Origin of the sequence: Nostoc sp. (genome assembly GCF_036916975.1) — a bacterium.
In the GTDB taxonomy this organism is placed as follows: domain Bacteria; phylum Cyanobacteriota; class Cyanobacteriia; order Cyanobacteriales; family Nostocaceae; genus Nostoc.
Genome location: NZ_JBALFF010000078.1, coordinates 1 through 57,671 on the forward strand (window position 1 = coordinate 1; position 57,671 = coordinate 57,671).

The 57,671-nt window shown below is 41.5% G+C and carries 51 protein-coding genes and 1 pseudogene; 27 read left to right on the top strand and 25 right to left on the bottom strand.

Translation table 11 applies throughout. The features are described from left to right. Positions 1 to 64 precede the first annotated feature (64 nt). Positions 65 to 193 (bottom strand): hypothetical protein, encoded by a 129-nt coding sequence (locus V7K73_RS18715; protein WP_334882065.1) that lies wholly within the window; start codon positions 191 to 193, stop codon positions 65 to 67. 100 nt (positions 194 to 293) lie between these two features. Then, positions 294 to 581, bottom strand: a complete 288-nt coding sequence (locus V7K73_RS18720; RefSeq protein WP_334882066.1) for a helix-turn-helix domain-containing protein — start codon at positions 579 to 581, stop codon at positions 294 to 296. A gap of 186 nt (positions 582 to 767) precedes the next feature. Here V7K73_RS18720 and clpB point away from each other — a divergent pair, with 186 nt between their 5' ends. Next, positions 768 to 3,386, top strand: a complete 2,619-nt coding sequence (clpB, locus tag V7K73_RS18725) for an ATP-dependent chaperone ClpB (protein ID WP_334882067.1) — start codon at positions 768 to 770, stop codon at positions 3,384 to 3,386. 327 nt (positions 3,387 to 3,713) lie between these two features. Here the strand turns inward: clpB and V7K73_RS18730 are convergent, their stop codons facing one another. Continuing rightward, positions 3,714 to 4,280 (bottom strand): SRPBCC family protein, encoded by a 567-nt coding sequence (locus V7K73_RS18730; protein WP_334882137.1) that lies wholly within the window; start codon positions 4,278 to 4,280, stop codon positions 3,714 to 3,716. 420 nt (positions 4,281 to 4,700) lie between these two features. On the opposite strand from V7K73_RS18730, the gene V7K73_RS18735 reads away from it, so the two are divergent. Both V7K73_RS18735 and V7K73_RS18740 read left to right on the top strand, forming a co-directional pair. Continuing rightward, positions 4,701 to 4,895, top strand: a complete 195-nt coding sequence (locus V7K73_RS18735; protein WP_118167638.1) for a hypothetical protein — start codon at positions 4,701 to 4,703, stop codon at positions 4,893 to 4,895. A gap of 293 nt (positions 4,896 to 5,188) precedes the next feature. Next, positions 5,189 to 6,421: an NAD(P)/FAD-dependent oxidoreductase gene (locus V7K73_RS18740; protein WP_334882068.1), complete on the top strand. Its 1,233-nt coding sequence runs from the start codon at positions 5,189 to 5,191 to the stop codon at positions 6,419 to 6,421. Between the two features lie 204 nt (positions 6,422 to 6,625). Here the strand turns inward: V7K73_RS18740 and V7K73_RS18745 are convergent, their stop codons facing one another. Next, positions 6,626 to 7,108 carry an SMI1/KNR4 family protein gene (locus V7K73_RS18745; protein ID WP_334882069.1) on the bottom strand — a complete coding sequence of 161 codons (483 nt, stop codon included), beginning with the start codon at positions 7,106 to 7,108 and terminating at the stop codon, positions 6,626 to 6,628. A 454-nt stretch (positions 7,109 to 7,562) separates the two neighbouring features. On the opposite strand from V7K73_RS18745, the gene lpxD reads away from it, so the two are divergent. Continuing rightward, complete coding sequence (gene lpxD / locus V7K73_RS18750) at positions 7,563 to 8,618, top strand: UDP-3-O-(3-hydroxymyristoyl)glucosamine N-acyltransferase (RefSeq protein WP_334882070.1); 1,056 nt, start codon at positions 7,563 to 7,565, stop codon at positions 8,616 to 8,618. Between the two features lie 261 nt (positions 8,619 to 8,879). Here the strand turns inward: lpxD and V7K73_RS18755 are convergent, their stop codons facing one another. Continuing rightward, the gene (locus V7K73_RS18755) at positions 8,880 to 9,785 is read right to left on the bottom strand and encodes a CoB--CoM heterodisulfide reductase iron-sulfur subunit B family protein (protein WP_334882071.1); all 906 of its coding nucleotides are present in this window, start codon (positions 9,783 to 9,785) and stop codon (positions 8,880 to 8,882) included. 417 nt (positions 9,786 to 10,202) lie between these two features. Between V7K73_RS18755 and acpP the strand changes: the two genes are divergently transcribed. The 7 genes from acpP (at position 10,203) to V7K73_RS18790 (ending at position 17,717) form a co-directional block, all read left to right on the top strand. Further along, positions 10,203 to 10,457 carry an acyl carrier protein gene (gene acpP, locus V7K73_RS18760; protein ID WP_334882072.1) on the top strand — a complete coding sequence of 85 codons (255 nt, stop codon included), beginning with the start codon at positions 10,203 to 10,205 and terminating at the stop codon, positions 10,455 to 10,457. Positions 10,458 to 10,701: 244 nt separating this feature from the next. Continuing rightward, entirely contained in the window at positions 10,702 to 11,952 is a 1,251-nt protein-coding gene (fabF, locus tag V7K73_RS18765; protein WP_334882073.1) for a beta-ketoacyl-ACP synthase II, read from the top strand. Positions 11,953 to 12,310: 358 nt separating this feature from the next. Then, positions 12,311 to 14,338, top strand: a complete 2,028-nt coding sequence (gene tkt / locus V7K73_RS18770) for a transketolase (RefSeq protein WP_334882074.1) — start codon at positions 12,311 to 12,313, stop codon at positions 14,336 to 14,338. Positions 14,339 to 14,462: 124 nt separating this feature from the next. After that, positions 14,463 to 14,720, top strand: coding sequence for a hypothetical protein (locus V7K73_RS18775; protein ID WP_334882075.1), 258 nt, complete (start codon positions 14,463 to 14,465; stop codon positions 14,718 to 14,720). A gap of 178 nt (positions 14,721 to 14,898) precedes the next feature. Then, a complete protein-coding gene (locus V7K73_RS18780) occupies positions 14,899 to 15,900 on the top strand; it encodes an ATP-binding protein (protein ID WP_334882076.1) in 1,002 nt (333 codons plus the stop codon). Positions 15,901 to 15,928: 28 nt separating this feature from the next. After that, positions 15,929 to 16,870 carry a hypothetical protein gene (locus tag V7K73_RS18785; RefSeq protein ID WP_334882077.1) on the top strand — a complete coding sequence of 314 codons (942 nt, stop codon included), beginning with the start codon at positions 15,929 to 15,931 and terminating at the stop codon, positions 16,868 to 16,870. A gap of 445 nt (positions 16,871 to 17,315) precedes the next feature. After that, complete coding sequence (locus V7K73_RS18790; RefSeq protein WP_334882078.1) at positions 17,316 to 17,717, top strand: hypothetical protein; 402 nt, start codon at positions 17,316 to 17,318, stop codon at positions 17,715 to 17,717. 173 nt (positions 17,718 to 17,890) lie between these two features. Here V7K73_RS18790 and V7K73_RS18795 read toward each other — a convergent pair whose 3' ends face one another. The 3 genes from V7K73_RS18795 to V7K73_RS18805 form a co-directional block, all read right to left on the bottom strand. Further along, complete coding sequence (locus V7K73_RS18795) at positions 17,891 to 18,082, bottom strand: hypothetical protein (protein ID WP_334882079.1); 192 nt, start codon at positions 18,080 to 18,082, stop codon at positions 17,891 to 17,893. Positions 18,083 to 18,333: 251 nt separating this feature from the next. Further along, a complete protein-coding gene (locus V7K73_RS18800) occupies positions 18,334 to 19,878 on the bottom strand; it encodes a hypothetical protein (protein WP_334882080.1) in 1,545 nt (514 codons plus the stop codon). A gap of 111 nt (positions 19,879 to 19,989) precedes the next feature. Then, complete coding sequence (locus V7K73_RS18805; RefSeq protein WP_334882081.1) at positions 19,990 to 20,592, bottom strand: DUF3318 domain-containing protein; 603 nt, start codon at positions 20,590 to 20,592, stop codon at positions 19,990 to 19,992. A gap of 273 nt (positions 20,593 to 20,865) precedes the next feature. Between V7K73_RS18805 and V7K73_RS18810 the strand changes: the two genes are divergently transcribed. Then, on the top strand, positions 20,866 to 21,126 hold the full coding sequence (locus tag V7K73_RS18810) for a hypothetical protein (protein ID WP_334882082.1): 261 nt from the start codon (positions 20,866 to 20,868) through the stop codon (positions 21,124 to 21,126). Positions 21,127 to 21,343: 217 nt separating this feature from the next. On the opposite strand, the gene V7K73_RS18815 is transcribed toward V7K73_RS18810, so the two are convergent. From V7K73_RS18815 to V7K73_RS18835, 5 genes are all read right to left on the bottom strand, one after another. After that, entirely contained in the window at positions 21,344 to 23,017 is a 1,674-nt protein-coding gene (locus V7K73_RS18815; RefSeq protein ID WP_334882083.1) for an iron uptake porin, read from the bottom strand. Positions 23,018 to 23,145: 128 nt separating this feature from the next. After that, positions 23,146 to 23,775 (bottom strand): Crp/Fnr family transcriptional regulator, encoded by a 630-nt coding sequence (locus V7K73_RS18820; RefSeq protein ID WP_334882084.1) that lies wholly within the window; start codon positions 23,773 to 23,775, stop codon positions 23,146 to 23,148. Between the two features lie 396 nt (positions 23,776 to 24,171). Then, positions 24,172 to 24,840 carry a phosphate signaling complex protein PhoU gene (phoU, locus tag V7K73_RS18825; protein ID WP_334882085.1) on the bottom strand — a complete coding sequence of 223 codons (669 nt, stop codon included), beginning with the start codon at positions 24,838 to 24,840 and terminating at the stop codon, positions 24,172 to 24,174. A gap of 29 nt (positions 24,841 to 24,869) precedes the next feature. Next, on the bottom strand, positions 24,870 to 26,189 hold the full coding sequence (locus V7K73_RS18830; RefSeq protein ID WP_334882086.1) for a sensor histidine kinase: 1,320 nt from the start codon (positions 26,187 to 26,189) through the stop codon (positions 24,870 to 24,872). A gap of 53 nt (positions 26,190 to 26,242) precedes the next feature. Then, positions 26,243 to 26,995 (bottom strand): response regulator transcription factor, encoded by a 753-nt coding sequence (locus V7K73_RS18835; RefSeq protein WP_334882087.1) that lies wholly within the window; start codon positions 26,993 to 26,995, stop codon positions 26,243 to 26,245. 621 nt (positions 26,996 to 27,616) lie between these two features. Between V7K73_RS18835 and V7K73_RS18840 the strand changes: the two genes are divergently transcribed. Together V7K73_RS18840 and V7K73_RS18845 are read left to right on the top strand one after the other, a co-directional pair. Continuing rightward, positions 27,617 to 28,600, top strand: a complete 984-nt coding sequence (locus V7K73_RS18840) for a hypothetical protein (RefSeq protein ID WP_334882088.1) — start codon at positions 27,617 to 27,619, stop codon at positions 28,598 to 28,600. A 53-nt stretch (positions 28,601 to 28,653) separates the two neighbouring features. Then, the gene (locus tag V7K73_RS18845) at positions 28,654 to 29,733 is read left to right on the top strand and encodes a hypothetical protein (protein ID WP_334882089.1); all 1,080 of its coding nucleotides are present in this window, start codon (positions 28,654 to 28,656) and stop codon (positions 29,731 to 29,733) included. Between the two features lie 568 nt (positions 29,734 to 30,301). On the opposite strand, the gene V7K73_RS18850 is transcribed toward V7K73_RS18845, so the two are convergent. From V7K73_RS18850 to V7K73_RS18865, 4 genes are all read right to left on the bottom strand, one after another. Beyond that, on the bottom strand, positions 30,302 to 31,945 hold the full coding sequence (locus V7K73_RS18850) for a sensor histidine kinase (protein WP_334882090.1): 1,644 nt from the start codon (positions 31,943 to 31,945) through the stop codon (positions 30,302 to 30,304). A gap of 565 nt (positions 31,946 to 32,510) precedes the next feature. Further along, the gene (gene hisA, locus V7K73_RS18855) at positions 32,511 to 33,284 is read right to left on the bottom strand and encodes a 1-(5-phosphoribosyl)-5-[(5-phosphoribosylamino)methylideneamino]imidazole-4-carboxamide isomerase (protein ID WP_334882091.1); all 774 of its coding nucleotides are present in this window, start codon (positions 33,282 to 33,284) and stop codon (positions 32,511 to 32,513) included. A 34-nt stretch (positions 33,285 to 33,318) separates the two neighbouring features. Further along, positions 33,319 to 33,612 (bottom strand): DUF3593 domain-containing protein, encoded by a 294-nt coding sequence (locus V7K73_RS18860; RefSeq protein ID WP_229472636.1) that lies wholly within the window; start codon positions 33,610 to 33,612, stop codon positions 33,319 to 33,321. Next, the gene (locus V7K73_RS18865) at positions 33,609 to 33,944 is read right to left on the bottom strand and encodes a DUF2499 domain-containing protein (RefSeq protein WP_334882092.1); all 336 of its coding nucleotides are present in this window, start codon (positions 33,942 to 33,944) and stop codon (positions 33,609 to 33,611) included. The genes V7K73_RS18860 and V7K73_RS18865 overlap by 4 nt, the downstream gene beginning before the upstream one ends. A gap of 130 nt (positions 33,945 to 34,074) precedes the next feature. On the opposite strand from V7K73_RS18865, the gene csaB reads away from it, so the two are divergent. The 3 genes from csaB to V7K73_RS18880 all read left to right on the top strand — a co-directional run bounded on the left by csaB (position 34,075) and on the right by V7K73_RS18880 (position 37,714). After that, the gene (csaB, locus tag V7K73_RS18870) at positions 34,075 to 35,127 is read left to right on the top strand and encodes a polysaccharide pyruvyl transferase CsaB (RefSeq protein WP_334882093.1); all 1,053 of its coding nucleotides are present in this window, start codon (positions 34,075 to 34,077) and stop codon (positions 35,125 to 35,127) included. 490 nt (positions 35,128 to 35,617) lie between these two features. Then, entirely contained in the window at positions 35,618 to 37,072 is a 1,455-nt protein-coding gene (locus V7K73_RS18875) for a glycosyltransferase family 87 protein (RefSeq protein ID WP_334882094.1), read from the top strand. A gap of 189 nt (positions 37,073 to 37,261) precedes the next feature. Continuing rightward, on the top strand, positions 37,262 to 37,714 hold the full coding sequence (locus V7K73_RS18880; RefSeq protein WP_334882095.1) for a retroviral-like aspartic protease family protein: 453 nt from the start codon (positions 37,262 to 37,264) through the stop codon (positions 37,712 to 37,714). 9 nt (positions 37,715 to 37,723) lie between these two features. On the opposite strand, the gene pgeF is transcribed toward V7K73_RS18880, so the two are convergent. After that, positions 37,724 to 38,530, bottom strand: coding sequence for a peptidoglycan editing factor PgeF (pgeF, locus tag V7K73_RS18885; RefSeq protein WP_334882096.1), 807 nt, complete (start codon positions 38,528 to 38,530; stop codon positions 37,724 to 37,726). Between the two features lie 77 nt (positions 38,531 to 38,607). Between pgeF and V7K73_RS18890 the strand changes: the two genes are divergently transcribed. Then, complete coding sequence (locus tag V7K73_RS18890) at positions 38,608 to 39,426, top strand: biotin--[acetyl-CoA-carboxylase] ligase (RefSeq protein WP_334882097.1); 819 nt, start codon at positions 38,608 to 38,610, stop codon at positions 39,424 to 39,426. A 90-nt stretch (positions 39,427 to 39,516) separates the two neighbouring features. Further along, positions 39,517 to 41,109, top strand: coding sequence for a M23 family metallopeptidase (locus tag V7K73_RS18895; RefSeq protein WP_334882098.1), 1,593 nt, complete (start codon positions 39,517 to 39,519; stop codon positions 41,107 to 41,109). Between the two features lie 214 nt (positions 41,110 to 41,323). On the opposite strand, the gene V7K73_RS18900 is transcribed toward V7K73_RS18895, so the two are convergent. Beyond that, the gene (locus V7K73_RS18900; RefSeq protein WP_334882099.1) at positions 41,324 to 42,001 is read right to left on the bottom strand and encodes a riboflavin synthase; all 678 of its coding nucleotides are present in this window, start codon (positions 41,999 to 42,001) and stop codon (positions 41,324 to 41,326) included. 340 nt (positions 42,002 to 42,341) lie between these two features. Here V7K73_RS18900 and V7K73_RS18905 point away from each other — a divergent pair, with 340 nt between their 5' ends. Together V7K73_RS18905 and V7K73_RS18910 are read left to right on the top strand one after the other, a co-directional pair. Then, positions 42,342 to 42,839 (top strand): bifunctional nuclease family protein, encoded by a 498-nt coding sequence (locus V7K73_RS18905; protein WP_012406891.1) that lies wholly within the window; start codon positions 42,342 to 42,344, stop codon positions 42,837 to 42,839. A gap of 314 nt (positions 42,840 to 43,153) precedes the next feature. Beyond that, positions 43,154 to 44,284: an aldo/keto reductase gene (locus tag V7K73_RS18910; protein WP_334882100.1), complete on the top strand. Its 1,131-nt coding sequence runs from the start codon at positions 43,154 to 43,156 to the stop codon at positions 44,282 to 44,284. A 31-nt stretch (positions 44,285 to 44,315) separates the two neighbouring features. On the opposite strand, the gene V7K73_RS18915 is transcribed toward V7K73_RS18910, so the two are convergent. After that, entirely contained in the window at positions 44,316 to 44,474 is a 159-nt protein-coding gene (locus V7K73_RS18915; protein ID WP_334882101.1) for a hypothetical protein, read from the bottom strand. Between the two features lie 153 nt (positions 44,475 to 44,627). On the opposite strand from V7K73_RS18915, the gene V7K73_RS18920 reads away from it, so the two are divergent. After that, positions 44,628 to 46,433 carry an ABC transporter ATP-binding protein gene (locus tag V7K73_RS18920; protein ID WP_334882138.1) on the top strand — a complete coding sequence of 602 codons (1,806 nt, stop codon included), beginning with the start codon at positions 44,628 to 44,630 and terminating at the stop codon, positions 46,431 to 46,433. Positions 46,434 to 46,679: 246 nt separating this feature from the next. Continuing rightward, positions 46,680 to 47,297, top strand: coding sequence for a Uma2 family endonuclease (locus V7K73_RS18925; RefSeq protein ID WP_334882102.1), 618 nt, complete (start codon positions 46,680 to 46,682; stop codon positions 47,295 to 47,297). Between the two features lie 226 nt (positions 47,298 to 47,523). On the opposite strand, the gene V7K73_RS18935 is transcribed toward V7K73_RS18925, so the two are convergent. The 3 genes from V7K73_RS18935 to V7K73_RS18945 all read right to left on the bottom strand — a co-directional run bounded on the left by V7K73_RS18935 (position 47,524) and on the right by V7K73_RS18945 (position 49,754). Further along, the gene (locus V7K73_RS18935; protein WP_334882103.1) at positions 47,524 to 48,864 is read right to left on the bottom strand and encodes a hypothetical protein; all 1,341 of its coding nucleotides are present in this window, start codon (positions 48,862 to 48,864) and stop codon (positions 47,524 to 47,526) included. 110 nt (positions 48,865 to 48,974) lie between these two features. Beyond that, entirely contained in the window at positions 48,975 to 49,205 is a 231-nt protein-coding gene (locus V7K73_RS18940) for a type II toxin-antitoxin system HicB family antitoxin (protein WP_334882104.1), read from the bottom strand. Positions 49,206 to 49,469: 264 nt separating this feature from the next. Continuing rightward, positions 49,470 to 49,754 (bottom strand): type II toxin-antitoxin system TacA family antitoxin, encoded by a 285-nt coding sequence (locus V7K73_RS18945; protein ID WP_334882105.1) that lies wholly within the window; start codon positions 49,752 to 49,754, stop codon positions 49,470 to 49,472. Positions 49,755 to 49,965: 211 nt separating this feature from the next. Between V7K73_RS18945 and V7K73_RS18950 the strand changes: the two genes are divergently transcribed. Beyond that, on the top strand, positions 49,966 to 52,611 hold the full coding sequence (locus V7K73_RS18950) for a U32 family peptidase (RefSeq protein ID WP_334882106.1): 2,646 nt from the start codon (positions 49,966 to 49,968) through the stop codon (positions 52,609 to 52,611). On the opposite strand, the gene V7K73_RS18955 is transcribed toward V7K73_RS18950, so the two are convergent. Next, entirely contained in the window at positions 52,606 to 53,229 is a 624-nt protein-coding gene (locus V7K73_RS18955; protein WP_334882107.1) for a Uma2 family endonuclease, read from the bottom strand. The genes V7K73_RS18950 and V7K73_RS18955 overlap by 6 nt on opposite strands. Before the next feature lie 399 nt (positions 53,230 to 53,628). On the opposite strand from V7K73_RS18955, the pseudogene V7K73_RS18960 reads away from it, so the two are divergent. Beyond that, positions 53,629 to 54,423 (top strand): annotated as a pseudogene (locus tag V7K73_RS18960) (class I SAM-dependent methyltransferase). 41 nt (positions 54,424 to 54,464) lie between these two features. Then, positions 54,465 to 55,010 carry a hypothetical protein gene (locus tag V7K73_RS18965; protein WP_334882108.1) on the top strand — a complete coding sequence of 182 codons (546 nt, stop codon included), beginning with the start codon at positions 54,465 to 54,467 and terminating at the stop codon, positions 55,008 to 55,010. A gap of 265 nt (positions 55,011 to 55,275) precedes the next feature. Here the strand turns inward: V7K73_RS18965 and V7K73_RS18970 are convergent, their stop codons facing one another. Further along, on the bottom strand, positions 55,276 to 56,457 hold the full coding sequence (locus tag V7K73_RS18970; RefSeq protein WP_334882109.1) for an extracellular solute-binding protein: 1,182 nt from the start codon (positions 56,455 to 56,457) through the stop codon (positions 55,276 to 55,278). A gap of 356 nt (positions 56,458 to 56,813) precedes the next feature. Here V7K73_RS18970 and V7K73_RS18975 point away from each other — a divergent pair, with 356 nt between their 5' ends. Then, positions 56,814 to 57,182: a hypothetical protein gene (locus tag V7K73_RS18975; protein WP_334882110.1), complete on the top strand. Its 369-nt coding sequence runs from the start codon at positions 56,814 to 56,816 to the stop codon at positions 57,180 to 57,182. The last annotated feature ends 489 nt before the right edge of the window (positions 57,183 to 57,671 follow it).

Sequence of the window (57,671 nt, forward strand, 5' to 3'; positions counted from 1 at the left end):
TTTAATGACAGTAATCTGCTGTCGGGCTGGATTAGTTATTTTCGGGCTGGATACCGAGATTTTACTAATCAACGAATCGCACTAGCTTTTCCCCTTCAGTCATTTGGCTGATGGGTTTTATTTTCAATAAATCTTCATCCTCAAAATCAAAGTCATCATCTTCAAAGTCGTAGGGGTCAATCATTTTCAGCATCCACTAGGCGACCTGGGATTATGGTAACTCTGTGTGGCGGCAAGATAGAAGAACTTTTATACGTCATGCTTGGTGTACGCATTTAGATTTATGCTGAGGTTCAGCCAGCTTCGGCAATAACCTTGCCAATTTCTTGAAGGGTTGCACCTGTTGCCAGCATCGCACGTATCAACAGTTCAATTGAAACTGAAGCATCACCATTCTCTGCCTTAGCAACACGCGGTTGACTTGAGTAAATTTTCTCGGCTAATTCAACTTGTGTCATTACTTTTTGTCGTCGTGCTTTTAAACTCTGGCTGAGTGCTAGTTTGATATTTGGAGATGAACAGTGCTTCTCAAGTGGCAGCCCGACAATTATGGATTCGCTTGGGTTTGTTTCCCTAGTCATATAGCACAGGAATAAATAGGAAATGGAAAGTAGGGGAAAATACGACTTTTACAAGACGTGAACACCGATCTAGGCGATCGCTATCCTGTTCATACAATATCTATTAAGAACAGAAATTTTATTGACTTGGTGTTCTGGTGGTAGCCTGCGACAAGCCACTACACCTTTACGTTCCTGAAAAAGCCTATGCAACCTACTAATCCTAACCAATTTACAGAAAAAGCCTGGGAAGCGATCGCCCATACCCCGGATATTGTTAAACAATATCAACAACAGCAAATTGAAAGCGAACACCTGATGAAAGCACTGCTAGAACAAGATGGTCTAGCAACTGGGATTCTCACTAAGGCGGGTGTTAACCTCCAAAAACTGCGCGATCGCACTGAACAATTTTTCCAACGTCAGCCAAAAGTATCCGGTACTAGCAGTTCTGTCTACTTGGGACGCAGCTTAGATACACTTCTAGATCGAGCAGACGGATATCGCAAAGAGTTTCAAGACGAATATATTTCAATTGAACACTTATTGCTGGCTTACGCTAAAGATGACCGCTTTGGTAAAGCTTTATTCCAAGAATTTGGTTTAGACGAAGGTAAGCTAAAAAATATTATTAAACAAGTTCGAGGGAGTCAAAAAGTGACCGATCAAAATCCAGAAGGCAAATACGAAGCACTGGAAAAATACGGGCGTGACCTTACAGAAGCTGCACGTAAAGGTCAACTCGATCCAGTGATTGGGCGAGATGATGAAATTCGTCGCACTGTGCAAATTCTCTCTCGCCGTACTAAGAATAACCCTGTGCTAATTGGCGAACCTGGTGTTGGTAAAACTGCGATCGCTGAAGGATTAGCACAACGCATTATTGCAGGTGATGTACCTCAATCACTCAAAGACCGCAAGCTAATCGCTTTAGATATGGGTGCTTTGATTGCAGGGGCAAAATTCCGGGGTGAATTTGAAGAACGCCTGAAAGCAGTATTAAAAGAAGTTACTGAATCTGGCGGCAATATTGTTTTATTTATTGATGAAATTCACACCGTTGTGGGCGCTGGTGCAAGCCAAGGCGCAATGGATGCTGGTAACTTATTAAAACCCATGTTGGCGCGGGGCGAATTGCGCTGTATTGGGGCGACAACTCTAGATGAATACCGCAAACATATCGAAAAAGACGCTGCACTAGAAAGACGCTTCCAGCAAGTTTATGTCGATCAGCCCAGTGTAGAAGATAGTATTTCGATTTTGCGCGGGTTGAGAGAACGTTATGAAAACCACCACGGGGTGAAGATTTCTGATAGTGCTTTAGTTGCAGCAGCCGTATTGTCGAGTCGATATATTAGCGATCGCTTCTTACCAGATAAAGCCATTGACTTGGTAGATGAAGCCGCCGCGAGATTAAAAATGGAGATTACCTCCAAACCTGAAGAACTCGACGAAATTGATCGCAAGATTCTGCAATTGGAAATGGAGAAGCTTTCCCTGAAAAAAGAAAGTGATGCAGCTTCTCGTGAACGTCTAGAAAAATTGGAAAAAGAAATTGCCGATCTCAAAGAAGAACAAAGAACTCTGAATAGTCAATGGCAATCTGAAAAAGATATCATTGACAAAATTCAGTCTGTGAAAAAAGAGATTGAACGGGTGAATTTAGAGATTCAGCAAGCAGAACGCGATTACGACCTTAACCGCGCTGCGGAGTTGAAATACGGCAATTTAACCAGTTTGCATCGTCAATTGGAAACAGTAGAAGCTGAATTGGCAAGCGCTCAAAGAAGTGGTAAATCACTATTACGGGAAGAAGTCACAGAAGCTGATATTGCCGAAATTATTTCTAAATGGACAGGGATTCCGATCAGCAAGTTGGTGGAATCTGAGAAAGAAAAACTGCTGCATTTAGAAGATGAACTGCACCGCCGCGTGGTTGGACAAGAAGAAGCAGTCACCTCTGTAGCGGATGCAATTCAGCGATCGCGCGCTGGACTGGCTGATCCCAATCGTCCCATTGCTAGCTTTGTTTTCCTTGGGCCTACGGGTGTGGGTAAAACCGAGTTGGCGAAAGCGCTGGCGGCGTATATGTTCGATAGCGAAGATGCGCTGGTGCGAATCGATATGTCGGAATATATGGAGAAACACGCCGTTTCTCGTTTAATCGGTGCGCCTCCAGGATACGTGGGTTACGAAGAAGGCGGACAACTTACAGAAGCGATTCGTCGCCGTCCTTATTCAGTGATTCTTTTCGACGAAATCGAGAAAGCACACCCCGATGTATTTAATATCTTCTTGCAAATTCTTGATGATGGTCGCGTCACTGATGCCCAAGGTCATAAGGTGGACTTCAAGAACGCTATTATCATCATGACTAGCAACATCGGTTCGCAGTACATTCTTGATGTCGCCGGAGATAACGCCCACTACGACGAAATGCGCCGTCGAGTTATGGAAGCGATGCGGAATAGCTTCCGTCCAGAGTTCCTGAACCGGATTGACGAAATCATCATCTTCCACGGTTTAGATAAGAAGGAATTGCGGCATATTGTGCTATTGCAAGTGGAAAGATTGCGCCAAAGATTGAGCGATCGCAAAATATCCCTCAAGCTCTCGGATATTGCACTTGACTTTTTAGCCGAAGTAGGGTATGACCCAGTTTATGGGGCGCGTCCACTGAAGCGGGCGATTCAGCGAGAGTTAGAAACTCAAATTGCCAAAGCGATCTTGCGCGGTGAATTTACCGACGGTAACACCATCTTTGTAGATGTGCAAAATGAGCGTCTTTCTTTTAGTCGTTTACCTGCTGAGGTGTTTACCAGCTAATAGAGAAAGAGGCAGGGCAGCTATTAGCTATTAGTTATTAGCAGGGGGACAAGGTGAGAATTTGCAACAAGTCTTCCCTCTTCGTTGAAGATCATCGTCACGCCAAAACGCCAAGTCAAGCAAGAGCGTCTTGGCGTTTTTTTTGTCAAACATTCGTAAGGTAATAAGTAGGTAGACGTAATTAAACATATAATAAACCTCACCCTGCCTCCGGCTTCCCTCTCCTTATTAAGGAGAGGGATTGAGGGTGAGGTTTTATATTTAATTTGATCCAGTTACTTAATTACGTTCGCGGAGCGTGCCGGAGGCTCTATTACGAATTACGAATTACGAATTATTTTGTCCCTTACAAAGTACTTGTCGCATTTTACGCATATTTGCAGGTAACTCTAAATTCATTGCTTGTTGAATGAAAATTGATGGAATTGGCATCAGAGGTGTAGCTTGCACAGTATAAGCAAGCATTGTGCCGTTACCGCAATCCTTGAGTTCTAAATGAGCGTTAAAATCCTCAAAAGTCCCTTTTTCCATGCGAAATTGGATTTGTTGCCCTAGCACTTCTACAACGTTGAGGTAAATTTCAACTTGAGCCGTGAAAAAGAAAAAGGCTTTTTGTGCTGCTTGATACAGGCGTTTGACTTCACCTTTGTGTAATATCTCGCTTTTAGTGATATCAGGAAAATATTGCACCCACCGGGGGTAATCAGTTAATTGCTGCCAGACAAGCGATCGCACCATCGGCACATACATCCAGGCTGTTACCGCGCCACCCCAGGTTTTGTGCGATCGCGTTTCTATTAAAATTTCACCCTGTACCAGCAACTTTTGCTTGTCTTTATTCCAAGCCATATCTGAACCTGCAATAATTGAGTCTGAGATATGAGACGCAGATATCATGATTTTAGTTACTCCTCAACTCATCCACCTAAATGGAGTTGAAACTACAAGTCATAGAACTTGACTTAAATCCAACCCACTAAATTTTAGTTCCAGTCTAATGCCTATCTTTCCAGAAAGGGCGACTTTTTGGTTATTCTTTCAGTTATCTTACTGAAAAAACTGTAGTTCTTATCACAATTAACACAATTAATATTTACGTAAACTTGATAATAGCCGTATTTATAAATTAAAAACTAACTTCTTAACAGCTAGAATGGCACAAAGACCACCTAATATCAAGTCTCTTACCCCAACGTTTGGATACGATATCTTGATTTTTACGTGTTATTTCTGATGAAACTGCTACTTCATCGTAACTTCATATTTTATTGTCAATATCAAGTGTAATCTCTGTTGAGTTGAGAGGAAAAGTAGGTGAGTCAATCTTCTTTAAATCGTAGATTAATCCAGATTTTCGGTATCCTTCTCGGCATTAGTGTAGCCGTCTGGGTACTGAGAGGTTTTGGTATTCTCACTTTTATTCCAGGTGGAATAATTTGGCTACTGCTACTAGGGGCGATCGCTGTGGCAATTATCAGTTATGCCCAAAGGACTTGGTGGCGTTTTTAGTCATTTGTCATTTGTCTAAGATACAAGAGTTTTTGGTATATACCGCGCCACTCCTGGGGCAAAACTTTCTTATATCGAACTAATTCAGGACTTACGCACAAGGAAGGGAAAATCGAACCACAGAGGACGCAGAGTCCACGGAGGAAAGAGAGGAAAGAGAGTTTTTTTGCGTAAGTCCTCTAATTCAAAGGTATGTCCGACTTGTGGTGCGACAAAAGATCAATTTGAACTAGTTGAAGAGTGAAGATAACAGCTAGCCTAGTAAGGGACGTGCTATTGAGAAATTTTAGAAGTTGCTACCGTTACGAATCGTAGTTATTGGGGGTGGGGCAGCAGGATTTTTTGGCGCGATCGCTTGTGCTAAAGTCAATCCTGATGCCGAAGTTACATTACTCGAAGCCAGTCGCCAACCCCTAGCGAAAGTGCTAATTTCTGGTGGCGGACGCTGCAACGTTACTCACGCTTGCTTTTTACCTGAGGAGTTGGTGCAAAATTACCCCAGAGGTGCAAAAGCTTTGCGAGGGGCTTTGACTCGGTTTGGGCCTCAAGACACAGTAGCTTGGTTTGCTGCTGGTGGAGTCTATCTAAAAACTGAAGCCGATGGCCGGATGTTTCCTGTCACCAATACTTCAGAAACCATTGTGGAATGTCTGATAAAAGCGGTGGCGACATCTGGTGTCAAACTCCGTATCGGTACACACGTAACTTCGGTGACCGCAACAAATGGAGGGTTTGATATTCATCTGAAGTCGGGAGATCCGATTAAATGCGATCGCCTACTTCTGGCGACCGGTAGCAGCCTTATAGGTTATAAAATTGTCAAAGAGTTAGGTCATCAAATAGAAGCGCCAGTACCCTCTTTATTTACCTTCAATATTGCTGATCCTCAATTGCAAGCTCTAGCTGGAGTTAGCGTTAACCCTGTGCAATTGCGGTTATCTCTGGGCGGAAAATCCCAATTACAACAAACTGGCCCATTACTAATTACCCACTGGGGTTTGAGTGGCCCGGCTGTTTTGAAGCTTTCTGCTTGGGGTGCGAGAGTTCTGCACGAAAAGCGCTATCAAGCCACATTATTGATTAATTGGCTGCCTGATTTGCAACAAGAACAAGTGCGAGAAAAAGTTTTAGCAGTTAAAGATGAATGGGGAAAGAAAGCGATCGCATTACATCGCGGTGTTGACTTACCCCATCGTCTCTGGCAATATATCATTGCCCGTGCAGGCATTACCACAGAAGACCGTTGGGCAGAAATATCTAATAAAACCTTAAATCAACTGTTGCAAGAACTAACTCAAGGTCAATATTTAATCAGTGGTAAAGGAGCCTTTAAAGAAGAATTTGTTACCTGTGGCGGTGTCAACCTCAAAGAAGTCAACTTTAAGACAATGGAAAGTAGATTAATTCCTGGTCTTTATTTTGCCGGAGAAATTTTAGATATTGATGGCGTTACTGGTGGGTTTAACTTCCAAAGTGCTTGGACAACTGGGTATTTAGCAGGGGTGGCAATGGGAACTAATTCGTAATTCGTAATAGAGCCTCCGGCACGCTGCGCGGTTTTCATGGACCAAAGGTCTGTACGTAATTCGTAATTCGTAATTATTAGTAACCACTTTAGTCCTTATTTTCTAAGCACTAAAGTGGTTAATACTAAGTTATCAAAATTAATGTAGCAGACTACTAAAATGGTTATCGTTAAAATTTATTATCAAAAATATAATTTGGAAATTTTATCTTAGTCCCCTCTTTATCAAATATTCAACTTGTTCTACAAATTCCTCTATCCAATCCATCACAGATTTACTGGACTCTTTAATTGTGCGACTGTCATCTAGAAAATAAACATAACAGTCATCTTGTCCATCGGCAATAATAAACCACGGATCTCCATGTAAAGCACAGATACAGAAAGCATTTTCAGGTAAGCGTGTACATTCTTCTCCCTCAGCAATTGACTCAAGGATAACCTCTTGCTGCCACTCATTCATTTTGATAAGTTGGTCGAAGTAAAACTCAAATTCCAATCCTCTAACAAGCTTTCCGGCACTATGCCCAAGTAAGCCTAAGATTTCCCTGTAAGTCCTTGGCAAAACTCCATATTTACTTTCAATGTATGCAATTTCCTCTGAGGTACATCCTTGTAACTCTTGCTCATTTTTTACTATTCCACTAGTAAACAAGCGCTCTCTTAATTCTTGTATATTATTAATCATTTCAAAACGTCGAACTTTCTGAAGGATGAATAATCTCTATTTTAATTGCTAAACTCACATCTTGCACCTAGCCCTGGCGATTAGAAATCGCGGCTATACAAACAAAGTCCACCTCCGTGGACAAGCGAGAAAATCAAAGGTTTTTAACCCACGGAGGTGGGTTTAGCCTGTGTAGCCGCGATTTCTAATCGCCTGGTGCAAGATATAAGTAAACCTATTGCAAAAGTCAAACACCCGCCCAAAAATAAATTTTTGGGCTAATAGCTCTAGTCGGTTTAAACCGACTAATAACAATAGTTTTAGTCCGTTTAAACCGACTTTTGCTATTAGCCAAGGACTTGAATTCCTGGCGGTTCAAGTATTTTCGCAATAGGTTTACTAATTATTTGGCTAGTACAAAGCGGCAAAAATAAAGTTACCATCCTTTGTAAATCAATTTTGAACGCACCCAACAATGAAATTCAGCGAAATCCTGTGCCAATTTGGTGATGCCGCTACTAATCATAGCCTGACTAGCAACCCAGACCATGACCCAGAAATTACAGGGGTAGCAGCTATTGATGAAGCTACCATCGGTACTATCAGCTATGTAGAAGGGGCAAAATTTGGGTCTTTTGTCGCTAAAACCAATGCTAGTGCTTTAATTTTGCCCCAGGATGAAAAATTACAAGTGCTTGCACAAGAGAGCGGTATTGTCTGGATAGCAACCCCAGATCCGCGATTGTTGTTTGCCAAAGCGATCGCACTTTTTTACCAACCATATCGCCCCATCCCAGAAATTCATCCGACTGCTGTGATTCACTCCACCGCAAAAGTTGGTAATGATGTTTACATTGGCCCCCATGCTGTGATTCAGCAAGGGGTAGAAATTGGCGATCGCGCAATTATCCATCCCAATGTGGTGATTTATCCAGATGCCAAAATAGGCGATCGCACCACCTTACACGCCAATAGTACCATCCACGAACGTACCCGCATTGGTTCAGATTGTGTGATTCATAGTGGTGCTGTCATTGGCGCAGAAGGCTTTGGTTTTGTTCCTACCCGGACTGGTTGGTTAAAAATGGAACAATCCGGCTATACAGTCTTAGAAGATGGTGTGGAAGTTGGCTGCAACAGTGCGATTGACCGCCCAGCCGTTGGAGAAACACGGGTAGGTAGCAATACAGTAATTGATAATTTAGTACAAATAGGTCACGGTTGCCAAATTGGTGCGGGCTGTGCGATCGCAGGTCAGGTTGGCATGGCGGGAGGTGTTAAACTGGGAAATCGTGTTATTTTAGCTGGACAAACAGGAATAACCAATCAAGTGAAAATCGGAGATGGGGCGATGACATCTGCTCAAACTGGAATTCACAGCGATGTTGCACCAGGAGAAGTTGTCTGCGGATCTCCAGCCCTTCCTTACAAACTATATCTCAAGGTATGTGCTGTTTATGGTCGCCTGCCAGATATGTATCAATCGCTAAAACAATTGCAACGTAAATTCAAAGATAGCCCTGGCGACTAGAAGTCGTGTGCTAGTTGCTCATGGGAAAAACCCTCTTCTCTACGAGACGCTAGCCTCTCCCAAAGTGAGAAGACTGCACTGGCTTGGCTATACAGACAAAACCCACCTGCGTGGGTTTAAAACTTTTTATTTTTGATGGGAAATAGACCGCACTGTAGGGGCAATTCATGAATTGCCCCTACCTCGTACTGCTCTTATTCCTCCGTGGCCTCTGCGTCCTCTGTGGTTCGATTTTCCGTTCCTTGTGCCTAAGTCCTGAAACTAAAATCCTAATTTCTCTAATACTGGCTTTGTCGAAACAACGTGGCGTTCTAAACCCAGTTCTTTGGGACTAACCCCAAGTGCCAAAGCAATCAATTGGGATAAATGCAACACTGGTAAACCTAACTTTTGCTCAATCACCTTTTCCACTTCTGGCTGACGCGAATCTAAATTTAAGTGGCACAGAGGACAAGGTGTAACTATACAGTCCGCACCAGATGTCAAAGCGTCCTGAATATGCATCCCCGCCATCTTGAAAGATTGGGTAGTGGCATAACTAGCAAGCGGCCAACCACAACATTGTGTCCGACCTCGGTAATAAATTGGTGTCGCACCCACCGCCCGAAACATATTTTCCATCGCTTCCGGTTGGAAGGGGTCATCATAGGGCATAGATTTTTGGGCGCGGAGGAGATAACAGCCATAAAAAGCCGCACATTTTAATCCAGTTAACTTCTGGGTGACACGTTTGGTAATTTCCTCTAAACCGTAATCTGTTACCAAGGCGTAAAGGAGATGTTTAACCTCGGTAGTGCCGCGATAAGGTGAACAGCCTTCTTTATCCAGTAAGCCATTAACCTGTTGAATGTACGCAGGATCATTTGTCTGACATTCTTTCAGGTGTTCATTCACATGACCGATAACACCCTGACAAGTGCTGCAATGGGTAAGTAAGGGCAAATTTAATTCTTCTGCTAGGGCAATATTTCTGGCATTGACTGTATCTTCTAGTAGTTGAGAATCTTCTTTAAATGTGCCAGAACCGCAGCAAGCAGCTTTTTTAAGTTCAACTAGTTCAATACCCAGTGCTTGGGTAAGCGCTTGAGTTGATTGGTAAAGTTCCCGACAGGCCCCTTGAGCAACACAACCGGGGAAGTAAGCGTATTTAAGTGTCTGAGATAGCATAGAGGTATGTTTGGGTTAAAGCGATCGCTCTAAACAATAATTGTTTTATTATTCCTTGTTAGCACCTAAGTTCTGATATTTGACCACCGTCTCTTTAACCGTCTAGGTTCAAAGCCGCAGCGTCTATATATTCTGATTGCTAGCAAGGCTGTAAATACTGAGCGAGATATTGTAAAAAAAGTTAGCAATAATTTGACAACCGAAACATTTACATGCTGTTGGCAATGGCATAGTCCGCTCCTATACCCAATTTTAAGAAAACTTATCCGATTTTTTTGAGGAACGGGAGGGATTTTTTAACAGAAAAAGCCTTGGTAGTATACGGGCGATCGCGCTTGACGATAAGATGTATATGCTCAAAACAATGTTTCCCGTAAAGAGCAGAACCTAGCAACTGGTTAAGGACTTTTATTATTTATGAGCCAAGCTGAACTTTTTGAAAAGGTCAAGAAAATCGTCACCGAACAATTGAGTGTTTCCGACCCTGCCACAATCACACCCCAGTCGAAGTTTATGGACGATCTCAACGCTGATTCCCTAGATACCGTTGAACTGGTGATGGCCTTGGAAGAAGAATTTGATATCGAAATTCCCGACGAAGCTGCCGAGCAGATTTTAACCGTTCAAGACGCAGTAGATTACATCAATAACAAAGTTACCGCATCAGCTTAAAGAAGTTTTGAGTCTTTGAAGTTTAGATGGCAATGCCATGCCCCTCTGGGCATCTAGGCAAAAACCACCGCTTTGACTTTTCAGTGGGTGCTGAACAGTTAAAAGTTTAGGAGTTAGAGTTTTAGGAGGCAAAAGTTTGGAGTTTTCTCCATCTTTAGGTGCTTCCAAAACTCAGAACTCAGACTCACAACTCAGCACTGTTTAATTTAATGCCTGCTGCTTTTTCGCCACCTTTAACTGAATCATGACAGATTATATACGTAAACGCGTTGTTGTAACTGGTGTTGGCGCGATTACACCTATCGGTAACACAGCAACAGAATATTGGGATGGATTATTGAGTGGACGTAATGGCATTGACCGCATTACATTTTTTGATGCGTCTCGCCATGATTGCCGCATTGCTGGTGAAGTAAAAAACTTCGATCCACATGATTACTTGGAGCGCAAAGATGCCAAGCGCATGGATCGATTTGCCCAATTTGGGGTTTCGGCAGCAAAACAGGCTCTAGCTAACGCGCAGTTAGTTATAAATGAACTGAATGCCGAACAGGTAGGTGTCATGATCGGTTCTGGCATTGGCGGCATTAAGGTATTAGAAGACCAGCAAACTATCTACCTCAACCGTGGGCCAGATCGCTGTAGTCCATTCATGATACCGATGATGATCGCCAATATGGCAGCAGGATTAACGGCAATTCACACGGGTGCTAAAGGGCCAAATTCCTGCCCAGTAACTGCCTGCGCTGCTGGCTCTAACGCTGTAGGCGATGCTTTTCGCTTAATTCAAGGGGGATATGCCCAAGCGATGATTTGCGGCGGAACAGAGTCGGCTGTGACACCATTATCGATGGCTGGGTTTGCCGCTTGCAAAGCCCTCTCTTTTCGCAATGACGATCCGCAGAAAGCTTGCCGTCCCTTTGATAGCGATCGCGATGGATTTGTCTTGGGTGAAGGTTCAGGAATTTTAATTCTCGAAGAACTGCAACACGCCCTCAGTCGCGGCGCTCACATTTATGCCGAAATGATCGGCTATGGTATGACCTGTGACGCTTACCATATCACTTCCCCCGTCCCTGGTGGACTCGGAGCCGCTAGAGCAATAGAACTAGCGCTCAAAGATGCCAACATAACTCCCGAACAGATTAGCTATATTAATGCTCACGGCACTAGTACCCCAGCTAATGATTCAACTGAAACCTCAGCAATCAAAAAAGCTTTGGGAGAACATGCCTATAAGGTGGCAATTAGCTCCACCAAATCCATGACAGGTCATTTATTGGGCGGTTCTGGAGGTATTGAAGCAGTCGCAACAGTACTGGCGATCGCTAATGACCAAATTCCACCGACAATAAATCTGGAAAATCCCGATCCAGAGTGTGACTTAGATTACGTGCCTAACTATAGCCGCCATCAAAAAGTCGAGGTGGCAATATCCAATTCTTTTGGATTTGGCGGTCATAATGTCACGCTGGCCTTTAAGAAATACGTCTAAAAGAAGTGAGAATTCAGGAGTCAGAATTCAGTAGTTTTATCCGACTATGCTCGTTTGCCCAATGCTCCTCAAGAGTGCTGAGTGGGCAGAGCAAAGAATAACTCCTAACTCCTAACTCCTAACTCAGCACTGTTTTGCCCCATGCCCCATGCCCAAAGTATCATAGATATCATTCCGATATAAAGTAAGCGTTCAGCATGACCCAATTATCAGCTTGATTTATCACCAGAAACTCAGGAGATCCCGCTTGTCCATCAACAAGCGGGGGTGGGATGATGAGGATACTGTGGGGAATCTAAAATAACCCCAGAAAGAGAAGCTACGAAGAGTGCTAACCCGTCGTTAAAAACAAGAGATTATGACTGTTGCAACCCAATCCGCCAAAGAACTGTCCGTCGAAGAACTTTGTATTAACTCGATCCGCTTCTTGGCTGTTGATGCCGTAGAAAAAGCCAAATCGGGACACCCAGGACTACCAATGGGCGCGGCTCCGATGGCTTTTGTCCTCTGGGATCGCTTTATGAAGTTTAATCCCAAAAATCCCAAATGGTTTAACCGCGATCGCTTTGTCTTATCAGCCGGTCATGGCTCGATGTTGCAGTACGCCTTACTGTATCTGACAGGCTACGATAGCGTCAGCATTGAAGATATCAAACAATTCCGTCAATGGGAATCCAAAACCCCTGGACACCCCGAAAACTTCATGACCCCAGGCGTGGAAGTCACAACTGGCCCCTTGGGTCAAGGAATTGCCAATGGAGTTGGTTTAGCGATCGCCGAAGCGCACCTAGCCGCTAAATATAACAAACCCGATAGCAAGATTGTTGACCATTACACCTACGTAATTGTGGGTGACGGTTGCAACATGGAAGGTATTTCTGGTGAAGCTTGTTCTTTTGCAGGACACTTGGGATTAGGCAAACTCATCACTCTGTACGACGACAACCACATTTCCATCGACGGTTCCACAGATGTAGCATTCACCGAAGATGTTTCCAAGCGCTTTGAAGCTTACGGTTGGCACGTTTTGCACGTCAAAGAGGGCAATACCGATTTAGAAGCGATCGCCAAAGCAATTGAAGAAGCTAAATCTGTTACCGATAAACCATCAATGATTAAGGTGACAACCACTATCGGTTATGGTTCTCCCAACAAACAAAACACTGCTGGTATTCACGGTGCTGCTTTGGGTGGAGACGAAATTGCCTTGACTCGGAAACATCTCAAGTGGGAATACGAGCCTTTTGATGTTCCACAAGACGCCCTCAACCACACACGCAAAGCAGTAGAACGCGGTGCAGGTTACGAAGACGAATGGAACAAAACATTTGCCGACTACAAAGCTAAGTATGGCCAAGAAGCGGCTGAATTAGAACGCTACATTAGTGGCAAGCTACCCGATGGTTGGGACAAGGTACTACCCACCTACACCCCCGAAGACAAAGGACTGCCCACCCGCAAACACTCAGAAACCTGCCTCAACAAACTGGCGGCAGTTTTACCTGAATTGATTGGTGGTTCGGCTGACTTAACCCACTCCAACTTGACCGAAGTCAAGGGTAAGGGCGACTTCCAAAAAGGGCATTACGAAAACCCCAACATCCACTTTGGTGTGCGGGAACATGCTATGGGCGCAATCTGTAATGGTATAGCGCTGCACGCTTCGGGATTAATCCCCTACGGTGCTACCTTCTTGATTTTCACAGATTATATGCGTGCTGCCATCCGCTTATCTGCCCTTTCTCAAGCTGGCTCGATTTGGGTGATGACTCACGATTCCATTGGACAAGGTGAAGATGGCCCCACACACCAACCCATTGAAACTCTAGCTTCCTTAAGAGCTATTCCTAATTTATTAGTGTTTCGTCCCGCAGACGGTAACGAAACCTCTGGCGCTTATAAAATAGCGATCGAGAAATCAAAGCAAAACGCTCCATCTCTATTGGCGTTCACCCGTCAAAACGTTCCCAACTTGGCAGGTACATCAATTGAGGGTGTAGCGAAGGGTGGATACACCGTGGTTGATAGCGAAGGTACACCTGATATCATCTTGATTGGTACTGGTTCGGAATTGAGCCTTGCGGTCGGCGCTGCTGAAAAACTTAAGGCTGAAGGTAAGAAAGTTCGTGTCGTCTCGCTACCTTCATGGGAACTGTTTGAAGCACAGGATGCGGCTTATAGAGAGTCAATTCTGCCGAAAGCTGTCACCAAGCGTTTGTCTGTAGAAGCTGCTGCTAGTTTCGGTTGGCACAAGTATGTGGGTACTGAAGGCGATTGCGTTAGTATCGATCGCTTTGGTGCTTCGGCTCCAGGTGGTGTTTGTTTAGAGAAGTTTGGCTTTAGCGTTGATAATGTATTAGCTAAGGCTAAACAATTGTTGGGTTAATCGTAACAGAATATTCTCAAAATTTTGTGGGGTGGGCTGAAAAGCCCACCTTTTTTTTAACGCAGAGAGGCGCTGAGGAACATTGTTTATAATTAGGGTAATTATTTGATAAATGGAGGAAATTATGCAGGAACTTTCGAGGGAGAAAAAAGAACTTTTAGCTCGAATAACAAAAATAGTAGAACATTTGATGCAAAAGGATAGTAGCTATCAGTATTACTTAGAAAAAGATAAAACTATTCAAATGATATTTAAATACTATTGTGAGAAAGTTTCTATAAAGGAACTAAAAGCTATGTCTGATTTCAGATTAACAGGGTTTGTTGAGGGACATCTGATGACTTTGTTATTGATCGAAGGGGAAGATGATACTAGATTTTAAAGCAATTTTTTATGTTTAGATATAGGAAATTCTTAAGTAGAAAAAATATTTTTTCTTTATATAACTTAATATAATGATTAGGGGCAAGCTGATCGCGTTATAATCTACGATACACTATACTTTTATAGTACAATAGTACTGAAGTAGTCAAAAATTATTATTTATACTGAGAGGCAGTATGAAAGCAGAGCTTCTCAAGAGATTTTTTAGAGCGATCGCTAGTTCAGATCAAGACGCGATTGATAAGCTTACATACTTAGTGATTGAGGAAGAACGCAGTAAGGGACATACTCTCTTAGCTGACCAGTTAGAGAATATCACTAAAAAAAGCCAGAAAGAGAAGCCTACTAACATCAGCAAACCTGCTTTTTCAATACCAGAAAACTTACACTCATTAACTGAATTATCAACCAGTAAGCGATTTAATCTTCCCCTAGTAACTATCATACCAAGGGATCATTTGCGACATCACATGGTGTTGCCAATAAATATTGAGAAACGTTTCTGCCGAATTGAACGCGAATATGCGGCAAGAGATAGGCTTGCTCATCATGGATTGCGTTACAGACAAAAAATTCTTCTATATGGGCCTCCTGGCTGTGGAAAGACATTAGGAGCAGAACGTTTAGCTTGGAATACAGGATTACCACTCCTGAAAGTTCGGTTTGATGCAATGGTGTCGTCTTTTTTAGGCGAAACTGCGAGCAATTTAAGACTTGTATTTGAGGATGCCTCAAAAAGTCCATGCTTATTGTTTCTTGATGAATGTGACTCAATTGCTAAAACACGAGAAGACTCTCAAGAAGTAGGAGAAATTAAGCGAGTAGTCAATACATTTCTTCAAATTTTGGATGAGTATCAACCCTCTTCTGGGCTTTTAGTAGCAGCTACAAACCTAAATAAATCTCTAGATACTGCTCTTTGGAGAAGATTTGATGACTTGATCGCAGTACCCAAACCAGGAGAACAGGAGCTAGAATTTATACTAAAGGAAACATTATCTGCAATTGAAGTGGGATCTATCAACTGGCCAAGGATCATTGAGCAGATGAGAGATTTTTCTGCGGCTCAAGCTGTGAGGGTTGCACAAAATGCAGCAAAAAGAGCAATCCTTGAGCGAGAGGAGCTAGTGATTCAAGAACATCTAGAAGAAGCGATCGCAGAAATCAAAGTTTTCTAGTATTAATTTTTGGTGTTCGGAGAAATAAATGGTTGAAGGTTCTCAGGGTTTTCCGCATATCCAGCTTAGGCTGACAACAGAAGGACGTGCTGCATCGCCACCAGGAGGAGGAAAAAAAAATCTTATAACAGTTGTTAATCTGGGTAATCGCCAGGGACATGGAGGTAAACTCAAAGGTTCGGTTGAATCCTTAATCTTTGATTGGCAAGATACTCAAGAAGAACGAGAGCAAGAAAAGAAGCCGCTACTTAAATCTCGACGTATTATCTTAGAAATTGATCCTGATTCTTTTAATCCAGATGGGTTGAAAGCATATGGTATTGAATTGATTGCTGATACAGAAGATGGATATATTATTGGAGCATCAGCAGATTTAGAACTTAGTGAACTACAAGAAAAGATAGAAAAATTTATTAATGAGAAGTATGGTGGTAATAAAGTTGCTGAAATTTGGGAAGTAATAGACGGTAAAAAAAAGCCAGAATTGATTCTTTCTCCAAACTTATTTGCTGAATTATATGAGAAATGGCTTGCTATAAAGGAAGAGCAGATATACACTGTTGATGTAGGTGTTGCTTGTGTAGGAACCAAAACCAACCTGCCTAATTATCCACAACTCCAACCTAATGAAACTACTGATAATTTTACAACACGAGTTAAGAAGTGGATTCAGAAACGTCAGTTAACTGAGCAAGAATGGGAAGAGATATCTTGGGAAAGGCAAGACGAATTTGAAGAGTTTATTCAATTTTATAAAGTAAATTCATTTGAACTCACAGAAGCATTTTCCATTGCAGTTGTTGGACATGAAGGTTGGAATAACGATCCAGAAGCTACTGTTCCATACTCTCTAGTTGTGAGTTTTGAAGCCATACAAGTTGATATTCCAATTTATACGCCTTTTGTTGAAGCTCAAGTTGAAATAGAGATTCAACCCCCGATAGAAATTCAATCTATTGTAGTTAGCTGAGGCGATTCCTACGGTGGGCTAGGACTACGCACCCTAGCACCCCACATCTCAGGCAACTCTAGAAAGCGCAAATTATAATTTGCTCATCTCATAATCTTGTCAACTATCTTTAGATAGATAAGGTAAACAGTACGCAATTTATATTAGAAATCGCTTGCTAGTACTGAAAAAATGAAACATTCATACCTAAAAATTTACACTGTATCATTAGCTTATTTTGTCAATGTGTAATCTCTAGTATCACCTAAGAAATCAGCAAGACCTTCTCAAGGCTTAATCTATATTCATGCTTTCAGGTGATGCAGTTATGACTTTATAAGTGCAATTATGTATATGTCCTCAAACAATAGATAGTTGCTGTTGTCCAATTGAAAAAATATGATTTTCTCTGACTCCAGTAACTTTAGATTTATCCAATTGTTTGATGTTTTGAGAAGGTAACACAATGAATAATATCCTAAGACGCACACTTCTACCCAGCCTGATGGCTGCAAGTTTAGCTGGTGTCACCTTAGTTCCCGCTAAACCGGCTGCTGCTGATGACCAAGTACTAAGAGATGCAGGTATTGGCGCTGTTACCAATGTAGTCACCGGAGCAGTTATGGGACATGGTAATGTAGTAAAAAATGCTGTTAGGGGTGGTGTCACTGGCGCAGCCGTTAATGGTGCAAATGGTCTAAGAAAGCATCACAATCGTCATCATCGGAATCTTGGTCAAGATGTCGGAGTCGGTGCAGGCGCTAGTACATTGACTGGTATAATTACTGGCGATCGCAAACGTACCCTTAGCAATGCTGTTGATGGTGCGGCTGTCGGTGGAGCAATCCATGTATTAACCAATCATTAAGCTGAAATACTTTCCAACGGTTAACGAATTTATCCCTCTCTAATTCCTCTCCTTCGTAAAAGGAGTAAACCCAACCTCTTTACCTGACTAGGGAAGGGAGGTTGGGGGGTTAGATTTATATTGAGATATATGCCACCATCAGGTTCAGATGACTTTAAACTTAATAATAAACTCTAGCCCTTCAACGCCTTTCTAAAGTTTCGCCGATAAGACTGATTTGTAATAAACAAAGCTGGCCATAGCAAAGATAAACCAATGCGATTGGTCAAAGTTGGATTAAAATTAGTCCGTCCAAACCCATTCCAAAACTTCCAAACGCCGCCTCCGTAAACCACTATCAAGCCAATAACAATTACAGTACCCATTCCTATCAACTCCGTTAGTAACTGACAGAATTTAAGTTAAGTTTTACCACACGAGGTAAGCACTTCATAATCAACACCGAGAAGGTATGACTAACATCTAAGTTAGCTAAACACACATTCTCTTATTCCAGTGTAGATTAGCCTCACGCATTGCAGCTACTTATCACTGGTGGCAAGCTAACTTAAAGGACGTAAAAGCGTTATTTATGGGGTGTTTAGGCGATACATGTTGGTTGGATAACAATTAAACCTTATGCTTCATCTACCCAATAAAGATAATATCGCTCACTATCGAGCCATCCTCTCTGAAAATCTTTGATTGGAACAATTTTAAAATCCTTGCGGTTCACATTCAGTTTACTATTTAAGATGAGCAAAATTTTCTTTTGTTCATCTTTATTTTTGAGTAGAGAATTAATTTGGCTTAATATATCAGCTTGTTCGACCTCTTTCCGACCCTTTTTAAATAGGGTAAAGCTTCCCATTTTTTGAATTTCAGGATAGTAAAACTTTCGATTGAGATAACCCGATAAAGGAGCCATATTTGCATCTCGACTGGCAACAATAAACTCATTAGCTAGCCCAGCTTTTTGAATGTATTGAACTGTTTCTCGACTGGCAGAATATGGTACAACTAAATCTCTTGAAAAATTATAAATGCCTCCAATAAATTGGACATAAAGAATTAGCATCAAAACGATATAATGCCATTTGGGAAAAAATATAATTGAATTTGGACGAACAGAAAATTTCTTGAGTATAACTAGAGAGTCTTGATAATAACTTCCCAGCCATAAAGCCGCTATCAGAACTAAATAGAAATGTCCAAAATGCCGAGGCATACCTATAAATCTGAAGTATGTAAAGGCAAATATTACAGAATTAGCTATAATATAGAAAAACAATGTAACTGGCTTTTTAGATAATTTAATCAAGGTTAAAATTACAATTAAGATAGCAATTGTCGCACAAATAATTAAATCCAGCCATCTTTTGTGTTGAGGGATAATTAATAAATAAGCACCAAATATTCTACTTATGCTTCTCAATAAATGACGAATATCTAATTTTAGGAGCCAACCATTATTTAACCCACCATAAAGATAACTATCTGTCGGCGGAGTAATAATATAAATCGATAAAATAAAAGAAAATATGATAATTGCAATACTTAAAAATAAGTCGTATTTTTGGCTTTGACTAAAATACTGCTGGCGATGTTCACTATCAAAACAAAATTCAGCTAGCAAAGTCAATGATAAAGAAAATGATACCAATAAACCATAAGCACTACTATTTGCTAATAAACCCAATAAAATTGCCAAATAAGTATAAGTTATTTTTCTGGATGAAAAAACAGTACAAAATACAAAAACAAATAACATACTAAAGGCATAGTTTCGAGAAATTAAAAGATATTCATAAAAAGGGAAGAAACCAAAGGAAAAAAGAAACTTTTGTTGATAGTTAAAAGGACTATATAGGCAAAAAAGAGTAACCGAAACAACAGTAAGTCCCAAATGAAAAACTTGCATAATAATCGGATTATCGACTATTTTTATCAGAAGTCCCAGAGAAAAATACCATAGAACAGGATGACCTTCATAACGAATATTTGCAATTAAATCGCTTAAAGATTCGCTATCTCTGACAATGAGCCAGGGATTTAGTTCATCTCGCCACATCGAATGGTTAAGGATACCTATTAAACCAAGAACAGAAAAAAGAATGATAATAAACCAAGGAGAATCAAAAGGTAATCTTGAAGTATGTTTGATGATTTTTTTGTTTAGCATTGTTAGTTAAAAATCTTTCTAAAAATGCTATCACAATCTGAGACAAAACTTATTCATCAAAATATTATTTTGATTCTTTAACTATTTAGACAAATGGATTATTCCTGATTTCTACTTATAAGTTTCTGGCATACCTACTGCTGATAAACCCGCGATCGCTCGTAAGTTTTGGCAACGAATCAACTCGGTAAAATCTAAACCAGAAGACCCTTCAATTTTGGCTACCGCTTCAATTGCAGATAACAGGTGCTGCGCGGCTTCAGTTTCTGCATAACCACGCCGTTGTGCTATGCGAATTGCTGCTGCATCGGCATTTAACTCTGACTCAGGAGACTTATTAGTACGCCAGATCCGAAAAGTGGCGATCGCACTTAATCCCCCAGCTACGGCTACACCCACCACATCTGACTGTGTTGCTTCTAATAAGCCGCCTAATAGCCCCGCCACTACTACGCCTTGATAAATGTCGGGTTTAAACCACTTCACCCCCGTCAACCAGCTAACCATCTGCAACAGCAACAAGTCTCGTTGCGGCTTGGTCAAGCGTCGCCACAAATCGAAATTAATATATATCGGTCGCGCCTGATTCCAGGGTTGGGGAAAGGAGGCGTCAATCACTTTTGCTTGCTCTGGCTTACTAACGATTTTTGTCGTCATCCGACCAGAAGCAGGCATCACATCTAACAAACGGCGAATTTCAACATTTGGCTCCATAAATTTAATTATTAGCCATAATGTGCATCGTAACTATTTTAGTTGTCATTCGTGTTAACCTTTGATTTGTGAGATGCTCTCGCAGTCTTTCTAAATAGTTGTTTTATTAGTGAAAACCTCTATAAATGGCGAGAAAGTGAATAGATTCAGATCAATCCATAAGAATATTGATTCAGCAGTTTCATAGTGTGGCGGGATTTTATCGTATCCGTTTGCCGCTAAATTCAAAACCTCAAAGTTTTGGATAACCATTGCTACTACACTTGTAACAACATGGACGCTTTTGCTACCCTTCCGCCTGAATGGACAAATAAGGCAATACATGCACATAATTTTTGCTGTCCTAATTGCCACTCAAGTAGCCGAGAAGCTGAAAAAGTTTGGCTAAATCGGCGATCGCCTGTACTTACAGAAGACCGTCGTCGTAAATGGCAAGAGTTTTACTACTGTCACTGTGGCTCTGTGTGGTGGGCTTGGAGTAGCGATCGCCCCCCAAAAGATATATCCAATCAGCCAGATTATAATCCTACATAGCCAATTTTCTTTCTAACGAATGTCAATTAAATAACATCCAAATATGGTTTTTGACCTCACCCCGCCTTTGACAAAAGTCAAATCCCCTCTCCGAACTCACGGAGAGGGGTTGGGGGTGAGGTTTTGTACTTTATTAAATCCGCGTTCCTAAATAAAACCCCACCTAAAGATGGGGTTTTGTTTATCTAATTCTGAGCTTTATTTGCTATCACCAATTTTAGAAGGTGAAAGTAGTACGTAAAGTGCCTACATATTCAGTGCTGTTAGCGTCGTTATGCTCTGGATTGAAGATAACCAACAAGCCAGGAGTGACTTGAATATTATCGGAAATCTTGTACTTGTAAAGACCTTCTAAGTGATAAGAGGTACTGTCGTCTAAATTAGTATTGCCGGCGACATTTTTGATGCTACCACCAGTAACTTTGGGTGGTTGACCAAAGATAACACCCAAGACGTTGCCTTCCCCACCAAAGTCTTTCAAAGCAAGCGCTCCAGCCCAGTACCAAACATCAGCATCTGCACCCGCATTAATGCCAGTCTTAGCATCAGCAATTGTATAACCTCCCCAACCACTTAGAGCCAACTTAGAGCCTAGTTGGAAGGTAGCTTCTACACCGTAGTTATTGGATTCAGTACGAGTACCATTCCCAAAAGGATTATTGGCAAATGTGCTACCTGTACCTTGGAAGAAGCTGTTGGCAGCATTACCAGCGAAGTAACTACGGGCGTAAGTTAAACCAATATTGAAGGCTTTGGTGGGTTGGAAAGATAACTGACCAAAGATGGTGTTATCACCATCCAACAGCCCATTATTAAGACCGGGATTATTAGCACCAAAGATCCCACCAGTACCACTTGTAGGTGCTAAATAAGCACCAGTCAAACTAATCGGGCCGCCAGGATTTAAAGTAACTGTCAGACCAGCACCATTTTGACCTTGACGATAAATCGGGCTGAAACGTCCATAGCGAGAGAGCGCACCTCTACCAGAGCTAGCAAAGTCAGGGTTGAAGGTGTTTACGTTTTCGTATAATTCACCACCACTAGCGTCAACTTTGACACGCAACGCATTAGCAAAGTTGAAAGCATAGTTGATTTTATCAATCACAACGGAGTTACCGTTATCTCCATCAAAAGCCAATCGGCTCATGTTAGTACCACTACCAGTACCGCTTGCAGCAGTACCAACATTAGAAATGGTATTGTTAGCATTCAAGCGGATTTGCAACTGGTCTGTACCGGTGAAACTGCTGTACAAGTTCAAACGCACCCGGTCAGAAAAAGTGGTGTTATAATTCAAGTCTTGATTTGAATTACCGCCAGGAACTGCTCTCTTGTCACCAAAAACATCAGATACGGCAAAAATTCCTTCTCCAACCAACTTGGTGGTAGTAGAGAACTGATTAGCTTCCAACTGAGCAGTGCGGGCTTCTAATCCATCCACGCGACCGCGCAGGGTTGCTAGTTCGGCAGAAAATTCTTCTTGTAAGCGCTGTAAAGTAGCTAGGTCTTGTTTAGTGACCAAATCGGCAGTAGCTGTAGCAATCAGTTCGTTAACCCGATTTAAACAGGCATTCAAACCTGCGGCAAATTCATAACGGGTCAAAGCACGATTACCACGATAGGTTGCGTTAGGATAACCTGCAATACAGCCGTAGCGCTCAACTAGAGATTGTAAAGCTTGGAATGCCCAATCTGTAGGTTGCACATCCGAAAATTGCGAAACTGATGTTACCTGGCTCATGCTGTTAGAATCTTGAGCTTCAGATAACTGGGCAACATTTGTTAACTGTTCGTTAACTTCAGCAGCTACAGCGCTATTAGCCACGAAAAATGCCGCACCTAAAACAACTGGACTAACCTTACAAAGATTCCAGAATCCTTTTGTCATATTTTTTACTCTCCCTCACACCTAAATAATCCAGTCATAATAAAATGCTTAAAGCACTTTATTTTCAGGAATTTTACACACAATCACAATCAGGATTATACCTTTATATTGTGATAAATACAAGTCATTTAATATAGTACTGAACTATAATTTTGAATCAATTTATTTTGTAACCGCAAAATAATGCGGCGTTTGTGACGTAAAACCGTTCCTTCTTGCTCCAACTGTTGTAGGAGTCGGGTGACTGTTACTCGCGTGGTATTTAACACTTCAGCAATATCTTGATGGGTAAGATTTAAATCAATTAGCTTGCCCTTCTCTACATCACGTCCAAATTTTTCGCTTAACCACACTAAAAACTGCCATAAGCGTAGCGAAATTGGTTTTCGATGCACAATGCTTAGTAGATTTTCTACCTGTTGAATATGAGACAATAAAGCATTAATATCTTGATGCCACAAATGAGGCGGCACAATGCTTATTTCCACGCCTGTGAGACATTCAATCTGGTAGGGCTTGACTCTAGACAAAGGATAGCCAATCAGATCCCCTAGCCCCCAATAACCAAGAGTGATCAATGTTCCATCTTCACTCCACGTTAAGGTACGAACTGCACCATGCTCAATCCGCCAAATCACATCATTTTGAAGTGGAATTACTTCCCTACGGGTAAATATCTGTTGGGGTAATTGTCCGCCCAAAGCAGAGCTATTTGACAGGGTAGAAGAGTTTGAAGTAGGAGTTGTGGAATATATCATTAACCGTAACTACATAATTATCAGTGAATCTCGCTATTTACAATCATTAAGAAACTCTAATAACTGGTATCAAATTTTACCTATATAGTTGGCAGTGTATTATTCTCAATTAGAGCTAGAGACTAACTCAAATTTTTTTATAGAAACAACTTATACATTAAGGTATCTACCAGTAAGATAGACCGGATATTTTTAAGTTGTTTATCTGTTACTTTAATTGTGCAAGTTTAAGAATAGGTAAGCTTTTAGTAAAATATTTAGTTAACTTACTTTTAAATATTTAAAAAGTCTGCGATCCTGGAGCATTTAACTAATTCGCCACGGCTTTAGGCAAAGCTGTACGAGTAGCCTTTGTTTGTAGAGGTAGTGGCTACCTGTGGACTGATGAAGCGTCAATTAAGAGCGTTGACCGGTGACAATATATGCTACCCTTTGACCGATATTAGTGGCATGATCTGCCATGCGTTCTAGACAACGAATTGCCAGTGCTAGCAGTACAATTGGCTCAACTACACCAGGTACATCGCGTTGTTGGGCTAAAGTCTGATAAACGCGATCGTATGCATCGTCTACAGTATCATCTAGGTGCTTTAAACGGCGTCCACCGGCTTCATCGAAATCTCCCAAAGCCTTCAAGCTAGTTGCTAGCATTGACTGCGCGTGAAGAGACATAGCTTCTATGTCAGGCATTGACGGATGAGGCGTGTAAGGAAAAATTTTAATTGCAATCTCAGCTAAATCTTCAGCATAATCGCCAATGCGCTCTAAGTCGCGCACCAGCTGCATAAAGGCACTCAAGCAGCGCAAATCTTGAGCCGTAGGCGCTTGCAGCGTCATAATCGCCGTACAGTCTGATTCGATTTGTCTGTAAAAGCGATCGATCTTTTTATCTAATCGGGGAAGTTCCCCAGCTGCTGTTAAGTTACGAGCAAATAAGGCTTGGTGACTGAGGCGAAATGATTGTTCTACCAAAGCACCCATGCGTAATACATCACGTTCTAAGCGCCTAATGGCGCGTGCGAGTTCAGGTCTTTGAGGATTGGGACTATAATCGATAGCTTTCACACTTGCTGTCTCAAAGGTGAAGATTATTATTAACTATAGTCTTGGCTTAAGGAGTTTGCCATAACTTCACAAAATTGGAGTTGCATCCACGCACCACCTGTTTCTGGATGATTCATAGCTTTGATTGAACCACCGTGGGCGAGAATAATTTGCTCAACGATCGCTAATCCTAATCCATTGCCAACGATCGCCCCTATGGAGTTACCATCTTGTGAGGAATGGGTTCGCGCTTTATCTCCTCGATAAAATCGCTCAAAAACATGGGGTAAATCTGCCTCAGAAAATCCAACTCCAGAATCAATAAGATTTATTTCGAGAATTGGAGAAGCAGCATGATTATCCTTTGTTGATAAGATTTTCGCTTCAATGTAAATACTTGTATGAGGAAGACTGTATTTAATGCTATTGTCTAGCAAGTTGAGAAAAACTTGGTAAATACGGGCTTGATCTGCCTTAATCCAAAGATTTTCTGGGCCAGAATAAGAAAGAGACAGATGTTGCCGCCCTGCCACGGGTTCTAGTGTTTCCCAAACGGATGTAATTAGCGATCGCAATTCTACAGCTTTGGCTTGCAATTGCATGTTTGGGTTTGCTTCCATTTGGGTGAGGTCTAGCCAGCTTTGCACTAGGTTAATCAGCCGATCAACTTCTTGCATTAGGCGGTTAACCCAGCGATTTAAAGGTGGTTCCAAGCGAATTTGTAAAGTTTCTGCAACCAAGCGAATTGATGTTAGTGGCGTTCTGAGTTCGTGGGCTAGATCAGAAAAAGAGCGATCGCGTACTTGATTTATATCTAATAGGGGTTGACGATTTTCTAAAAATACTCCTACTTGTCCATTGGGTAAAGGCAAGCTAGATGCCCGCAAAGCCAAAGATTTTATTGTTGCCATCTCTGCTGCATCATCACGAGATGGATGAAATATCCATTCTCCCGTCTGTGGTTTTTGCAAATCACGAGTTTGCTCAATTAAATGGTCAAGTTCATAAGACCTTACCAACTCCAGTAACAAGCGCACCTGTTCTGGTTGCCACTTTTGCAGATACAAAATTTCCTGCGCCTCTCGATTGCACCACAGCAGTTGATTTTCCTCATCCACATGCAAATATCCTACTGGGGCAAAATCTAGCAGGTTTTGGTAAGTTTGCAACGACTGCTGCAAATCTTGCCGGTGCTGCTTCACCATCGCTATTTCCTGCCGCAACCCAGGAATAAGCAGCAGTCCCATCTTGTCAGAATGCGAGGTTAACGGTCGGAGTAAGCGTCCCAGGTAACGGTTAAGTTGAACCTGTTGCCAAACCCAAAACCCAATGCCTACCGCTAAACCCAGAAAAAATCCCAATAAAAGCATTTGAGTTGTTAGTTTCTTCGTGACTACTAAAAACTAACAACTATCTAAACTAATTATCCAAATCTATAGCCAAAACCTCTTACAGTCACAAGATATTCAGGATGACTGGGGTCTTGCTCTAATTTTTCGCGCAACCACCGAATGTGAACGTCTACAGTTTTACTATCGCCAACGAAATCTGGTCCCCAAACCTGGTCTAGCAATTGTTCGCGTGACCATACCCTGCGGGCGTAACTCATAAACAATTCCAGCAAGCGAAACTCTTTGGGGGAAAGACTCACCTCGATACCACGAACCAGCACGCGACATTCTTGGGGATTTAAGGTGATATCCTTGAATTTTAATACTGGTACTGGCGGTAAATTACTTAGGCGTTGGCGGCGGAGTAGAGCGCGACAACGAGCCACTAACTCGCGCATACTAAAGGGTTTGGTCAGGTAGTCATCTGCTCCCACTTCTAACCCCAGCACGCGGTCAGTTTCACTACCTTTAGCACTCAGCATTAAAATTGGTACTGGGTTTCCTTGATGACGCAGCAAACGGCAAATATCTAGCCCATTGATTTGCGGCAGCATCAAATCAAGAATGAGCAAATCAAAGGGAAGTTCCCCGGAGTTGGTTTCAAAACTTTTGAGATACTCTATAGCAGACCGTCCATCGGGTGCTGTTGTCACCCCATAACCTTCCTCTTCAAGGGCTACAGCTAGCATTTCCTGGATTAATTCTTCATCTTCTACTACTAGAATCCGGCTGGTTTGCCCGATGTCCGTTCTAGCAGAATATTTGGTCGATTCGCTGGTATACATTGATATCACAAAAGTCTAGGACTGTGGTTGTATCAATTAGGATGATTGAATCTATTATCTAGCCTTACTGCAACCACTCTTCTAATAGGGTTGATTCTTTTAGATTTTCTTTACAAAAAGTAACATACGCCACAGCACCCTCTTAAATCAAAAATCACTCTTAACAATATAAGAGTAGGGAGCAGGCGATCGCAAAATAAATTTTCATCTTTTGTTGTGTGACGCAATCTTAAATGAAGGATTGTCTTGACAAGAGCAGATTAACTTGGGTATATTTACTTTAGTACAAAAATACTAATAAGTTTCAAAGGGAAAACTATAGCGATTTTCCTTTGTATGTAATACACTCCCGCCTCTCTAGCTTTAAATCTTACTCCCCTTCTAGGGAAGGGCTGGGGGTTAGGTCACTATTGGACTCAACTGAGAAACGCTACATACCCGAAAAACATTAGGACATATAACTGTGGAAAATTCGTACTACCTAAGTGTCCTCTGCTAATCTTTCCGTGTTTACACGGCGTTAAAAATGTTGATTTTAAAGCTATTCTGATGTCTGCATAGGGTAGTCATTGGTATGGCTTGCTACCCAATAAATCATTGCCTATTGAAGGGAGTTGGAAGATGACTACAGTTGGAGTCAAGGACAGCAAACAACAACTAATGCAAGCATTTCAACAAATTATTATCCAAAGAAAAAAACTGGAATCTAAAATAGCAACCAAACAAGAGGAAGCAGAAAAGGCAAAAAGTCAAGAAATTCTGCAAACAGCTTCTGCATATACGGTTGATAGTATTGTCAAAGGTTTAGCTGATTTACAATTGGAGTTTGGCAGTATTCTGAATGGATTATCTGAAAAACTAGCTCAGGAAAATTCCAAGTTAGATGAATTGAACCGAGCTATAGAAATTGAAACTCAACGCTTACAAGAGCTTCAACAAATCAGAGTTGTAGCGGATACTCTAGATATTTTAAGTCAAGAACACCAAGAAAAATTAAAAACCCTAGAACAAGATACTATCAGCAAAAGGGAAACACTAGAGAAAGAAATTACAATCAGGCGGAAAGAATGGCAAAAAGAGCAAGCAGAGTATGAAGAGAAACTCCAAGCATATAACGATTTATTAGCCAAAGAGCGCCAACAAGAACAAGAAGAATCTCAGTATAAGTTAGAAACTACTCGTAAACTCAATACAGATAGCTACGAAGCGATAAAGCGCCAACAACAAAGGGAAATACAAGAAAATTCTCAAAAGAAACAGAAAGATTGGACAGAACGAGAAAAGATATTGGCTGAACGTCAACCACTGTTTGCAGACTATGAGCAAAAGGTAACTAAATTTCCTAACGAACTGGAAGAAACCGTTAAGAAAGCTAGGGAAGAAGCAATTAGAGAAACCAGCCAAAAAGCTAAGGTTGAGGCTGATTTATTTGAAAAAGAATGGGAATCTAACAAACAGAGTTATGAACAAAAAATCCAATCTCTGGAAGAAACAATTAAGAAACAGTCTGAGCAAATAGAAGGTATTTCTGCTCAATTACAAACTGCATTAAAACAAGCACAAGACTTAGCTATGAGGGCTTTTGGTAGTTCTAATCCTAAATAGTTATGAGTTTGTTGCATCTTAATCATTCTTAATTCCTGAAGAGGAGGTTTGTCGTGGTGGTGAAAAAGCCGACTGATAAGAATACTAAAGTAGAAATTCTTCAGGCGTATGAGGAGTTAGCTAAAGAAAAAGTAGCGCTGAAATCGCAACTCGAACAAGTTGCTAAGGAAAACCAATCTGGAACTAAAGAACAGCCTAAATTAGAACAAAAAACAGCTATGACTCAGCTTTCTAGTGTCCAACAGAAGATGAATAATACAATTGAAAGCTTGGCGAAGATTCAATTAGGTTTTGGCAGTTCTGCTAATGAATTATCAGAACAGCTAACTACAAAGGCTTCTAATTTAGAAGAAATTAGGCGAACTTTAGAAGAAGAAATCCAACAATTAATCCAGCTGCACAATTTAGAAATTTCTGATGATATTTTGGATACTCTCATCCAAGCATATGAAGATAATATTAAAGCTTATCAGGAAGAATATAGCCAGCGTTCTGAAGTGTTGTTCCAAGAAATATTAGAGCAAAGGAATACTTGGGAAAAAGAACAAGAGGAACAGCAACGGGCGATAAAAGAACGAAATGAAAACTTGAATAAAACTCGCCGACGCGATGCTTCAGAGTATAAGTATAATTTAGAACTCCAGCGACAATTGCAAAGTGGCGAATACGAACAAGAGCAGAAAGCACTATATAAGCAACTGGAAGAATTACTACAAGAAACAGAAAAACAGTGGGCTGAACGAGAGAAAGCAATTTCTGAAAAAGAGAAACAATTTGAAGAATTAAAAGCAAAGGTAGAGGCTTTCCCGAAAGATAAAGAAGCAGCCATCAAAAAAGCTACAGAAGAAGGCAAAGGCATCGCCCACTACCAAGCTAAAGTAAAATCAGATTTATATTCTAAAGAAGTGGAAGGGCAAAAGCGTTTCTATGAACAAAGGCTGCAATCTCTAGAACAAACTATTACTAATCAAGAGACGCGGATTCAAAATCTTTCTAAACAACTTGAATCTGCTCTTAAACAAGTTCAAGATTTGGCAGTTAAAGCTATTGAAGGTAGTTCAAATGTTAATTCATATCAGGCTATTAAAGAAATAGCTTTAGAGCAAGCAAAGACTCAAGCGAAAAATAAATAAGCTGATTTTTTTGATGAAAATTGTAGAGACTTAAATTAAATTAAGTCTCTACAAGGGACTATAGTAGTTCTCGGTTGAGTAAGTACAGAACCCCACCCCCAATCCCCTCCCCGCTTTTCGAGAGGGGGCTACGATGTACTTTATATATTGCTTTTTATTCGGTTTTATTTGGTTTTTTGATATCTGCGGGAGGCTGTGGTTTCTTCTTTTTTATTCCGGTAGCTTTTGTTTGCTTAGATGCTTGATTGGAATTTTCTTCTTGAGTAGACATAATATGAAATTTTGAAGTCTATTACAATACTTTAATCTACATTACGGGTATTGTCGATTACAGAAATATATCACAGAAAATTTAAGTTTAACTAGAAAAAGTTAGTAAATAATATTACATCTGTAGGAAGCTTCACTTTTAACAGAATAAATACAAATCTTAATATATGAGTCAGCGATCGCTTGGTAGTTAGACAAAATAGGTAATACAACTTGATATCCGGGAATGCTGACTATCTAGTGTTCCCAAAAACAGTGTAGGTAGTTCACAACTATATAGTGGTACCAAGTAGCTCCGTCATCTCGGCATTGATTCAGGTTGATGAACTGGTATCTCAATCATAAATTTGGTACCCTTTCCTAATGTGGAATCACACCACATCTTGCCATGATGTTTTTCTATGACTATTTTGTAGGTGATGGATAAGCCCAAGCCAGTGCCTTTACCGACGGGTTTGGTGGTGAAAAAAGGATCGAAAATGCGCGATCGCAATATTTCAGGTATCCCCGATCCATTGTCAGCGATCGCAATTTGCACCCGATTATCAGCCGTAACTTGAGTAGAAATCCAAATTTTACCGGGTTGTGTTTGTTGAGCAGATTCCTCTAGCGCATCGATCGCATTCGCCAGTAAGTTCATAAATGCCTGATTTATTTGTCCGGGATAGCACTCAACCAATGGCAACTGACTGTAATCTTTAACAACTTCAATTGCCAAAGACTCTGGTATTGCCTTGAGGCGATGTTGCAAAATCAGCAGCGTATTGTCAATCCCCTCATGAAGGTCAACAGCTTTGAATTCGGATTCATCCAGGCGGGAGAAGTTACGGAGAGATAAAACAATTTCCCGAATCCGCCCAGCGCCAACCTTCATTGATTGCAGCACCTTGGGCAGGTCTTCATTGAGAAAGTCGAGATCCACGTCATCCAAAATTGCCTGGAGCGTTTGGGGTGGATTGGGGTAGTGCGCCTGATACGCCTGAACTAATTTCAGTAGGTCTTTACTGTAGCTATCAATATAATTAAGGTTGCCGTAGATAAAGCTGACTGGGTTATTGATTTCGTGAGCAACTCCAGCAACCAGTTGCCCCAGACTCGACATCTTTTCAGTTTGAACGAGTTGCTGTTGAGTGCTATGAAGCTGAGTTAAAGCTTGCTGAAGTTCTGTTGAACGTTGTTCTTTTTCAGTGAGCAGTGTTTTCACGCGTTCGATCAAATGGTTGAATGCAGTCGCTAAAATACCCATTTCATCCTGGGTAGTGACGGGGGCTTGCAGGTCAAAGTTGGACTCTTGAGTGACTTGTTGCGCCACCTCTGTCACGGATTGCAGTGGTTTGGCAATGCTGCTCGAAATTCTTAATCCGATGATCAATGCCAAAATAACACAGTCTAAACTGGTGATACTGATCACAATCATTGTAGGTCTGGCTTGGGCGATCGCGTTGTCATAAAGCGATGACCACTCTAGAATCACAGCACCATCGGTATGATTTTGTTTAGTCTTGAGCGGAACGACAATTAATTTAATTCCTTGGGGATAATCAACGCTCTTTTCCAGAAAAGTTCTGAGGTTCCCATCCTGCATTGTTTGGTGGATTTCATTGCCCTTATCATCATCAAAAATCGTGCCGACATTTTTAGGAACGGCATCCGCCAAAATTAGCTTGTGCTGATTGACCACTACAATGTCGCGCTTTTGCATATCATGCAGTAAATTGGCGAAGTCTTGCAGTTTCTTTGCATGATTAACACCTGCCAATTTTAGGTAATTATCTTGATCTTGGGAGATAGAAGTCGCAAGCACTTCAGCAACGTGTTCAGCTTCTGTGATCGCCAGAGTTTTAGCAATTTTCTGGTTTTGGGCGATCGCAACCGCACCAACAAGGCTTGTTAATAAGGAAATGCCAACAAAACTTCTAAGCAGTTTGTGAGAAATTTTCATAGCCATAAATCAGCCATAACCATGTCAACCTAAAGTTAGTATTCCCAGATATTTGAATTACAAAGTTTTGAAAACTGAATAATCTTGGTAAAACTGGTAAAATTTCTGGACTGTAGGCTTTTAATTTGGCGAAGGTATATGCTGATATGGCGAGTTAAGCCCAACCTAAGGGATCTTACGGAAAGACAAAAAGGGCTAGTAGTCTGTCAAATACATTTTGACGAATATGAAGACATTTGAGAAACAGAAAAAACTCTTTCCCCACTCCCCAACTTCACGCGTCATTTTTGGGTTGACAGAGTACTAGTGTTCTGTCCCAAAAGTTTTCAGAGGTTCGTGGTGTTCAGATCCCCGACTTCTTCAAGAAGTCGGGGATCTCACAGCCTTGCAAAATTAATGGGACAGAGTACTAGGATGCAGACAGAATAAGTCTCATTGTCCTCTCCTATTCTTGATATACAACTATGATTTGATTGCGTGAAAAAAGTCGAGGGATAATATTTGCGAGATAATTTTGCTGGTTTTGTGGGATAGCCAACACAGGTTTATCTCAATAAAAATAATGTCAAGCAAAGGTAGAAAAACCGAGATTGGGGGGGATATCCTGAATCCGCCCTGGCCCGATCGCTCGTAATGCTTCTTTGAGTAAAATATCCCCAGTATACAAGGCACGTCCCACAATCACACCAGTCACGCCTTGAGGTTCTAATGCCAATAAACTTAACAAATCGGTGAGAGAACTTACCCCACCAGAAGCAATTATCGGAATAGAAATTACTGCTGCAAGTTCTCGCAAAGCTTCTAAATTGGGGCCGATAAGTGTACCGTCACGGTGGATATCTGTGTAAATGATGGCGGCTGCACCCAATTCTTGCATTTGTACAGCCAGTTGGGTTGCTAAAACTTCTGAGGTTTCTAACCAACCGCGAGTTGCTACGCGGCCGTTACGGGCATCAATGCCAATAATAATCTGTTCGGGAAATTCTTCACACAGTTGTTGCACTAACTGGGGTTGTTCTACGGCAATGGTTCCGAGAATTGCCCACTGTATGCCTAGATTGAATACTTGTTGTACGCTGGTGCGATCGCGCAATCCTCCACCAATTTCAATTGGCACTGACACCGCATGAGCGATCGCTTCAATTGCCCCCAGGTTTACTATTTTACCTGCTTTTGCACCATCTAAATCAACTATATGTAATCTGGTAGCACCTTGATCTACCCATTGTTTGGCAACATCAGCCGGATTTTCGCTAAAAACTTGTGAGCGATCGTAGTCTCCCTGATATAGTCGCACACAGCGACCTTCTAGTAAATCAATCGCTGGAATTACATCCATTTATCTGTTCCTCATAACTCAATGCAATTAAACACTAGTTTTTCATTTTTAATTGCCTTACAGCTTGCCCAAAACCCAGCACAAGCAAAATATTAGAAAGGGTCAAAAATACTTCTGCACCACCGTGCAACCAATCTATATTGGCCAAAGACTCGCCATAATGCAGTTGGGCATAAATTCCGGCTGGGATGGTGATGGCAACAAAGACGAGAGTACCATAAAATCCATACAGCGCTAAACGCGGCATTTGTGGACTGCGGCTAATAAACCACAAGAAACCCAAATAGGGAAACAGTGAAAGTGCAAACAGGGTTTCTTTAGAAATCATTGCTCTGATTTTATAGGTTTTGGTTCGACACTGTTAGGAGACTTGGTAGAACGCCAAATCAAATACGCTGCTGCCCAAAGCGTAAAATTACCAACTAATGTCATGGTAGCTTGAAGCGTTACCAACCATTCTAGAGATTCCGCGTTATCAAAATAATGCCAGGTACAGGCACACATGGCGCTGACCAAAGCTGGTAACATGGCAAGGGATAATCCCCACCAATTACGATTATTAGTGAGTTCGCCGTAAGTCCAAATTAACCAAATGGCGACAATCCACTCAATAACGCTAGAAATATGAATAATCCAGGTGGGAATCGAAAGGGCTTGCATAAGAAAGTTAGGAGTTAAGAGTTAGGAGTTGGCAATTATAAGTTAGGAGTAGCGCTGTTAATGTGATATGCAGCTTAGAGATTCATTTAATAATAACTATTAATCTAAAATCCAAAATCTAAAATCCAAAATGGTCAAGACGCGGGCGTTATTGTCTGGATATTACGGTAAAGGTAATGGTGGTGACGAAGCTTTGTTGGCAACGCTTTTGCAAATGTTACCATCTCACGTAACTCCTGTGATACTTTCTGGTAATCCAAAGGAAACGCGCGATCGCTACAATGTAGAAACCTGCGATCGCATGGCTCCCTTACCTGTACTGCAAGCTTTACGCTCAAGTGATGCCTTAATCTGGGGCGGGGGGAGTCTCATTCAAGATGTTACCAGCACTATCAGCCCATTTTATTATGGCGGACTGATGGCATTAGCCCAGAAAATGGGTTTAAAAACTGTTGCTTGGGCGCAGGGTATTGGCCCTTTGGTGCGTCCGCAAACTCGTTGGTTAGCACGGCAAACCTTTGGTAATTGTACCAAAATTAGTGTCCGCGATCGCGCCAGTGCTGCATTATTATCTGATTGGCAAATTTCTTGTATTATAGCTCCTGACCCGGTTTGGGCGTTGGAATCTAAACCAGTTCCCGGGCTTTGGGATTTACCTGCGCCGAGAGTTGCACTAACGTTGCGATCGCATCCCCAACTTACAGAAACACGCCTAGCAAACTTAACTCGTGCTTTGGTTGACTTTCAAAAAGCTACGCAAACTTTTATTCTACTACTGCCATTCCAAAAAAGTGAAGATTTAAGTATTGCCGAAGCCATTCAACCACACCTTAAAGATGTTAGCAAGATTTTATCTCTAGAAGATCCGCAACTTTTAAAAGGTGTGTTTCGCGGCGTGGAAATGGCAATTGGAATGCGCCTACACAGCTTAATTATGGCTGCATCTGTTGGTTGTCGCTGCTTTGCTCTGAGTTACGATCCTAAAGTAAATCGTCTCATGGAAGACTTAGAAATGCCTGGATGGGATTTAGCTAGTTTACCAGATGACCCCAATTTGATTAGTCTGACTTGGATGGAGCATTACGCTAATGGCGATCCGTTATCACCAGAGCAAATACAATCTTTAGTAGATAGAGCATTAATCCACCGCGAGTTGTTGAGCGATGTTTTATGTAATAAGTAAAATTAAACAATGTAGTGCTAAGAAAAGGCAAAACTTATATAAAAATCATATTTGATTTTTGAAATTATCTATGTAAGTAGGTAGGCAAGATAAAACCAAACTATGTAACGAAAAGTAAAATCTCTGTATTTGGCTCGTAGTTGCGCTGTCTTGCGCTTTAGCGCAACTACGAGCGAGTGATCATTATTTGCGCCCACTTACTTAGGTGGGGAGTGGGGAGTGAAGAGTAGGAAATATGGAATCACGCTTCTCGATTTGAGCGCGAGTTTTTTCACTCAATTAAATCATAGTTCTAGAGAGCTTATACACTGTACAAAAGAATCATTTTGTGTATCTGCTTAAATACCTCTTTTCCGGCTTTTATTAATCATTTTTTCGGCGGGAAGGGAGTAATTCTCAAAAATTTATGAAGTAGTTATAAAAATACCTCAGTATTTATTATCCAGATTCACTTTAGGGATATTATTTACTAAATGCAAAAATAATTATAATGATCAGCTTTGGTTTTTGGAACTTAATTATAGTAATTTTAGTTGCTGTAGTTCTTAAAAATAATTGGCGATTAGATGAAGAAAAGGCAGCCTGGAAAAATTCTGTATTCTTAAAATCTTCAATGATGCAACGGTTGGTAGAATTTTTTCGTCAACCAATTGTTAACTTACTCCTCCAAGCAGCTGTTGTATTAGTCGTTACAAGATTTCTCTGTTATACAGGTTGGCTACTTTATTTCCTAAACCAGCCAAATCCACCTTTATGGGATTTTCAGTGGTATTATGTGGCGAGTAAATTGGCTCATCAGCATGTGAGTCCTTTTAATGTCGAGATTTTTAATCAGACTTTCTGTAACATAACTACAGTATGTGGCTCTCTTCCACCGTTTGTCTATCCACCTAATATTATTCCTCTTATCTGGTTTCTCGGTTATTTTTCGATGAATACTGCCTATAAAATCTCGATTTTAATGCATATATTAGCAATTGGTTTATCCTTATGGGGAGCGAATATATTACTAGAGTCAAAGTCACGTTCTTTCAGAACTATTTGCACAATTTCGGTTGCCTTGATTTATGGCATAATCCGCGATCTTCAAGTTGGTAATGTTGCAATTTTTATTGCAGTTCTTATCTTATGGATGTTTATCTTAGCTAGAAAAAATCAGGATATTCCAGCAGGAATTTGCTTGGGGGTTGCCCTTTTTAAACCAACATTAGCTGCATTATTCGTTCTGTATTTTCTACTTAAAAGACGGTTCTCTGTAGTCTTTGTATCTGTAATCACAGTAACGGTTCTAGCATTTTTAGGTTTAGGCTTGACAGGTAATTCTTTGACACAATTCGTGTCGGATGCATTTCGTGGATTTTCCCTTTGGCAAAGCGATCCCGCAGTTAGCCCTTATATATCGATTAGTCGTCTCGATTTGATGGTTGTAGGGCCAAGATTACTTCCCAACAACCCATTCTTTGCCAAGCTATTGTCAAACTTAATTGTTCTGATACTTCTTGGTTTGGCGGGTTGGTATTGGTATCTACAGCAATCTCTCACCGACTGGTCAAAAAAAATATATTTAGCAGAAATGGCAATAGTTTCTTGCTTGAGTATTGGCATTACCTATTCGCAGGAAACTAGTTCTGTAATGTTAATACCTGCTGTGGTTTTTTTGCTAAATGATTTACTATATCAAATCAGGCATTGTAAATTCTCTAAAATAAGAATGTCTATTTGGTTAGCAGGGGTTTGCTGTCTTGCAATACAAACAGCAGTTATTCATGGCTGGCTCATCCACTCTCTAGCAAACCGATGGAACGTGAAAGCAGGGGAATTGCCATACATTATGAAAATAACTATCTTCGCCCTACCGAGTTATGCGGTTTTAGGAATCACTCTGAGTATTTTAGTCTTAGCAATTAGTTCGCTTCGTCAAAAACAGGTTATGAAATATGATTAGAGAAAATGCAATCTTTGGTGGATGGTGCTTTAATGCACTGTGAGTTGTTGAGGGAAGCCTTGAGTTAAGTTTTTGTCTAGATAGTCTGTGGTAAGTACTCGAAATCACGCCATAATAAAATCACACAAGCGCGTACATTTTTAGGATACTTTAGAAGCAGATTAAAGAATTTTCCAAAACATACAAATTATGGTAAATCTCAATCATTACCATTCTGCCAACAATCAACCTATGGGTGCAGTTCGAGTCAAAGTCAAGCTCACTAATGCCATCGATGAAGCGCTTGTCAGCCGAGGAATGCTCAATCCAAATATGTTGCGGGTGTATGAAACTGAAGCATTAGTCGATACTGGGGCAGTACGTACTGTACTACCCATATCTATTGTTGAGCAACTTGGCTTGAGAATTCGAGGACAGCAGATTGCCCAATACGCCAATGGTAGCGAAGAATCTATAGGCGTGACTGAACCCGTAATTATTGAATTGACAGGACGAGAAACTACCGAAGCAACATTGGTTACAGGTAATATAGTTTTGATTGGACAAACGGTGCTTGAGACGCTCGATTTACTGGTGGACTGTAGAAATCAGCGACTTATTCCGAATCCTGAACATCCTAACTATCCTGTGATGAGAATATAGGATTATTTGTCATTTGTCATTTGTCATTGGTAAGGGTTTTAATTTACCGCTAACAATCCCTGACCATTGAACTTTTTTCTCTTTCTCGCGGCGGTAAGAAAAGAAATGCTCTGGAGTTTGGAAAGTACAATAAGGTGCGATCGCAATTTGTTCTGCACTAATCCCCATATTTTCCAGTTGTAAAACATTCACTCGCCGGACATCCAGCCGTACTTTACCTGGACTAGAATCTTCCAATAAGGGTGAATTTGGTAATTCATGTAATGCATTTACAATTTTTTCTTCGTCGTTATATGGTATAATACTAGCTCCGATTTCGGCAGCTACTTCGATAGAGACTTGGTAAACCTCACCAGCGATCGCAGGCCCCATCGCAATCCGTAAATCATCAAGTTTGCTGCCTTGAGATTGTAATCGAGCGATCGCTAGAGGGACAATTTTCTTAGAAGTCCCCCGCCAACCTGCGTGTAATGCTGCCACCTGTCCAGTTTGCACATCGCCAATCAACACGGGTGTACAATCTGCACTAGCTACCCAAACAGCTTGTAGAGGGCGATCGCTAACTAAACCATCTGCCGACGCTAAATCCTCTCCAAGAGTGCTTAAAAGGCTATCAATTTCTTCAGGGGTGAGAACAGTATTGCCATGAACCTGCTTTAAGCGATAGACTAATGCCTCTGGTTGCAATACTTCTGTGATAACTTGTGGCGATCGCGGCCAAAACTGCTGGGTAAAGAAGCCGTGATGCCAACCTTCCAGAATACTACAAGTTAGATAGGGCAGTCCTTCCCAATTGTGCCAGTGCCAAGTGTGCATCTTCAACCAAACCTAAACAGAAATCACTCATCAGCCAATCAATGCTAACTTGAACAACGGAATTTGGGTTAACTGCTGTGGAATTTAATTTGCAAAACTTGGAAACAGCCTTAAAGGCAGCGCGTAAGTATACATATTTACCATTTTCCCTGCACTTTTTTGAAAGCGTCTCTTCAACAAATCAAACCCTCTGGAACTTACTCAACCAAGGGGCTATTTCAGGAACAGTAGTAATTGCAACTGTGCAATCTGCTGGGCGGGGACAATGGGGCCGTGAGTGGATTTCTCCGGTTGGCGGATTATATGTTTCCGTGGCGATTTATTTCGACCACAAAATAGAGGCTACTGACAGCTACCAGCTAACTTTTGCTACTGCTTGGGGAATTGCGTCTCAATTGCGCCAATGTGGTGTAGATGTTGGGATAAAATGGCCCAACGATTTAGTTTTAAATGGTCGCAAACTAGGCGGCATTTTGACAGAAACCAAAGTAAACAAAGGACAAATCACTCAAGCAGTAATTGGTGTTGGTATTAACTGGACAAACCCAGTACCAGAAACTGGAATCAATCTGGAATCGTGGCAAGCTTCCCAAGATTTTAGAGCAATTTCTTGTCTGGAAATGCTCACCTCTAAAGTCTTGCTGGGAATAGAATCCGGTATGGAGTGCCTTTGCCAAGAAGGAGTACAGGTACTCTTGTCTCGCTATTTAGATTTGCTTATAAATATGGGCGATCGCGTCTACGTCAACAATATTTCAGGTAAAGTAGTTGGGGTGACTCCTCAAGGAAATTTACGAGTTGATTTAGAAACATACAATACAAAGGAACTAATTACACCGGAAATTTATATTGAACCCGGTACAATCAGTTTTGGGTACCATAAATCTTCCGTTTAAATTTGAGGTTTGTTTAAAATTCCGCTCTTTGGGCAAGACAAACCACTAGCATCATCTCTTTAGGCTAATTACACACAACTGAGAGAACAAATGACGCAGCGCAAAAATTCTGCCCCTCATCGTTTGCATTACTTATGGCAGCAAGGTCTAACAAAAAAACGTTTTGCCTCAACACTACCAGCCCAGAGCCTCTGTTGGCTGAGTAGCGTTAGCCTCCTTAGCGGCGGCTTTGTGTTTGCTCAAACCGAAACACAAATAGACAACATCGTTCCCACAGTCGAAACTTCCCAGCCAACAGCAGTTATAAACCCAGTTAACACTGAGCGAAGCCAAAGTGTTAAAAAACAGCCTGTTGCACCCGAAACCGCTCAAGCCCAACCGGAATTTTCCCAACGGCGAGCTAGACTCAGAAAGAGATTGGTCAAGCCAGAAGTTGCTCAATTAAAAGAGCCAGTTAGGCAGTCTACACCCAAAATCGAAGCTGCCCAACCTGTTGTGATTATCAGACAATCAAAACCCAAGGTAGAAGCCTCCCAGGTTACTCCTGTACGGGTGAGACAGGAAAAACCTAATACCCCTTTCCGCTCTTTACCTGAAAAACTTCCAGAAGTTGCTCAACCATCAAATAACTCCAACAGCCCTGTCAGTGCAACGCCGGAAAAAACCAAGGATTATAATAACGCCTATATTGATCCTAATAGTTATGACAGTGGTGCTACAGCTACTTATCAAGCACCAAATTCCGTAATTCTCACAGAACGCTCCAGTGGTTGTCGAGCCATTTTGCCATCAGGGCAAAGTGTATTAGGCGGCGTTTGCGCCAAAGTACCGCAAAAGAGTGTAGCTGATTCTAATAGTAAACCGGCACCTACTTGGCTTAGAAGAAGTCAAAATGCACAATTACCAGTAGTTGTTCCACCCGTGCGGCAGATTGCATCTTCTACTGGCAACACCAGCAGATGGCGACCTACTGCAACTCAAACTGGTTCTAGCGGTGTGACCAAGAGCGGATTTAACCCGAATCGGTTTATACCAAGTCCTAGCGAGTTTAGCCCTACGAGAGTGAGTGCAACTCCCATCGCACCCGGTGGCGGTACTTTACCTCCACCAATGGCAGATGGCAACATTGCACCCCGTCCTAGCAACGTAGCTTATGACTTTTCGCTAGCATCAGTATTGCCGCAAATTCCCTATATAGGGAGAGTTGCCTATAGTGGTACGGGAATAATGTATCCACTGTCTATACCCGCTCCCATTACTTCTTTGTTTGGTTGGCGAATTCATCCAATCACAGGTAATCAACGCTTCCATGCTGGTACAGACTTAGGTGCGCCTACAGGTACGCCAGTTTTGGCCGCTGCTGCTGGTCAAGTGGAAACTGCTAACTGGGTGGGTGGTTACGGTTTAACCGTTATTCTAAATCACAAATCTGCTGAACAAACTCTCTACGGTCACATGTCAGAAATCCTTGTTCAACCCGGTCAGTGGGTACAACCTGGAACTGTCATCGGGCTAGTTGGCAGCACCGGTAACTCCACAGGCCCTCACCTGCACTTTGAAATCCGCCACCTAACACAGGATGGGTGGGTTGCGACTGACCCAGGCGTGGAACTACAAAGCGCCCTCAGCCACTTAGTTCGAGGCTTGCAAACTGCTCAGGTAAGCCAGGAACCAGGAAGCTAGAAGAAAGAAAGTGAAGAGTGAGGAGTGAGGAGTGAAGAGTTATGAATTTAAAACTCCAAACTCCAAACTCCAAACTCCAAACTCCTAACTCCTAACTCCTAACTCCCAACTCCTAACTCCCAACTCCAACTCCTAACTCCCAACTCCAACTCCTAACTCCTAACTCCTAACTCCTAACTCCTAACTCCTAACTCCTAACTCCTAACTTCTTTAGTTACAGATACCCGTGTTCTGCTAAGAATGCCGGTGTAATGCCATCCATACTAGTTTCATCAGTGGTGGTGTGGGAGTTTCCCGGGTAAACGAATTTTTCGACGTATTTGCCGAGAATATCCCCTTCTAGATTCACCCAACTCCCAGAAACCAAATAGCGAAGATTTGTCTCGGTGTATGTGAGGGGAATTACTGCCACTGTGAATTGAGAGAGTTCTGGCTCATAAGCGGCTACTGTGAGACTGATGCCATTAACGGCTATGCTACCTTTGGGGACAATATACCGTGCGATCGCCTCGGATGCAATAAAGGTCATTTCCCAAGAACTAGCCGTTTGTTCTGCCACTAGCAATCTACCGATGCCGTCTACATGACCCATCACAAAATGACCGCCAACTTTGCTCCCCACCCTGAGCGACGCTTCTAAATTGACATATCTCTGTTGCGTTTGCTCACCTCCCAACGTCGTGCGGCGTAGCGTTTCCGGTGAAGCCGTGGCAATAAATCCGTCTTTTAAAACTTTTTCTACTGTCAAGCAAACACCATCTACAGCAACACTGTCACCATAAGCCAAATCTTGCATAATTACTTCACCCGACTGGCTTACGCAAGTAATTTGCCAAGAATCGCCCCCCAAGGGTTCCATCGTTCCTAATGCCTGGATTAATCCTGTAAACACGGCTTTTTTGTCAAACTAACTCTATTTATTGCCTATTTTTGCTTGAAATCAATTGGTAATTCTCACAGAAATCTCCAACATCCAAGTATATTTTCTGACTTTTTTTCATATAGGAATATTAACACATTAGCATCCTTCACAGGGCATACTTGGGTAAGAAGGTTATTGTCTAAGAAGACCAATTTGACTTACTCTGGTTTTCGCCACAAGTTCGGAGTTTAATAGAAGCAATTATAGAGAACGAATGCTTATGTTTATTACTGTCACCAACCCGCCTAAAAAGGGGTGCTATTTATTACATAGCATCCAAGGCTCTCGAAGCATTGTAGAGGCTTAGGCAATGATTGAAATGAAAGTCGCTGGCATAGCATTAGATGCCATAACCCGCAGCCCGATTGTCCTTTTGAAAGATTCTTCAGATCGGCGGGCTTTGCCAATTTACATTGGTCAGGAACAGGCTAGGGCAATTATGGGCGCACTGGAGAATCAAAAGCCTCCCAGACCCTTAACCCACGACCTGATTGTGAATCTTCTAGAGACTTGGAATATGACTCTAGAAAAGGTGATTATTCATTCCCTGCAAAAGGATACATTTTATGCAGCTTTAATCGTCCAGCAAGGCGAGGTCAAAAAAGAAATTGATGCGCGTCCTAGCGATGCGATCGCCATTGCCCTCCGTACAAATACCCCTATTTGGGTAATGGAAGAAGTGATTGCTGATGCTTCTATCCCTGTCGATCGCGATGCAGATGAAGCCGAACAGCAAGCCTTCCGTGAATTTATTTCCAATCTCCGTCCTGAAGATTTGATTAAGCGCTTTGGTAATGGCGACAGCTAAAAAAGTTAGGAGTTATGAGTTATGAGTTAAAAGTTATGAGTGATTTTGCTTCAACTCCTAACTTCTAAGCAAAAAAAGTTAGGAGTTAAGAGTTATGAATTACTTCCTTCAACTTCTAACTCCTAACTCCTAACTCCAAACTCCTAACTCTTCTAACTCCAAACTCCAAACTCCTAACTCCTAACTCCAAACTCCAAACTCCAAACTCCAAACTCCTAACTCCTAACTCCTAACTCTTCTAACTCTTCTAACTCCTAACTCTTCTAACTCCAAACTCCAAACTCCTAACTCCAAACTCCTAACTCTTTTTAAAGATGCAATACCGACGCTTTGGTAAAACGAATCTGCGCCTCTCGGTTTTTTCTCTGGGAACAATGCGCTACTTGGCTTCTGTTGAAAATGCTCACCAGACTATCGAACAAGCCTTAGCGCTAGGAATTAATCATCTAGAAACCGCCAGAGGTTACGGCAAAAGCGAGGAGTATCTTGGTAGGTTCCTAAAAGCTGGGTTGTCAGTACCCCGAAGGAGGCTTTATGTCACTACCAAAATCTCAGCCACAGCAGATGCTGATACCATGCGTCGGTGCATCGACGAATCCCTAGAACGATTACAGCTAGATTATTTAGATTGCTTAGGCATTCATGGCTTGAACACTTGGCAACATTTAGAGTGGGTGCAAGCCAAAAATGGCTGTATGCAAGCCGTAGAAGAAGCTGTTGCTGATGGTCGAGTGCGACACGTTGGTTTTTCCAGCCACGGGTCATTAGAGTTAATTCAGGCAGCAATAAATACAGATTTTTTTGAATTTGTCAATCTGCATTATTACTATTTTTTCCAACGGCACGCACCAGCGATTCAACTAGCTGCCGAAAAGGACATGGGCATTTTCATTATTTCCCCGGCTGATAAGGGGGGACGGCTCTATAGACCACCCCAAGCTCTCAAAGACCTGTGTTACCCGTATTTACCCTTAGAGTTAAATTATCGGTTTTTACTTGGTGATAGCCGTATTACTACTTTGAGTATCGGTCCAGCAAACCCAGATGAATTAAGGGAACCTTTGCGAATCGCTGACTATGATGGAGAGTTAACATCAGCCGAACATTCTGCTTTTGATCGTTTAGAAAATCACCAAAAAGTTGCTTTAGAAACTGATAATTGTAGCCAGTGTTATGCTTGTTTGCCCTGTCCAGAAAACATCAATATTCCAGAGGTATTGCGGTTACGAAATCTTGCAGTGGCATACGATATGAAAGACTATGGACAATATCGTTATGGAATGTTTGAAAATGCCGGTCATTGGTTCCCTGGAATGAAGGGCAACCGTTGTACAGAATGCGGTGACTGTTTGCCTCGCTGTCCAGAAAAGTTAGATATTCCAGCTTTGTTGGAAGATGCTCACCAAAAACTAAGTGGGAAAGCAGGTAGGAGATTGTGGGGATGAAAATGTAAACAGGATAGGACTTACGCACGAGTTACGGAATAACAAACCGCAGAGGACGCAGAGAAGCCAGTGCGCCCTTGCGGGTTAAGAGACTTGTCCCTTGCGCGTCTCCCCAAGGGAAGAAGCAACTGGCGCGACAAAGAGAAATGAGAGTTTGAGAGATTTGTTGCGTAAGTCCTACAGGAGCCATAATTCAGAATATCCGTCTCGTAATTCTGACTTCTGGCTCCTGAGTTCTGAGTTATTTATTGGTAAAATTTATAAAGATTTAATAGAGTCAGGAAGATCCGCCCAAGGTGGGGTATCTCGCGGCAAGAAAAATGAAGATTAAAAAAAAAGAAATATCCTGCGCCAATCACTGACGGTTTTCCGGTACAGTGGACGGGCTGTAAACTTAGTATGGACTACTAGCCGATCGCTGACTATTCTTCTGGCTAGTTTAACTTTATTGGCTGGTCTTTTACCGGCGGCGATATCATACCTCGGTAAGTTGATTGTTGATGCAGTGGTATTGGCATCTCAAATTAACTCACACAATGGTTTTGTCAATATTTCTCACCCTTTGTTGTATGTAGGATTAGAAGCGATCGCTGTAATTTTACTAGCAGGCAGTCAACGAGGAATCACCATCTGTCAGTCGTTATTGCGGGCGCTAATGGGTCAGCGAGTAAATGTACTCATCTTAGAAAAGGCGCTGACACTCGATCTCAGGCAGTTTGAAGACTCAGAATTTTATGACAAATTAACCAATGCCCGACGAGAAGCATCAGTTCGTCCCCTTTCCTTAGTAAACCGCACCTTTGGGTTAGTGCAAAATGCTCTTTCCCTATTCACATACGGTATTTTGCTAATAAATTTCTCAGCTTGGGCGGTATTAGTGCTGATTTTAGCAGCGATGCCTGTATTTATTGCCGAAACGAAATTTGCTGGAGAAGGCTTTCGCTTGTTTAGTTGGCGTGCGCCAGAAACTCGTCAACAGAACTACTTAGAAAATCTGCTAGCAAGAGAAGATTTTGTCACAGAAGTCAAACTCTACCAACTGGGAGAGATGCTGCTAGGACGTTACCGCAACCTATTCGATCAACTTTATGGCGAAGACCGCGATTTGACTCTCCGGCGAGGATTGTGGGGATATCTCCTAAGTTTAGTCAGTACTGGTGCTTTTTATCTAGCTTATGCTTGGATTATCTTAGAAACAGTTCTAGGTAAGATTTCCTTGGGAGATATGACAATGTATCTCACTGTGTTTCGCCAAGGACAATCTACTTTTTCCAATGCCCTTACTTCTATTGGAGGGATGTATGAAGATAACCTATATCTATCAAATCTCTACGATTTTCTGGAAGAAGAAGTACCAAAATCTTGGGGTAAGGCAACTATTGGTTTAAATTCTCAAGATGGTATTCGTTTCGAGAATGTATCATTTACTTATCCGGGAAGTTCTAAGGCAGCGTTGAGAAACATTTCGCTGCATTTGAAACCGAGAGAGAAACTGGCAATTGTCGGTGAAAACGGTTCTGGTAAGACTACCTTAATCAAACTACTTACCCGACTTTACACCCCTGACTCTGGGCGAATTTTCTTAGATGGCTTGGATTTACAAGAATGGGATGTTGATGTGCTGCGGCGTCGGATTGGTGTGATTTTTCAAAACTTTGTCCGCTATCAGTTTACTGTGGGTGAAAATATTGGCGTGGGTGATGTCGAACATCTTGAAAACAAAACCCGTTGGCAAACTGCTGCCCAAAAAGGGATGGCTGAATCTTTTATTGACCAATTACCCCAAAGCTTTCAGACTCAACTTGGCCGTTGGTTTAAGGGAGGACAGGAACTTTCTGGGGGACAGTGGCAAAAAATTGCTTTGTCTCGTGCTTTTATGCGATCGCAAGCAGATATCTTGGTGTTAGATGAACCAACATCAGCTATAGATGCCCAAGCTGAGTTTGAGATTTTCAATCATTTTCGCGCTATTACTCAAAATCAAATGGTACTTTTGATTTCCCATCGCTTCTCGACTGTACGAATGGCTGACAAAATCGTAGTTATAGAAAATGGAGAAGTTATAGAACAGGGAAGTCACGAAGAATTGTTAGAGGTAGGAGGACGTTATGCTAAGTTGTTTCTTTTACAAGCAGCTGGTTATCAGTAGGAAATGTTTTTAAACGCAGAGGGACGCAAAGGAAACGCAAAGTAACGCGGAGTTTTGTCTAATTTGTTTTGCTAGGAATTAATCAAATGTTGTAGTTAGTGAATTTAGTGGCGATGCCTAGATTGGGCTGCGCCTACGCTCTCTTTGTAGAAAGCTGATTAAACTCTATCGAACCACGTTAAACTGTTTGGTAAACATGGGTCACTAGATGCTCCCTATCGTTAAACATTGCTACCCGATAAAACTATGCAAATAACACAACAGCGATACTATACCCCAGAGGAATATTTAGAGCTTGAGGAAGCTGCTGAGTATAAAAGTGAATACATTGACGGACAAATAATTACTATGGCGGGTGGAACGATAAATCACAATCGGATAGGTGGTAATTTTTATGCTGTATTAAACTTCGCGTTCAGACAACAAGAATACGAAGTATTTAACAGCGATATGCGTCTGTGGATACACCAAAAGCGTATCTACACGTATCCAGATGTGACAGTAATAGCCGGGGAACCAGAGTTTTTCAACAACCGTACAGACATTATTACAAATCCGCAAATTATTGTTGAGGTTTTATCAAAATCTACTAAAAACTACGATAGCGAAGATAAATTTCAGGCTTATCGAACTATTTCTACTTTTCAAGAATATCTGTTAATTGACCAAACTCGGATTCATATAGATCAATTTTCCAAAACTGGGAAGAAGCAATGGACGCTTCGTGAATATGATGATGAAGATGAAGCGATCGCACTTGTTACTGTACCATTTGAGATTTCACTACAGGATTTATATAACAAGGTGAATTTTGAGCCTGTTGAGTCGGAAGGGGAAAGTGGTGATGTTGAAGGATTGGGGTAAGGTGCGATCGCACCATCCCCCAAAAACTTAGATAAAATCACTATGGTGCTACTTAAACCCCAAATCTAATGAAAAGCGATCGCACTTGTAACCGTACCCTTTGAGATTTCCTTACAGGATTTATACAACAAAGTTAAGTTTGAGCCTGTTGAGTCCGAAGGGGAAAGTGCTGATATTGAAGGATTGGGGTAAAAAAATTTATTACCCCTAAGACTAAAAATCAGTTTTACGCCACAAGAAGTTTAGGGGAAGTTTCTAGGTTAAACTCTGCTTGTATAAGATGTGAAATCTTATTAACTCTTTCAGGTAGAGCAAAAGCCATAAGAGTATTTAGTGTAGTTTTTCTAATTCCCCCACTCTGAGGTTCTGGATGACCTATATTTCGCAGAATATCAGAAAGTTTGATTGAGGGACGAGAGTGAACGTTGAAAGTTAATCCATCTTGATCTGCAAAACGTATGTACCAATTGTAGTCTGCCAGAGTATTTAGCTTAATATCTTGGTTTCCACCCAAAAACTCAGTATGTTCAATGTTAGGTTGGAATAATTCTCTTAATTCCTGCATTCCATCATCCCAATTCAACTGCTCTGGTGAAAAAATAAATTCAGAATCAACTTGCTTAACTTTTTTCTGAAGTTCATACCCTTTGCAAAGACTTCGATTCAAAAAGGCATACTGGTAGAGTATTTCTGGCATTTCTACTCCAAGAGTATATAAACTGCGTCCCTCACAAAATGCACGAGCCTCATCACGCAGTTGATTTATTAGTAAACCAATATCTTTAGTAGCGAAATTTGTGTAATCTCCTCCTTTAGCTTCAAAGGCATCAGCTTTTGCTCTGACACTAAAGGCAAGAGCTACCATTAGTGGTAATCTTTCCGGTTTGCCTATGTCAATACGATTAAGTTGAGTTCGCAGCCAAGCTTCTAAATCCTCGGCTCTTTCAATAAGTTGATCTGCTTCTAGTAATTCAGGCAGTATATAGGTAAATCGTTCATAAGCTTTGAGTAGTTTAAAAGTTCGAGTCTCAAACTCTTCTCTACGCCTACGAGCTTCTAAATCTTTAACTTCTTCTACAACATTTTGAAAACCTGTACGCATCTCCTCACGGAGAATATTCATTTGCTGTGCTAAGTTACACTGATTACAAACTAATAATTCAAGCGTGCGGTGTTGAACAGTAAGGGCATTTTGAATACTATTAAAACAAGTCTGAATCTGTTCATGATTTCTGTCTAATTTATCTGATACTACTTGAACTTGTTCATGATTTCTGTCTAACTTCTCAGCACATGATTCAATCTGCTCTTGATTACAGTCTAATTTCTTTTTGACCTTGTAAAGTTGGACAGAATTGTAAATGCCTACACCAAGATTGAGTATATTTACTCCTAGATTAGCAATGTTAAACATATCAATAGCTGGTCTAACGGATTGAATTGTCTCTCCACTCACACTATGACGGGTACACCAAGTACCTGCTTCACCAGTAAATACCTCGTAATCGGAGGTATTTCCTCCCTTAAACAAATGTGGTTCTGGTCGCTGCGTAAATGGATTAACCATAGTTGTTGCAAAATAGACTTAATCTCAGTATTCCCAGTAATATCCTTGATCTATCACTTTTTCTAGATAAAAAGCGATCGCCCTACTTGTGCAGAGTATCTTAAAAAGATTTAAGCCACTTTTAACAGTTTTTGAGGAAAAGTAATTGCCTCTGGCAAAGGTTTTCCTTCCTCTTGATACCATTCAATCAGAGATTCAATTACCTCTTGCCCGTGTTTAGCGGCTTCTTCATAACTCTTACCATGAGTGTGGAATTGCTGCCAAGGAAATTCCGGTAAGTGTACTAAGTAGCAATTATCCTCATTTGACCATTGAATTACCATACTGTAGCGATCGCTCATTCTTCTTCCTCTATTTCTCCTAGTTGCTTAAAAACACGATTGACTTGCTTTTCCAAGTATGGGGGTGCATCCTAATTTTCTTGAGCATCTACCCTAAATTTAAATCGCTATACTGATTGTTGTCTATTAAGCTGAGGAAGCGATCGCTTTACGTCTACGCTCTTTTCACGGGAACCTTTAAGATTTATATAGCTAAGTTAACCAAGTTAACCAAACTCTCTAACTATCGTTCTTATTGGTACAAAATTCCATCTTGCCGAGCTATCACAAGTCATACTTCTGTCTATATTTGTGAATAGCAGATTTGAGTTTTCCCTTCAGTTCTGGTGGATTTTCCATTACTGACATAAACAAATCTCTATCAACATTAGACAGCACCAGCCTTTCATTTGCATCTATATCTTGCTTGGCGACTGGCAAAACATGAAAAAGTGTATAAGCACTCAAAGAAATTCCTTTGAGACTTGCAGCCCGTTCTAATATTTCTTTTTGCTCTTGGGTAACTCGTAAATCGATACGGCAATCTTTTGCAGATGATGTTTCTGACATGGCTAATTCTCACCTTTCGCTGAGTCTCTTTTTACAGCGTAGCTAATATTAGTGGACAATGTACACACAATATTTGGAAACAGGATCATTTTTTCATTTAAAACACTAGCGTGGAGATAGCGTAGACGCTTCTTCGGCTTGTCGTTAGACATCGCCCCTCCCCCGCAAACTTAGATAAAATCACTATGGTGCTACTTAAACCCTAAATCTGATGAAAAGCGATGTCTCCCCTTCCCCACTCTCTCTTCAACGTCCTGAACTACTCGCGCCAGCAGGTAACTGGGACTGTGCTAAAGCTGCTGTGGAAAATGGAGCAGATGCGATTTACTTCGGTTTAGATCGCTTCAACGCCAGAATGCGGGCTGAAAATTTTACTGAAGCAGACTTACCCCAATTGATGACATTTCTCCACCGTCGCGGGGTAAAAGGTTATGTCACTGTCAACACACTGATATTTCCCAAAGAATTAGCAGAAGCCCAGCAATATCTCCGCACAATTATTGCCGCAGGTGTAGATGCGGTGATTGTTCAAGATGTGGGTATATGCCGCCTCATCCGTCACCTCTCCCCTGATTTTCCCATCCATGCCTCCACCCAAATGACTATCACCAGTGCAGGGGGGGTGGAATTTGCCAAATCCCTCGGCTGTCAATTAGTCGTGCTGGCGCGTGAATGTTCTCTCACAGAAATCAATAAAATACAGCAGCAGATTGCCCTACAAGAAACTTCACTACCCTTAGAAGTCTTTGTTCACGGTGCTTTGTGTATAGCATATTCCGGTCAGTGTTTGACTAGCGAGGCTTTAGGAGGACGTTCTGCCAATCGAGGCGAATGCGCCCAAGCTTGCCGGATGCCCTACGAGTTAATGGCTGATGGGCAAGTTGTGAATTTAAAAGAACGCAAATATTTACTTAGTCCTCAAGACTTAGCAGGGTTAGATGTTCTGCCGGATTTGGTGAAATCAGGAGTAACCTGTCTTAAAATTGAAGGCCGCCTGAAAGCCCCGGAATATGTAGCTAATGTCACCCGTGTTTATCGGCAAGCCTTGGATGAGGTAATGGCAAAATTGGAAGAGAAAACGGGGACACGAGGACGCGGGGACGCGGAAAAAGTGTCACAACAAATTTCTCCTTCTCAAGAACACTACAACTTAGAGATGGCATTTTCTCGCGGACTTTACACGGGTTGGTTTAGCGGGATTAATAATCAGGAACTAGTTCACGCCCGCTTTGGGAAAAAACGTGGGGTTTATTTAGGTGAAGTTATCCGCATCCACAACGAACAGGTAACAGTTAAATTGGAAGCGCCTGTAAAACCAGGGGATGGAATTGTGTTTGATTGCGGTCATCCAGAGGCGAAGGAAGAAGGCGGGCGGGTTTATGCTGTGGTGTCCAAAGGTAAGGAAACAATGCTTACCTTTGGGCGAAATGACTTGAACCTGCGCCGAGTGCATATAGGCGATCGCATTTGGAAAACCAGCGATCCAGAATTAGATAAGCAACTACGGCAGAGTTTTGCAAGCGAGAATCCCCAATTTCAACGTCCTATTTATATAGAAGTTTATGGAGAAATTGGTCAGGTATTGATTGCGATCGCTCGCGATCAACTCGGTAATATTGTACAGATAGAGTCAGGAATTCCACTAGTTAAAGCGCACACCAAACCCCTAAATACCGACCGTTTACAAGAACAATTCGGGCGTTTGGGTAACACACCTTTCTGTTTGGGAACCCTAACCAACCACCTCAGCGATACCATCATGCTACCCGTAAGTGAATTAAACCGGATGCGCCGGGAAATCGTAGCACAGTTGGAAGAATTGCGAAGTCAACCCAAACGTTGGCAATTACATTCTGATGTCTCTTTCCAAGACTTACTTCCCCCATCTCACACTCTGCGGGAAGCTAAAGCTACATCCCCCTCACTCATCGTCTTAGTACGAAACCTCAAGCAACTCCAAGCTGCCCTCAAAGCCGGTATTGAAACCCTGTACTGTGAATTTGAAGACCCACGCGCCTACCGAGAAGCCGTGCAAATGATGCGCCAACAAAAGCAAAAAAACAAAGCAGACAATTCTTCACTCCCAACTCCTAACTCCCAACTCCTAAATCCTAACTCCCAACTCCCAACTCCCAACTCCCAACTCCCCACAATTTGGGTTGCACCTCCCCGAATTACCAAACCCGGAGAAAACTGGATTTTGCAGCAAATACGTGCCTGTGAAGCAGATGGCTACTTGATACGGAACTATGACCAACTGCAATTCTTTGCTCAAGACCGTTGTATTGCAGATTTCTCGCTCAATGTTGCTAATCCCTTAACCGCAGACTACTTTCAGCAACACTTTAGTTTAGAAAGACTGACGGCATCCTATGACCTAAATATTAGCCAACTCCAAGACCTGCTCACCAGTTGCCCACCACAGTGGTTTGAGGTGACAATCCATCAACACATGCCGATGTTTCACATGGAGCATTGTGTATTTTGTGCTTTTCTATCAACGGGTACAGACTACACTAATTGTGGACGACCTTGTGAAAAGCAGGAAGTGAAATTGCGCGATCGCGTTGGTAGCGAACATGTCCTCAAAGCAGATGTAGGCTGTCGCAATACTGTGTTTAACGGCACTGCCCAAACGGGAGCCGAGTACGTACAGCGTCTCATTGAACTTGGTTTACGTCACTTTCGCATCGAATTTGTCAATGAAACACCAGAACAAGTGAGTAAAACAATACATTGTTATAGTCAATTATTGCAAGGTGAGATTACAGGTTCCCAATTATGGCGAGAGTTGAAGTTGCAAAATCAGCTAGGCGTAACTCGTGGCCCGATGGGAGTATCAACACTGCGGTCATAATTGATTTTCTATCCGCCCAGCTTGAAAAATCTGTTCGGCGGTCAAGTTTAATTCTGGGAATGTCGGGGATATGATGCGGTCATTTCCTCGAAACAGGTTAACTTGATACTCACCATCCACTAAATAGTAAACGGAAATAGTCGGTTGTTTGGGATTACCTATGTACCTTCTACCGCCTAAAGCTAAATAATCAGTAATCCAGTATTCGGGAATGCCAAAAGTTTCGTAGTCAACCAGCTTGTGTGCATAATCATCCTTCCAGTTAGTGCTGACGACTTCAATAACCAAGGGAACCGATGCAGCTTGAGTAACCGTTGATGACTTTTTCCACATCGGTTCTGCTGAAAGATTGTTTTGATTTATCACTATCACATCAGGGGAATAACCTGATTCTTTGTCAGGAATCTTAACTAGTGCTTGCTTAGGTATAATGTATGGGAGTTTTAATCGTTTAAACTGTAAAGTTATTTCACCAGCTAAAAAACCATTAATCTCTTGATGATCTCCTACTGGCTGCATTTCAAGAATTGCTCCATCGTGTAGTTCATAACATCCGCCATCTGGCTTCCAATTCAGGAATTCTTCAAAAGCGATCGTTTTTGGTAAGGCTTGAAGCATCACACTTACTCCTGATGATGATTTAGAGTTTAGCAAACTAAACGCCGTAAAGATTGCCAGCAGACATCATTCCAAAAAGGCGATCGCATCCATACATCAATCCCTAAAACCACGGGGACGTTTTGTGGCAGAATTTGGTGGTAAAGGGGGTGTGCAAGCGATCGCCACAGCTACCATAAAAATAGTAGTTATTATCAGGGTATGGCATAGCAGGGAAAATCGTGATTAACCTGGTTTTTATGCAAATTAAAGGTACAACAGCTATCAACAAGGAACTTGGACAGCAGACTATCGAAGAATTCGCATCGTTGCGATTAAACTTTAGATTGTGCGAATTTTAACTGATGCCTTAATTACGAATTAATATCGGAAAATCAATACTCTGTAATTTCACGGATTATGAACAATCTTTCAATACCTAATAATAATTGGGATACTTCCCTTTATGAAGATAAACACGCCTTTGTTTGGCAGTATGGTGAGGACTTATTGCAATTACTCAACCCTAAATCAGGAGAATCGATTTTGGATCTAGGTTGTGGGACTGGACAACTCACAGAAAAAATTGCCCAAGTTGGGGCCCAAGTAATCGGAGTTGATCATGCATCCACGATGATCGAAAAGGCAAGAGAAAACTATCCTCATATCCAGTTTGATGTTGCTGATGCCAGTAATTTTCAAGTAGATAAGCCATTAGATGCTGTGTTTTCCAACGCTGTATTACATTGGGTGAAACAAGCAGATAGGGCGTAGTTTACCGCCGCAGGCATCGCATCCATCCATCAATCCCTGAAACCAGGGGGACGTTTTGTCGCAGAATTTGGTGGTAAGGGTAATGTGCAAGCGATCGCCACAGCTTTAGAAACCGCAATAGAAGCAATTAATACCCCCACACAAGCCCGAAATCCGTGGTATTTCCCTAGTATTGGTGAATACGCCACCTTATTAGAACAGCAAGGCTTTGATGTCATTTATGCCATGCTTTTTGCTCGTCCAACTCCTTTAGCAGAAGGAGAAGCAGGTATGGCAAACTGGATTGGGATGTTCGCCACCAGTTTTTTAGCAGGACTTTCTAGTGAGCAACAAATAGAAATAATTCGCGTCGTTGAGGAATATCTTAAGCCAACACTGTATCAACAAGGAACTTGGATAGCAGACTATCGAAGAATTCGCATCGTTGCCATTAAAGTTTAAATTGTGCGAATTTTTACTATTGCCTTAATTACGAATTAGTTATGCATATACTTAGATTGTGCGATCGCCCTTGGCGCAGCCAACGCCAGAGATCACTTTCATTACTACTAACCATTAGCCTTACCACTTTACTAGTCCCGCCCTCGCTAGCGCAAACCCCTGCAATACCATCGCCTTCTAATGCGCCTCTAGAACTAGACTTATTGACTAAGCCAAAAGACTATGTAATCACAGCTAACACCATAAACCCAGAACGATTAACCGTTCCCAGTTTATGGTGGGCAAAACAAAACTCTGAGACAAAGCTATTGGATAATTGGATAGCATATCCAGCTTCTGAAAAAGAACCTGCACGAGTAGACTTGATCGTGAATCAGCAAATTTGGAGTTTACTAGACTATGTAGATCGCTACGACTTCGTAAATCGCTTGGGTAGCACTGCACGGAACTTTGGTTACAACATCCGAGTATTTAATTATCAAAAAGAACCCTTAGCAACCTACACTTGCAACTTTAATACAAGTCCAGCTTTATGCAGTATTCAAACGGCTGTTAAGAACAAGATAGGGTTAGAGCGTTTACTTTAGTTAGGAGTTAGGAGTTAGGAGTTAGGAGTTTGGAGTTTGGAGTTAGGAGTTTGGAGTTTGGAGTTAGGAGTTAGGAGTTTGGAGTTTGGAGTTAGGAGTTTGGAGTTAGGAGTTTGGAGTTAGGAGTTAGGAGTTAGGAGTTTGGAGTTTGGAGTTTGGAGTTTGGAGTTTGGAGTTTGGAGTTTGGAGTTGGGAGTTGGGAGTTTGGAGTTGGGAGGAGATGAGGGAGATGGGAAAATTTCAATTCCCAATTCCCAATTCTCAATTAAACCTTAATTTTGGCGAATAAAGACTCGTATTGTTTTATTGCTGATGGGGGTAAGGGGAGTAAAAATTCGCTTTTATCAAAAACTTGGCGTAGGCGTAGCCCGTCGTAGACATCGCTCTCTAACAAACTCCATAATGGTTCTTGAATATCGGAAGCGACAATATTTGTAGAAATTGGCGAATTACTTTTGGTCAGCACCGAAATTTGTTTAGCTATGCTTGGTTGCCAACAAAAGTCAATCCATTGATCTGATAAACTACTCTTAGTACTAATACCTGCGGGACGTACCCACAAGTCTGCCCAGATTGCTGTTCCTGACTGGGGAATAATTGCGCCGAGTTGCGGATAACGTCCCAGAACAGGCAATACATCGCTTGACCAACCAACCGCTAGCCAAGTGTCTCCCATAATTAGAGGTTCTAAATAGTTATTGGAACTGTAGAACTTTACCTGTTGGTTTAATCTCTGTAATTCCTTTTCCAAGCCTGGTACTTGGTCAAGATTCTCTGTATTATAAGATTTTCCTAGCTTCTTTAAAACCAAACCAATAACTTCTCGTGGTTGATTGAGTAGGGAAATCTGCTGCTGCACTCCATCTCGCCACAAATCGCTCCAATCTTTGGGCGTCCATCCCAATTTTTGCAACTTGTCACGGTTATAAACAATCACTGTGCTACCCCACCGATAAGGCGCACCCCACACCTTCCCTTGAGTATCCAAGTTACCTTGGTCGTTGCGCGTTACCAGTTGTTTCCACCTTTGATCTAAAGCAGGCCACTGTTTTAATTGGTTTCCCTGTAACTCTTGAAGTGGTTGAATCAGTTTCTGCTCAATAGCTGCTTTTAGCCAGTAATCTCCCAATGTCACTAGGTCTACATCAGCTATTTTTTGACCCTGCATAAAGGGTATAAAGCGTTTCCATTCCTGCTCATCAGTGGCTTTTGGTTTCTCCTGCCAATTTTGTAATTGCTGAAATAAATCTTGTATCTGCTCAACTGGAGCAAACTTTAACTGCACCTGTTGCTGCAAACCTTTGTGGAACTGATTAACCACTTGGCCAGGTATAGAACCTTTTAATAACTGTACTTTTAGTTGCTTCTGGTTGTTTTCACCACAGCCAAAAAGCAGTTGTGAAAGTGCCAGTGTGCTTGTACCTAGCAAAAAAGACCGTCGATCCATTGATTTTGGATTTGAGATTTTTGATTATACCTAATATTAAGCAGAGATTCACCAGAGGCTGACTAACAGAAAAAGTGGAATTGGAAAATTATCGGTATTTTTTCTTGGTAATAGCGATAAATCTGAATTTTTTGCTCAAAATAGCGACTTTATCGGCAAATAACTACCTAAAGATTAATTTTTATCCATAAATTTCCTTATTGGTACTTATGCTCAAATTTTACTTATATTTAGAATTAATGATTTAAATGTCATATTTGCAGCAAAAATTATCAATACTTAAATAATCCCTAAGTATAGTTAACCTTGAGAGTAAATTGAATAACATAAAGAAAATATACGGATGAGGGTATTAAATGGAGCCATTACAGAAGCAAATCCTGACTTTAAGCGAAAAACTAGATGCCCTCTGCCAAGTGATTGAGCAGCTTGATGGTAAAGTCGCTCAAGCTTTCTCAGAGTGTTCTCTAGCGAATACACAGGCAAAGCATAATGAGCAGGAAAATAGCGCGGCTAGAGGCTACCAGTTCAGACGTAACAATTTAAATCCAGAAATGGAACACAAGGATGTCTTGATAGATGGCATTTATCTAGATATGCATCGTCAAAGTGGAGATAATATAACACCAGAAATTCAAATACAACGACTGACGGCACAATTAACAGCAGCATACAATCGCATTGCTGCCTTAGAAGAACAATTACTCAGAGAGAGAATTCATTAAATTTAACCTGAGTTCTACTAATTAAAAAAAATGGCTGGAGAGAAGGAAGTAAAGCCTTTAAGTTTAACTAATTCTGGGGTTTAAGTTGCATAACAACTAATAAGTGGCAAGTTTTGTAGCTCTTTCTCTCTTAGCTCGACTTTATCCAAAATTAAGAACTCGGTTTTCTTTATCGGGCAAAAACCCTGACTTTTTGGCAAATACTTTTTCCACATCAGAGATTATCGGTAAAATCTAAAAAATAAAGCTACCGTTCCACAAAGGTTTCAGCGTCAGTTTGAGCATAGTTAAAGCTGTGCTGGCAAAGCGCCGTTTTCCGGCGATCTAAAGTTGACGCTAAATCTCCTTACAAAACTTAATTACAAATTACGAATTAATTATTTTAATGTCGAGCGATCGCTTTGTAAGCATATATTATTAAATATCAAAAACATATATTATGACGATTAGATTATTAACTGTTGATTTGGCTAAGTAAAGCTTTGCGTA

Bases quoted from the DNA above. Each gene is read 5' to 3' on its own strand.
- V7K73_RS18805 (WP_334882081.1), bottom strand. From the start codon at position 20,592: ATGGAGCCAAATGTTGAAATTCGCCGTTTGTTAGATGTGATGCCTGCT.
- acpP (WP_334882072.1), top strand. From the start codon at position 10,203: ATGAGCCAAGCTGAACTTTTTGAAAAGGTCAAGAAAATCGTCACCGAA.
- tkt (WP_334882074.1), top strand. From the start codon at position 12,311: ATGACTGTTGCAACCCAATCCGCCAAAGAACTGTCCGTCGAAGAACTT.
- V7K73_RS18860 (WP_229472636.1), bottom strand. From the start codon at position 33,612: ATGATTTCTAAAGAAACCCTGTTTGCACTTTCACTGTTTCCCTATTTG.
- V7K73_RS18945 (WP_334882105.1), bottom strand. From the start codon at position 49,754: ATGTCAGAAACATCATCTGCAAAAGATTGCCGTATCGATTTACGAGTT.
- V7K73_RS18780 (WP_334882076.1), top strand. From the start codon at position 14,899: ATGAAAGCAGAGCTTCTCAAGAGATTTTTTAGAGCGATCGCTAGTTCA.
- V7K73_RS18755 (WP_334882071.1), bottom strand. From the start codon at position 9,785: ATGCTATCTCAGACACTTAAATACGCTTACTTCCCCGGTTGTGTTGCT.
- V7K73_RS18775 (WP_334882075.1), top strand. From the start codon at position 14,463: ATGCAGGAACTTTCGAGGGAGAAAAAAGAACTTTTAGCTCGAATAACA.
- V7K73_RS18815 (WP_334882083.1), bottom strand. From the start codon at position 23,017: ATGACAAAAGGATTCTGGAATCTTTGTAAGGTTAGTCCAGTTGTTTTA.
- V7K73_RS18840 (WP_334882088.1), top strand. From the start codon at position 27,617: ATGACTACAGTTGGAGTCAAGGACAGCAAACAACAACTAATGCAAGCA.
- V7K73_RS18810 (WP_334882082.1), top strand. From the start codon at position 20,866: ATGGACGCTTTTGCTACCCTTCCGCCTGAATGGACAAATAAGGCAATA.
- V7K73_RS18820 (WP_334882084.1), bottom strand. From the start codon at position 23,775: ATGATATATTCCACAACTCCTACTTCAAACTCTTCTACCCTGTCAAAT.
- V7K73_RS18905 (WP_012406891.1), top strand. From the start codon at position 42,342: ATGATTGAAATGAAAGTCGCTGGCATAGCATTAGATGCCATAACCCGC.
- V7K73_RS18835 (WP_334882087.1), bottom strand. From the start codon at position 26,995: ATGTATACCAGCGAATCGACCAAATATTCTGCTAGAACGGACATCGGG.
- csaB (WP_334882093.1), top strand. From the start codon at position 34,075: ATGGTCAAGACGCGGGCGTTATTGTCTGGATATTACGGTAAAGGTAAT.
- V7K73_RS18790 (WP_334882078.1), top strand. From the start codon at position 17,316: ATGAATAATATCCTAAGACGCACACTTCTACCCAGCCTGATGGCTGCA.
- V7K73_RS18850 (WP_334882090.1), bottom strand. From the start codon at position 31,945: ATGAAAATTTCTCACAAACTGCTTAGAAGTTTTGTTGGCATTTCCTTA.
- V7K73_RS18955 (WP_334882107.1), bottom strand. From the start codon at position 53,229: ATGCTTCAAGCCTTACCAAAAACGATCGCTTTTGAAGAATTCCTGAAT.
- V7K73_RS18970 (WP_334882109.1), bottom strand. From the start codon at position 56,457: ATGGATCGACGGTCTTTTTTGCTAGGTACAAGCACACTGGCACTTTCA.
- V7K73_RS18895 (WP_334882098.1), top strand. From the start codon at position 39,517: ATGACGCAGCGCAAAAATTCTGCCCCTCATCGTTTGCATTACTTATGG.
- V7K73_RS18800 (WP_334882080.1), bottom strand. From the start codon at position 19,878: ATGCTAAACAAAAAAATCATCAAACATACTTCAAGATTACCTTTTGAT.
- V7K73_RS18950 (WP_334882106.1), top strand. From the start codon at position 49,966: ATGAAAAGCGATGTCTCCCCTTCCCCACTCTCTCTTCAACGTCCTGAA.
- fabF (WP_334882073.1), top strand. From the start codon at position 10,702: ATGACAGATTATATACGTAAACGCGTTGTTGTAACTGGTGTTGGCGCG.
- V7K73_RS18925 (WP_334882102.1), top strand. From the start codon at position 46,680: ATGCAAATAACACAACAGCGATACTATACCCCAGAGGAATATTTAGAG.
- V7K73_RS18830 (WP_334882086.1), bottom strand. From the start codon at position 26,189: ATGCTTTTATTGGGATTTTTTCTGGGTTTAGCGGTAGGCATTGGGTTT.
- hisA (WP_334882091.1), bottom strand. From the start codon at position 33,284: ATGGATGTAATTCCAGCGATTGATTTACTAGAAGGTCGCTGTGTGCGA.
- V7K73_RS18785 (WP_334882077.1), top strand. From the start codon at position 15,929: ATGGTTGAAGGTTCTCAGGGTTTTCCGCATATCCAGCTTAGGCTGACA.
- V7K73_RS18965 (WP_334882108.1), top strand. From the start codon at position 54,465: ATGCATATACTTAGATTGTGCGATCGCCCTTGGCGCAGCCAACGCCAG.
- lpxD (WP_334882070.1), top strand. From the start codon at position 7,563: ATGAAATTCAGCGAAATCCTGTGCCAATTTGGTGATGCCGCTACTAAT.
- V7K73_RS18940 (WP_334882104.1), bottom strand. From the start codon at position 49,205: ATGAGCGATCGCTACAGTATGGTAATTCAATGGTCAAATGAGGATAAT.
- V7K73_RS18720 (WP_334882066.1), bottom strand. From the start codon at position 581: ATGACTAGGGAAACAAACCCAAGCGAATCCATAATTGTCGGGCTGCCA.
- V7K73_RS18715 (WP_334882065.1), bottom strand. From the start codon at position 193: ATGCTGAAAATGATTGACCCCTACGACTTTGAAGATGATGACTTTGAT.
- V7K73_RS18915 (WP_334882101.1), bottom strand. From the start codon at position 44,474: ATGGCTCCTGTAGGACTTACGCAACAAATCTCTCAAACTCTCATTTCT.
- V7K73_RS18875 (WP_334882094.1), top strand. From the start codon at position 35,618: ATGATCAGCTTTGGTTTTTGGAACTTAATTATAGTAATTTTAGTTGCT.
- V7K73_RS18975 (WP_334882110.1), top strand. From the start codon at position 56,814: ATGGAGCCATTACAGAAGCAAATCCTGACTTTAAGCGAAAAACTAGAT.
- V7K73_RS18935 (WP_334882103.1), bottom strand. From the start codon at position 48,864: ATGGTTAATCCATTTACGCAGCGACCAGAACCACATTTGTTTAAGGGA.
- V7K73_RS18745 (WP_334882069.1), bottom strand. From the start codon at position 7,108: ATGATTAATAATATACAAGAATTAAGAGAGCGCTTGTTTACTAGTGGA.
- V7K73_RS18910 (WP_334882100.1), top strand. From the start codon at position 43,154: ATGCAATACCGACGCTTTGGTAAAACGAATCTGCGCCTCTCGGTTTTT.
- V7K73_RS18795 (WP_334882079.1), bottom strand. From the start codon at position 18,082: ATGGGTACTGTAATTGTTATTGGCTTGATAGTGGTTTACGGAGGCGGC.
- V7K73_RS18865 (WP_334882092.1), bottom strand. From the start codon at position 33,944: ATGCAAGCCCTTTCGATTCCCACCTGGATTATTCATATTTCTAGCGTT.
- clpB (WP_334882067.1), top strand. From the start codon at position 768: ATGCAACCTACTAATCCTAACCAATTTACAGAAAAAGCCTGGGAAGCG.
- V7K73_RS18880 (WP_334882095.1), top strand. From the start codon at position 37,262: ATGGTAAATCTCAATCATTACCATTCTGCCAACAATCAACCTATGGGT.
- pgeF (WP_334882096.1), bottom strand. From the start codon at position 38,530: ATGCACACTTGGCACTGGCACAATTGGGAAGGACTGCCCTATCTAACT.